A 43,322-nucleotide genomic window follows, 5' to 3' on the forward strand; every position below is an offset into this window, starting at 1 on the left:
ACCGACACTGACGGCGACAGCGCACCGGCCGGCAACCTGGTCATCAACATCATCGACGACGTGCCGACGGCGCATGCCGATACCGGCAATGTCAACGAGGGCGCTTTGCTCACCGTATTGGCGGCGGCAGGCGTGCTCGTCAATGACGTCGCCGGCGCCGACGGGGCCACGATCGATGGCGTACGGGCGGCGGGCGGCAACACCACGACAGCAGTATCAGGTGGCGTCAACACCGACATTGTGGGCCTGCACGGCACGCTTCACCTCAACGTCGACGGCTCCTACACCTACCAGTCGACGGCTCACAGCATTAACGCGAACACCACGGACGTGTTCGTCTACACAATCAAGGACGGCGACGGCGACTTCTCGACGACGACATTGACCATCAACCTGACGGACGTCAACGATGCACCGGTTGTTGCCAGCACCCAGAACTGGATGTCGAGCGACCCGGGGCAGCAGACCCTTGGCACGCCGACTTATCCCAATGGATATCCGCTGCTGGTCTCGATCCCGACGGATGCGGATGGCGACAACCTGATCGTCACCGCAACAGGGACGATCCCGACTGGGGTGTTCTACTACAACGGCGTGACCTATGTCGCCCTGACAACCGGCACCGTGCTCTACAATCCGTCCGGTGGCATCAACCTGCTGGGTAACCTGGTCTACACACCAACCGCCACGGTAACCGATACTGTCAACACCAACCTTACGCTGAATGTCTTCGATGGCACCGCCACGACTGTCCAGACTGTCGGCATCCACGAAGTGCCCCCGACCAGTCTGCCCAGCGACACTGCTCAGGTGGGCAATGGCAGCAGCCCTCTTACCTCGGGAAATGATCAGGTCACGACCCTGGCCCTGTCACAAGCCACGGTAAATGCTATAATCGCCGATCCTCATAGCGCGACTCTAGTAGTCTATACCGACTTTCAAGAGTCGCCCTTCGTAACGCCGATACCTGTAGCGGAGCGAAATCCCGGCGTGTTCGGAGACAGCAGTGCGGGATCGCATCGCGAACAGGAAGTCCAGGTCGAGATAGTCATAGGCACCAACCATTTCGCAGTTGTCGAAGACGATCTGACCGCCGGAACATTCGAACAGAGCTGGTTCTACGATCCGGCCACCGGCCTGATGAAGGCAACTGTCGACTACGACCATATCTTCCTTCTGGACGGCAGCGGCAACGCCACCTCCACGACGCTTGCCAGCTATTTGATCGCACACCCACCTACAGCCGGCGACTCATGGACGCTGTCTTACTTCGACAATAGTGGTGGCAATTACCAGGCGCGCTCGGTCAGCTTCTCCTTCTTCTCGCATGATCCGGGCGATCCCGGCATCACGGTGAATGGCGACGCCACATTGGCCGACCAGATCTATGGTACGTCCGGTGTCGATCATCTGTCCGGTGGCGGTGGAAACGACATCATTATCGGACGGGGCGGCAACGATTTCCTGACGGGCGGCGCCGGCGCCGACACCTTCCTGATCGGGACTGGGGATTCGACACCCGTTATAGGCGGAACCGGCAATGCCGGGACGATCACCGGCTATGACATCATCACTGACTTCGTCGCCGGGACCGACAAGTTGGCCCTGCCAGGGACTCTGGTGGCCGCCACCGCCGGCCTTGTCGACGGAGCAGGAGACTCCGTATTGACGATCGGCGGAGATACAGTGGAATCTCATTCGGTCACCAACGGCATCGCCAGTTTCTTCGGAACAGATGCCGGCGGCTCGCCGTTGGCTATCACCTCAACCGCAGCTCTCGCGGCGGCTGTCCAATATCTCATGGGCACAGACATCGGAAACGCCGGGGCGACGCTCGCATTCACGGCAACCATCTCGGGCGTAAATCATACGTTCGTCTATACCCAGACAACCACCAATGCCGGCGTAGGAGCACTGGTCGATCTCCAGAACGTCACGGTAGCGAACCTGAACACCCTGATCGGCGGATCGGTCGATCCGATTATCCTGGATCTGAACCATGATGGCTTCGCCTTCTCCGACGTCAGCCATGGCGTCCAGTTTGACATCAATGGTGACGGAACCAAAGACCAAATTGCCTGGAACACCTCGAACGACGGCATGCTGGCGATCGACCTCAACCATAACGGCAAGATCGATGATGGCACCGAGCTGTTTACGCCGAGTTTCGGCGGCGGCCATTTCGCCAGCGGCGCGGCGGCACTTGCATCGCTCGACAGCAATCATGACGGCGTCATCGATCAATACGACGATGCCTTCAGCAGCCTGCTGATCTGGAAGGACGCCAACGCCAACGGCATCAGTGACTCTGGGGAATTGTCACACCTTGCTGATAACGGTATTATTTCGATCAGCACGACAACGACCTCCGCTGTCGGCGAAATCGATGGGCAGGCCGTGGCAAGCAACGGCACCTTCCAGATGGCCGACGGCACGACCGGCAACTATATCGAGGTCGAACTCAACACCTCACTTGTTGCGCCCGTGGAAACGTCCGTTGCCTCCGATGGCACAAGGACCTTCACCATCGGCTCGCTCGAGGTAGCCGACCTGATCGCAGACTTCCACGATGGCGACCAGCTTGATCTTTCCTCGTTGCTCAAAGGCTTGGCTGGCGTCACCGATCTCGTAGGCGGCGGCTTCGTGGAGATCGCGCAGTCCTCGGCCAATGCCGAGGTCAAGGTCGATACCGACGGCGGCGGCGACAACTATCATACGGTCGCCGTGCTGGAGAACTACACATTCCACAGCGCCGCCGATGCGGTCAAAATACTCTACGATGACAGGCACGGCACCAAGACGGACGTGGTCTAAGGGGCGAAAGGGACGGGGTGAGGAGCATGAACAGAGTTTTGCGAGTGGCTTTCGGAGCCGGGCTGCTGTCGATATGCGCGACAGGACTTCAGGCCGCCGACATTATCGAAGGGCCGGTGGCCGACTATTGCCGGACCGTCGGCACGTCGAATTTGGTGTTGAACGACAACATCGTCGATCTCAAGACCGAGGTGGTGAAGCTGATGGACGAGTCGGTGGCCGTCGCCAACAGCTCGGAATGGATCAATTCGTCCCGCCCCGCCTTCATCTGGGCGTCGGAAGCCAAGGTCGCCTGCGGCATGGCCTATGGTTATCTCAAGACGAACTACAAGGACGAAGACACCCTCAACAAGTGCGAGTGCTTCCACGACCGCATGGTCGAGTACATGAACTGACCGGAAGGGATCAAGTCGCGCCGACAGGCTGACGATGACAGCCGACGGGAGATTGTCGAGAGCGATTGCTGGAGCGATCGTACTGGCCATTTCTGCCCCTGAAGCCCGTGTCAATTGGCTGGAACGACCTGCCCTTGAGCCACACGCTTTATCCGGGTCAACGCGGCCGGTTCGCTGTCATGCAGTTCGGGAACTTTTCGCACGGGCAATTGTTCGAAAACGGATGACTACTAGCTGATCTTGGCCCACCGCAACCGGTGGATTCCAACGCCGTCGGCTTAGTCCGGACGCCTGACCCAACCCATTCGTGCCCCGACTGCGGGTAAGCCGTCGAGCGGATTGAGCGCGCCTGGTGCGCGGAAGCCGCAATATGGCCGACGAACTGCAGCACGCATCATCAACGGCCCCGGCGTGATCTCCGTGAAGTCGTTGACCATCTCGCCGGGCGAGAGCCAGCCAAAGGCGGGCACGGCCGCTTGCCGTGGGTGTCTTTTCGTCGGCGCCGAGCCTCAGTCGGTGACGACGATCCGCGTGTTGCCGAAGCCAACTTCCCGCACCATTGAATAGAAGGTCGCGGCATTGGCGGTGTGCAAGCGGACACAGCCATGCGACGCCGGGCGTCCAAGGTATCTCACCGCGCCGGTGCCATGAATGGCATAGCCGCCACGGAAGAATACCGAATAAGGCATAGGCGACATGTCGTATTTGCGCGAATACCACATCCGCGCTGTCCGTTGCGGCCGATAGGCGCCGCGCGGGGTGATGTAACCCTTGCGGGCGGTGGATACGCTCCATCGGTAAAGCACTTGACCATAGCGGCTGACAGTCATGGTCTGCGAAGATACATCAATGGTGGCGACCAGGCCCGCGGCCTTGCCTTCGACAGACGTGCCGAACAGCATCGCAGCAAGTGCTACCGCCATGAGAACAACTCTGTTCATGAGATCACCCTTTTATGCCCTTTGCCTGACTGCCATCGCGCGGTTTCTTCATCTTTAGCGGCAGGTGAGTGGCGTAACACACAGTCTTTGACGAAATCGCCAATCTAAAGCAGCGGATTTGAACGATTTCCCGTCATAGCTGCCGCGACGACACGCACAATCGATGTAGGCGGCAGGCTTGCACAACCACCCCGTCCACTGCTCAAATCGTCGGATGAACGAACAACACCTGAAGCTGGTTACCTCGCGCGTGATATTCTCATCGAGGCTGATTTCGTGCGGATCGTTCACGGTGTCGATGACACAGCGGATCGGTTCGGTCATCTTGATCTGCTTGCGTTTTTACGCGAAGCAACTGCTCGACCCTGCGGCCTTCGCCAGATGCTGACTAAATGGAAGCCGGTTTCCGCACTTTCGCCGTCAAGCTCCGGCTTCACCACAAGGTTTTGCAGGGGTTGACGGGCGTTCCACATGGCCCGAAATATGAACGGCAATCGCGCGGCCTCATGGTGGAATGGCCCATACGAGCGGTTTGATGACCGGGCTTGGCGGTGTCGATCGAGGCGTTCAACCGGATCGGTCGCAAAACCGCGGAGAGATTGTCGCTACCGGCGATGTGCGCGAGAGTCCGAACCGATGTTCGGATTTGGCATCACCCACCTGGTGGTCATCTTTGTGGTGGCGCTGGTTGTTTTCGGGCCAGAGGAGCTTCCAAAAGTCATGCGATCGCCAGGGGCGATGATGAAGACATTCAATCGGATCGCTGGTGATTTCGGAAGTTTACAGTGACGATGCGGATGCCCTCAGCCTGGTCCGAGCGCTCCATCCTGCAATCATCTTCGCGCCTACGCCGCGGTGGTATAATTCCTTGTCGCCGTAGGCGATGTACCCGACCAAATCCTTTCGGCCGCCCAGCAATACCTAATTTTGCTCCACAACCCATTTGATGTAGGGGCTTGGGCCTGATGATTATCTGGTCCTGCTGTTTTGCCGGTCGCGGTAATTATCGAATGACCAGAGAAAATATTGGTCAACCGCTATGGCGACGAACAGGAAAATAGCCAGCGCGGCAATGCCTGAGAGCCAGTATCCGGCACCCAATCTGTAGGCAGATAGGCCGGTCGCCGCTGCAGCCAGCCCCGCGAAATAGGCATCATACTGGTAGAGCAATTTCAGCGTAAAATTTCTCATCGATCGTTTCTACACCAATCCCTTGTTCCCAGGAAGGTTCAGGCGTGACGACATCGCATCGCGCCGATGGCCCAGATCGCTAGACCTTCCGGCTCGACACCGACTTGGTTCTGGTCGCGTGCTTAGCAATGAAAGTCTCGATCGGACCGGTGAGAATAGCTGCCTCGCTCTTGATCTTATCTTCTTCCCATAGCCACCACTTTATTTCCAGCAACTGTGCAATGACATCAGTAGGGAACCGACTGCGGATGACTCGTGCACGATTGCCGGCGACTATTGAATACGGCTCGACAGACTTGGTGACCACGGAGCCGGCACCCACAACGGCGCCATCGCCAACGGTCACGCCTGGCAATATGATGGCGCCGTGGCCAATCCAAACATCGTTGCCAATCGTAATGCCTCCAGGCTTTCCGGCGTTGGGTATCGGCTCAGGCTGCTTCAGGAGGCGGCTATAAATCGGGAATGAAGTGGCACTCTTTGTCTGGTGTTGACCAGTACACATGAAGAGGACTTGGCCAGCAACTGAGCAGAAGCTCCCCACGTCTAGGGGAGATTCATTAGTTGGGAAAAGCACCTTCCGCCAAGTGACGCCATAGGTGTGGCGGCCGACAGAAACATGCTCGGGCAATTTCGCACGTGCGTCCCGAATCCACTTCGAAATAGCCGACATTCTTCGATCCGCCTCTGCCGAATGGCATAGCCGGAAAACACGCATCAACACAACCCAAGAGGAATTGTAATGGCAGTTTCCCGTGAGAAGGAATCGCTTGCCAAGGTGCTCGCGCACGAAGGCGACTATTCAAAACAATAAGAATGATCCTGGTGGCCCAACATTGAAGGGCGTCACCCAGCGCGTCTATGACGCTTGCTGGGTCGGCAAGGGCCATACAAAGCGCTCGGTCAAAAGCGTCACGACCGACGAGCTGAACGAGATTTACGACCGGCTCGTTGCCGCGAACGGCTTCTTCTTCCCGGCGGAATTTTTGTGGTCGCCGTTCGCGGTAGCGGGTGGTCGAACTTCAATGCCCGCATCAAATTACTTGGTCGTGCCCAGCGTTCGGCTCCCGCGTTACGCCGCGAAAACCATCAGGTCCTCGACGGGGAATTCAACGTAGTACTGGCCGGACGGAAGGGCATCGCGGGAATAAGTCCGGACCGTCAGGTCATTGCCTTCGAAAATCACCTCGTGCCGGTCGCCGAGGAAAAGGCTCTCGACGCAGGTCATGGCAATACGCCCCGGGCCGTCCTTCCCGGACCACGTCACCCGCTCAAGCCGGACGAGTGCGGTGACTTTGGTGCCGACGGTCAGCTCCTCCTGAGCACTGCCCACGAGATGGATGCCGTTCGCGACAATTTCCGCACGGTTGCCCTTGATGGCGGCGACCACGCCGTCAAGGCGATTGCTGGCGCCCATAAACTCTGCTGCAAACAGACTCTTCGGCCTGTTGTAGATTTGTTTGGGCGTTCCGTCCTGTTCGATCTGGCCGCCATTGAGCAGCAGGATGCGGTCGGCGAGCGCCATCGCTTCGACCTGGTCATGGGTGACGCACAGTGCCGATAGGCCGAGATTGGTGATGAGGCGACGCAACCAGATCCGCGCTTCCTCGCGCAGCTTGGCGTCCAAATTGGACAGCGGCTCGTCGAGCAAGATCACGTTCGGCTCGTAGACCAGCGCGCGGGCCAACGCGACGCGCTGTTGCTGCCCGCCGGAGAGCTGGTGCGGATAGCGCTCACCTAGTTTGCCGAGGCCTATGCTGTCCAAAGCCTTCTGGACGCGGCTGGCAAGATCCGCCCGAGACACTTTGCGCAGCTTCAGCGGATAACCCACATTCTCCGACACCGTCCGGTGCGGCCACAGCGCATAGGACTGGAATACTAGCCCGAGACCGCGCGTTTCCGGCGCCAGATTGATGTTCTGCTCCGCGTCGAAAAGCGGCCTGTCACCGAGCAGTATCTTGCCGCGGTTGGGTGTTTCCAGACCGGCGACCGCTCGCAAGAGCGTCGTCTTGCCGGACCCGGAGGCGCCGAGCAAGGCGACAATCTGGCCTGGTTCGACCGAGAAGGACACACCTTTCAGGATCTCGAGGGTGCCGTAACTGAGGCGCAGGCCGTCTATGATGATGTCAGTCATTGAGGCGGACTCCAAAGCGCATCGCTACGGCGAGACCGGTCACGATGATGACGGTGTTGATGACGGCGAGAGCGGAGACCAGATCGATCGCGCCGGTGCCCCACAGGGAAACCATGAGCGAGCCGATCACTTCGGTTCCCGGCCCGAGCAGATAAACGCCGGTCGAATATTCACGCGCGAAGATCAGGAAGATCAGCAGCCAGGCCGAGAACATCCCGCCACGGATGAGCGGCAGCGTGATGTCCCTGGCGACCCGGCCTTCGCTGGCGCCAACTGACCGGCCGGCTTCCTCGAGTTCCTTGCCGATCTGCAGGAGCGTTCCGGAAATCAGTCGCATGCCATAGGCGAACCAGACAATGGTATAGGCAAGCCACACCGAGATCATCGTGGCACGCAGGGGCGCGATCGGCTTGAAGAACAGAAAGATCCACAGCATGGCGAGGCCAGCCACAATACCCGGCATCGCCCGCGGTATCATGGCCACGTAGTCGACGACTTTGGTCAGGGGTGCGTTCGAGCGGTGACCGGCGAGTGCCACGGCGGTATAGGCCGCGATCGAAGCCGCACCGCCGATGACCGCAACACCGACCGTGTTGACGATGGCGCTGACGACATTCGGATAGTCAGCGAGATCGCGATAGTGATCTAACGTCAGCACCTCGAAGATGTTCACCCCGACGCCCCAGCTTGTCACCAGCGAGCGAATTGCGACGCCGCCCACCGGTATGATCACCGTGGCCGCGAACCATGCCACTACGAGCGCGAAGGCCGGCCAGCGAAGCGCGCCCAGCCGAATGGGGTTGTGCCGGCTGCCCTTGCCCTTGACAGACACATAGCGGCTGGCATTGCGCAGCATGTAGCGCTGCAGCACCACCAGCGGAAGCGCGATCATGATGATCGCCACCACCACTACGGCCATCAACTGGTAGGAAGGAACCCCGAGCTTGTTGGTGAGCTTGTAGAGATAGGTGGCGAGAACCAACACCCCTTCCGGATCGCCAAGCACCAGTGGCAGGCCGAAAAGTTCGAAACCAAGGAAGAACACTAGAACCGCCGCATAAAGCACCACCGGCATCACCATGGGCAGCGACACGCTGGCGGCGACGCGCCAGGGGCCGGCGCCGACGATGCGTGCCGCCTCTTCCAGGTCGGCGCCGACATTGCGCAGCGCCGCCGACGCATAGAGATAGACATGCGGGACATGGGTGAGCCCGGCGATAATCGCGATCGATGTCACCGAATAGACATTCCAAGGCACGTAGCCAATCACCGACTTGACCGCCAGCGAGACGAAGCCGACTGGTCCCAACGTCATCACATAGCCGAAGGCCAGCACTACCGCCGACATGAACACCGGGATGAGGATGATCGGCTCCAGCCAGCGCTTGCCCGGCACGTCGGTACGCACGATGATGAACGCCAGCAGGATTCCCACCGGAACGGCGATCAATGTCATCCCCACCGCGAGCTTGAGCGAAGTCGTCAGCGCCAGCCAGAAATCCGCATCTGCAAGGATGAAGCTATAAGCCTTCAGCGACAGATGCGCGGTCTTCTGGAAGAACGGGCCGGACAGAAAACTCTGGTAGATGATCAGCGTTACCGGCGCCAACACCACCAGGATGGCGAGGAGATTGGTGCTGACACGAAAGACGCGGAAGGGCATGATCGCCTCGAACAAAGCCGGGGGCCGTCCGCTAGCAAGAGCGCAAGCGCGCCGTTCCGATGGTTCTTAACAGCAAGAAAGGCGGAAGAGCCGATTGTGGCGGCACTCCCGATCAGGCGATTACTCGCCCTTCATGGCTTTCTGCCACTCGTTGAGGAACGCCAGCCGTGTCGTCTCGTCCAGGCCTTCGAGCAGTTTGTCGTCGAGCGCGATCGGATGAACATTTTCGCCGGCAGCGGCCTTTATGGACGCCAGCGTGGTTGCCCCCTCAACGTCATCACGAACGGCATAGAGCTTGATGTCGTTGGCGATCAGCTTCTGCGCGCGCGCCGACAGCAGATAGTCGACGAACAACTTCGCCGCATTGGGATCCTTGGCTTCCGCTGGAATGACCGTGGCGCGGGTGGTCACTAAAACATAATCCTTGGGGATTATCACACCAAGGTTCTCGTCCTTGGCCTGTTTGGCGAGGCCATACGAGCCGAAGATGCCGTAGGCGATGGAATGTTCGCCAGACGTGACCTTCTCAATCATCGAGCCGGCGGAGCTGTAGAGCTTGATATGGGCCTTGCCAAAAGCCTTGTTGAGCGCCCAGGAATCGGTCCAGGTCTTGGCGTCCTGGTTGTAGAAATAGAAGCCGACCCCGGACTTTTCCGGATCGTAGGACGCGATCTTGCCGTCGTAATCGGCGGTCTTGCCGGTCATCAGCTTGAGCAGATCGGCGTGGCTTGCGGGAACATCGCCTTCAGGCACGAGACGCTTGTTGTAGACGAAAGTCACCGGGTCGGCTGTGGCACCATAGATCATGCCCTTGTACGACGCCCAGGCCGGAACGTGAGCCGCCTCGACGGATTTGTACTCCTGCGCATAACCGTCTGCGGCAAGTTTGATCTGCAGATCCGGAGCCGAAGACCAGGCGACATCCGCCGTGCCTTGGCCCGAAGCGGTTTCGGCAATGACGCGATTGTAGAGTTCGGTCGAATTGAGGTCGGAATATTCTACGGCAATCCCGGGGAACGCTGCTTCGAAATCCTTGAGCAAGGGCTGGACCAGCGCCGCATCGGTCGTCGAATAGATGCTGAGGTGTCCTTCCGCGGTGGCGGCGGCCACCAGATCCTTGTAGTTGTCCGGATACCCGGCGGGAATTTCGGCAGCGGGGGCAAGCGTCGCGAAAGCGGCTGACAGCGAAAGCACGGCCGTCATCGTCGCAAGACGATTTTTCATTGAGGTCTCCTCCAAGTTCGCCTAAATCGTACCTCCTCCAGGCACAAAAGGCGAGTATCATCCTGACCTGTCACCAACCTGTCACGGCAATGTAGAGGTTTGCTCAGCCGACTTGGGCCCGATGGGTCGTGCTCAGTTTCTCGACGACAGCCGGATCGGCCACATCGACATATCGCTGAGATTGTTGAAATTTTGGAGCGGCATCCTGCGGGGTCACGGTCGCTGGCCCTGGGCACCGATCATCGACTTGCTCCAATCTTCGATGAAGCGGCGGCGCAGCGCCTCGTCCTGTACGGCAAGTAACGCAGGGCCGATGCGAATGGCGCGCGCGATACCAGACTCGCCAAGTGTTTCCGGGCCGTCCGCTCCGTCAGGCAATTGCCCATTCTCGGCGAAGAAAAAGGAACTTTCCCTCGCGACTTTCTGTCCCCGGGCTGACAGAAGGTAGTCGAGAAATCGTTTGGCAAGGGCCATACTCGGTGCCGTCTTCGGAATGAGCGCGCCACGACTGAGTATCAGCGCATAGTCCCGCGGGACAACGACCCTTAAGTCGGAATTGTCCCTGGCCGCCGCATAGGCGTATGACCCGATCATATTGTAGCCAATATACAGGGTCCCGTTTGCAACGTCCTGAAGGGTCTCCGCGGTGCAACAACGAACCACGGTTTCCGCTCGGCTCATGCTTTCCAGAAGCCGACCGTAGACCGCGGTCGTCTGCCGCGCATCACTGAACGCCAATAGGTAGCCGATGCCCGAAAGCCGGATGTCGAACGTTCCGACCCGCCCACGATAAAAATCGATCCGCCGCCTAAGAAGATCGGCGAGTTCGATGTGGGTGCGCGGTACGTCGCCGGACGGCACGAGGCGGGCGTTGTAGACGAAGACGGCCGGTTCGTAGGTAAAGCCGAATACTTCGTCGCGCCAGTTTGCCCAGTCGGCGACATGCGCGGTTTCCGCCGACACGTGCGGCGCCGCGCAGCCGTCATTGGCGAGCTTCACGAGTTGGTCGACCGACGGCGACAACAAGATGTCGCCCAGCACCGCGCCCGTCCGACAGGCTTCGCTGGCACTATTTTGCAAGTCGTTGGTGACATATTCAACATAGTCGACTGCAACGTTGGGGAAAACGGACTGAAAGTCCCGGATCAGGGGTTCCATCGCCACCAGATCGGTCGCGGCGTGGATCGACAGTCGATCCTTCTCCGGCTGTGGCGAAGGGAAAAATGCGCTGCTTCCTTCAGCAGCTCTTGCCGCCTGATCGACGCACAAAAGGATTGCAGCCAGTAAAGTGAATGCCCGCAATGCTCTCGCTATCATCCTGCCTTCTCTCTGGCGATGGGCAACGTCAAGGTGACGGTGAACCCTTGCGTGCGCTTCCCGCCATCCTCGCTTTTCTCGCGAAAGGTCAGCGCGCCACCGTGAGCCGCCGCCACCTCCGACGCGATGGCGAAACCCAGACCTGCGCTGCCGTCGTGAGATTTGGACGTTTCGAAGCGCTGCGTGACTCGCTCCCACTCGCTCGGCGGAATGCCCTGTCCGTCATCCTCGACCTCGACATGGGCAAGCGTACCGTCGCTGCGTACCCTGACCTCAAGGCGCGACATCACTCCGTGGCGCAGGGCATTGTCGATGATATTGACGATCGCTTCACGCAGGCTGACGGCGTCCGCAAGCACGACAGGTTCATCGTCAGGCGCCTCGAAGGAGACGATGATGTCCGGATCGATAGTTATCGGAACCGCCGCACGGAAAGCGCGCCGTGCGACGTCTGCCAGGTGGTGCGGCTGAAGCTGCACGGAATCGGCACGATGGATGACCATGGCGTGGCTGAGCAACTGGTTGGTCAGGCGCGCAAGTTCGCCGGCGCGCTGCTGTACGCGATCGAGATGCTGGCGGCTCGACTTGTCCAGCTTGGCTTGACTCAACAGATCGAGCTGCGCGGTAAGTGCCGTCAGCGGCGTTCTGATCTGGTGCGCCGCGTCGGCGATGAAGCGCTGCAGGAGTTTCACGCGCTCGTCGAGCCGACTCATGAAATAATTGATGGAAGTAACGAAAGGCCGCAATTCTCGCGGGACGACGACTGTCACGGGCATAAGGTCTTGTGGATCACGACGGCGAAGCGTCGCTCCCAGATGCTTGACCGGTTGCAGAGAATAGCGAATGGCCACCATCGCCCCAGCCAATGCCAATATGCTCATGATTACCAGGAGGACGGTCGCTCTGAGCGTCAACTCCCCCGCGAGCGCACTGCGCGCTTCCGTGGTCTGCCCAACGATGACATGCGCCCAACCGGATACGGCGGGATCGGATAGAGCGCGAGCCACCACCGCTATGCGGACCGGTTCGCCGCGATAACGCGCCGATTCCAATACCGGGACATCGTGTATTGCTGCCAGATCAACTTCTGTTTGCAGATCGGCATAACCTGTTAGCGTCGCGCCGGAAGGATCGATCACGCGATAGAAGATGCGGTCGCGGCTGGCGAGGCCCAGGAGCTCAAAAGCCGATACCGGCAAGTTGACGATGAGTGAACCGGATTCAACCGTAAGGCTGTCCGCCATCTGGATCGCCGCACCTAGCAGAAGCCGGTCATAGGCGTCATCGGCGGCGGTTCGCGCGTAGTACCACGCCGCACTCACCAGAAGAGCCGCGCCCAGGCCCAGCACCAGCGAGATGCGGACCGCCAGGCGCGTGAAAAGGGAAGGCTCAGCCGGTATCATCGGAAGCCAGCTGATATCCCATGCCCCGCACGGTGACGATCTGCGCCTTGGCGCCTTCCAGCTTCTTGCGCAGCCGGCCGACATAAAGTTCGATCGCGTTCTGATTGACCGGCTCGTCAAACCCAAAAAGCTGATCGATAAGTTCATCCTTGCTGAAGACGCGACCTGGCCGCGACGCCAGTATCTCAAGCAACGTCATTTCGCGTCGTTTCAATTGCACCTCGCGCCTGCCTACCCGGACCGAGCGGCTGGCGCGGTCGAGCACGACATCGCCGCACTGAACGATGTTGGTCGCCTCGCCGCTTTTCCGCCGCAGCAGAACACGGGCGCGCGCTTCCAATTCGCGGAAATCGAACGGTTTGACCAGATAGTCGTCGGCGCCGATATCGAGCGCGCCAACGCGGTCCTCTATCTCCGAACGGGCCGTCAACATCAGAACTGGGGTCGTCTTTCTTGCCTGCCGGAGCCTTCGAACGATTTCGAACCCGTCGAGGCCGGGCAACATGACATCGAGTATGACGAGATCGTAGCTGGTGAAACCGAGGATTTCTGCGGCAGCACGACCGTCCGTCTCCCAATCGACCGCATGGCCGATCGTTTCGAAGCGGCGGCTGATTGCCTCGCCAACGTCGTGCGTGTCTTCGACGAGGAGAATTCGCATGACGGAGCATTTGCACGGAAGCAGTAGCCTATCAAGCGTCGCGCTCGACAGCACCTGCGGATATCAGCTGTTCAGCTTCCAATCATCCGAACGACTGGCTGCGCCATGCCGTCTGCCTTCATTTTGATCTGCGCATACACTGTCGGCCGACGAGGGCGCATCAGGCGAGACAGGATGCCCGGATTGTCGTGACGACAAAATGCAAGCTACGATGTCGACTGTCGTTCTCGCAAAGACACGGTGAACTTTTCGCCTGCATCTTGTTGTCGTTGGCGTCGTCATTTTCATCTTTTGCCTGGTTGCTTGGCAGCGCCCTCCGTTTATCCTCGCAAACGCGGCAGTCTTGGTGGCGATTGTGCCGTTGGTCATGTGTGACGCGGCGGTTTGTTGACTGCGTTGCGCCCTTCCGGATAGCCTTTGGAACAGCTTGGCCTAGCAAATGGCTGGGTCTCGCCTGAATTGAAGAAAAACTCGCCAATTTGTCCAAGGTGTTAGTGCAGCATTGCCTTACCTTATCGCCGCTTGGAGTGTGATCGGCAATCGTGGTACCGCAACGCCGGGAGGCGACGATGCGTGTCATTTTCCGATGTGATCCGATGTTGATCGAGCATTTGCCACGCCCGATCCTCGCGCGCGGTGCTCTACCGGATTGGCTGCGCGCAATGCCCGCCACTGCCTATTCGGCGATCCACGGCCGCGACATTCGCACGCTCAAGCAGTGCCCGCCCGTTATCGATGCGATGACCTATGGCTTCATGATCCTCCTGCCGTGCGACGTCGTCGTCGACAAAGGGACCTTTTCCTGGGACTGGCAGATTCCAGACCCGGTCACTGAGAACCACCCCCGAGCGCCTTTGAGCTTCCACACGCCGGGGCAGCTCGCCGGCAGCCCGTTTGCCACTCCCGGTCAAGCCGCTATCAAATTCAACAGCTTCTGGACCATACAGATCGAGACGGCTGGTCGCTCTTCGCGACGCATCCGGTCAATCGCGAGGATCTTCCCTTCAGGCTGGTGACTGGCCTGGTGGATTCCGACCGGTTCAGCGATGGGGGCATCAATTTCCCGGCGATCTGGACGGAGCCCGGATTCTCTGGCGTGCTCAGGAAAGGGACTCCAGTCGCGCAGTGCTTTGCGGTTCCGCGGGCCGCGCCGCAGCTCGAATACGAAGTGTTCGACGAAAAGCGACAGGCATCCTATGCGCAGACGGTCGCCGATGTCCTGTCAACGCCCGGCGTCTACCGCAAGCGGTTTCGCGCCAGGCGGGGACGCTCCGCCAGCGAGTGAGCGACGCAGCGCTTTCTCATCAAGCCACAGCCGGCCCCTTGGCGCCGACGTCAGCGCCATGGCGATGACGCTGAAGGTGGATGAGCTGAGACCATAGGCTAATGAATACGCTACCATGGCCTCGTCGAGGTCGCCGGTTTCCTGCAGGACGACACCCAGATTGACAGCCGCTTCCGGGGCGCCGGGCTCATCTCAAGCACGCGTCGATAGGCCTGTGCAGCGCTGCCGAACTTGCGCATGTCCTGACGTACCAGCCCGAGGTCGAACCAGGCCGACGGATGCCCGCCGCCAGCGACTGCGCGTTCGAGCAGACCTTCCGCCTCGACAGCCGCTCGGCGCTGCCATGCAAGGCGCCCGAGGCGCGCCGCTGCCTCCCCGGATTTCGGATCCCGTTGCAAGACAAGTGTCCAGGACGCGCTCGCCGCAGGGGCATCGCCTGCTTGATCGAAGGTGCGTGCCCGTTCGACGAGCATTTCCGCCTGAGATGACAGTCTTGCCGCGCGGTCCAGGAACTGAAACGCCGCTTCAAACCTGCCTTCGGCCCGGGCAATCCGGCATGCCAGTATCAAGGCGGGCGCATTGTCGGGTCGAGTGGCAAGGCTTGCTTCGATGTGCGCACGAGCCTCCGGCAGATCTGCCTTGGCGAACAATACAGCCGCCAGAAGATGGCAAAGCGCCGGGTCGCCTGGGTGCTGCTTCAGGCCCAATTCGCACACATCGATCGCTTGGCGATGATTGCCGGAATTGAACGCGGCCAAAGCGCGGCGGATCAGATCGTCACTATCGTTTTGATTGGTGCGCATTATGCTTGGACGCTCACTGGCAGTCATGTCCGCAAGGGGCCGATGTCGATTCCAGTCATGTTTGGCGGGACCACTTGCCACAGAGCAGAGAGTAACCGACTTGGAGCCTCGCTTGCCACCAATCCGCCCCAACTGCTACTCCCCTTCCCTTAAGCAGACACGTGCTGGTCACGACCATTCTATGAGCGCGCTTGTGCATATTGTTTGCTCGCAAGGGATATCGATAGACGTTCGCCAAAACCCAGCAAAAGCGGTCTGATGCTGACCAACTTTTCCGGCGTAAATCTGGTCAGCGGCCCAGAAACAGCCAGCGCTCCGATCAAGCCCTCGCTGCCTGAAAAAACCGGTACGGCCATCGCAGCTGTTTCGGAATCTCCCTTCCCGAGCGATATAAACGGAATCTTCGCCATAAGAGCTGTTCGCGTCCTAGGCTTAGCGGTACTGAATCGTGCAAGCACTTGGCCAGCTGCGTGACCGTCAAGCGAAAGCACATCACCCTCTCGGATTTGATCACGGATCAAATGACGACAGTCTGCGCGAAATAGGCAAATTCCGTCATTTCCCTCCTTTCGAAAAAACGATGCGCTTTCACCCGCCTGTTCGACAAGGCTCAAAAGGAGAGGCCGAACGAATGCCTCTATCTTAAAACGACGACGGTAGAATGAGGCCAATATCATCGGCGTAGGGCCGACAGCAAAGCGCTTGTCCGCCATGCGAACAATGTAGCCACTGCGGACAAGGGATTCCGTTAACCGAAGGATCGTGCTTTTGTATAGGCCCGTTCTAGAAGATATCTCAGCCAGGCTTAAACCCTCGTCATGCTCTGTGAAGCACCCGAGGATCGAAAGCGCGCGATCGACAGCTTCAACCCCTCCCGCTCTTGTGTCAGCTTGCTCCACCGCCTGATGGTTCACGCGTTTGGTTCCTTTGAACGCCAAAGCTCAGTTGCGAATGTCGGGTCCTGATCACGTCCCCACGTGCTCAGCTTTGGAGTACCTCGCTCGCGAAAAGCAAAGTGCCATTTCATCATTCAGCATATTATCCTGTCGGTAACTGAAAATCCTACACGATCGTGGAAAAAGAGGACCTACTGCATCTTTAAATGTCGCGTCCTGTCGGACATGATGTGGGGGACACAATACTGGCGCGTCGGGTGCTCCAAGTTGTGTCGCAGCCTCCCAGCATCCAAGTTGGCCGGTATCCTGATTTAGCAGGATGGTCGCGGAACGTTGTTTCCCCGGCGCGGATCGTGAACCGCTGGGTTGCGGCCACATCATCGGCTACCGCTACTGTTCAAACAATGCTTGCGAGCGGCACTGCGCTCATGGCAACAAGCAGGCCAATCGTCATTTGCCATCTCTGTTCCTGGATGCCTGCCATTATAGCCACAGTCGTTCAGGACGGAATCGGCGCGGCGCAAGATCGCCTTGGATAGGCAGTAACAACCCTCGGTCGTCTGAGTTTTTGTAGGCTGAAATGGCTGGCTTGAGTGTGACACGCATTGGGCCAATGGTCGGCGGCGGTCGAAATAACGGGGTGAGGTCTGATGAGCAAAATTGCCTTACTTCCTCTGGCGACGTATCCGGAAGCGAATTCCACCAAAATCGCATCAAACGCAATCGCGGTGGTCAAGCACGTTGGTGCCGCACTTCATGCATTGACGATCAATGTCGATATTCCGGGTATTTCCAATCCGGTTTCGCGATACTTGATCGATCTTCCCGAAATGATCCGGGAGACAGAAGCGACCAGCCGCAAGCATGGGCTCGATTTGCTGGAGGCATTGAAAGCTGAAGCGGCACGCGTCGGATCGCTCCTCACAACCGAAGGAGATTGCTGTTCAGCCAGCATCTATCGGCGATGTTGCGGCAACTCAGTCACGCTATTTCGATTTTGCTTTGATTGGGTTGGAGCCAAATAACCAGACTGCGCGCATGACCGTTAATGCGGTCCTGTTTGGTTCGGGTCGCCCAACCATAATTCTGCCGGAAGACGCAAACGTTGGTGCGATCGATCATGTCATCATCGCTTGGGATGGTAGCCGCGTTGCGGCCCGGGCCGTTGCCGATGCGCACGCGTTTCTGCAATGTGCCTCAAAGATAACGGTACTGACAGTGACAGACGAAAAGTCGCTGCGCGATATTGGCGAACGCCTCGCCCTGAGCCTGAGAAAGCGTGGCTTTCCCGCTGAGGGGATCTCAATCGACCTCGAAGATCGCCCCATTGGCGTTACGCTTCAGGCGCGCGCTGTCAGCATGGGCGCCGATCTGCTTGTTATGGGTGCATACGGCCATTCCCGGATGAGAGATTTTGTCGTGGGTGGAGCAACCAAAAGCGTTCTTGGCGATCTGCGCCTGCCTGTCCTTTTGTCGCACTAGAAATCTGCCCGAGAGTTATCGGCGGCGGGTTGGCTACTACGATTGTGCCAGCGGCGCACTGTATCAGGTTCTAAACTAGCCCAAGACGAAACTGCCGGATTGCTCGTGAGTTGCCGATTGTTTTGCCTTCGATATCGAACTCGACCTGAACCGGGAGCATAGCCGTTCGCGGCACCTACGATTGATTCCTGCCCCTGCCAGAGGCCGACAATGACGGTCCGCCTTTGGTGCCCATCACGTCCGCGCCTGCAACCACTTGAGGCCGAACTCGCACAGAGCCAGAAGTCTGGGGCTGAGCGAACACTAGATGATATTGGCAGTCTCAAACGTCAAGACGGGCATCTCGCAGAGGCACACTGCTTGCATTTGGCGAACGTCTATCGATATCAGAACGAAGTAAACTGGCACGAAGGCGCGCTCATAAAAAGCGCCGAAATTGCCTGTCGTGTGCGAATGGCTAGGCGAGGTATGGTGTGTGCCGATAACCATGCGGTTTGAAAACCGGGACGGATGGTCTATGCAGCGCGTCGTTCTGCAAACCACATATTTGAAGGACAAGGTGGCGTTTCGCACGCGCCTTTACGGCTTGACTGACTAGAACGAAATGAGCCGTCATTTCGTTCTAACCTATTGTTTTGGCGCATGATGTTATCCAAAAAGTCTGCAACTTTTTGGCATCATGCTGAAGGGGTGAACGAGAGCCATGCTTGATCCGATCGTGAATTTCTTCACCCGCATCTTCCAGTGGATCGGCCGCGGCATCGGCCTCGCCATCGGCGTGATCCTTTGGCCGTTCCTGTGGGCCGGGCGCTGGTACACACAGCGCGGCTGGATCCTGAAGGCTGTGGTCGGCCTCGCGCTTCTGGTTCTGATCGGCCTCTACGCCAATTTCTTCTACGCCACCCAGTGGTGGAACAAATTCGATCCCAACTACGTCGACAAATACACCTTCGAGAACCGCAACATTTCCGCCGGCGAACAGGTCGCGGCCGGCGCTGGCACCGAAACCGCCAAGACCTGCGGCAATTCAGGTATCGCCCAGGTCGCGGCCGACCTCACCGATTTCAACGTCAACCAGAATGCCTGGATCTCGTCGATGATCCTCTACAAACTCGGCCTGTTCGGCATCGACTGGGACCACACGCCGTTCATGGACAACAAGGCCTCGTTCCAGCGGGGCATCAACCAGGCGGTGCGGCGCACCTCCACCGAGCTTGCCGACAATCTCGGCCGCGTGCGCACCACATCGCAGATCGACACCGACCTACAGGATGCGCGCGGCAATCTGCAGTTCGATGAGGAAACCTGGTATTTCGGCCTCAACCCGTTCGGACCCAAGACGCCGACGCCGAGCTATTATCGCGGCGCGGTTCGCAAATTGCGCTCCTTCAATGCTCGGCTGGCCACCTGCCAGGCGACGTTCGATGCCCGCGCCGACAATCTGAAACAGTATATCGACCGCATCTCCTCCGACATCGGCTCAACCTCGGCGATCCTCAAGGAACGCGCCGAGAACCACAACAATGGCTGGTTCGACTTCCGCGCCGATGACCGCTTCTGGTTCTCCTATGGTCAGCTCTATGCCTATTACGGGCTGATGAAGGGCGCCCAGGCCGATTTCGAGGACGTGATCAAGGAAAAGCACCTGCAGAACCTGTGGGACACCATGGATGCGCAGTTCGTCTCGGCGCTGCGCATCCGGCCCTTAATCATCGCCAACGGCCGCGAGGACGGCTGGCTGCTGCCGAATCACCTAACGACAATTGGCTTCTACATGTTGCGCGTGCGCTCAAACATGATCGAGATTAGCAACGTTATTGCGCAGTAACTCGCTGCCACCGACCCAGTTTTGTGAACGGTGAAATTCGCCCAGAACCGAATTTTCAGCACGCCTCCTGGGTGGGTGTCTTGACGAGTAATGGCCTTCATCCGGGAAACTGGTTGTGCTCGCAGGCCTGACCAAGTCCGCACCATCGCTACACGGATCGACCTTGCCTTTGCGGAACAGGAGGCGGTCGTGAGGTCCGGCTAAACTGCCGGGCCGAAGACCGAAGGCCCATGGCAGCTGTTCCCCCTGGCGCTGATGGGAAAACGCTACTGGATCAAGGCGGTCGATCGGCCGGATTTGGCAGCCACCAACGTGGCCGGCATTGTTGCTGCCGGGTTGCCGCAGGCTCGGCGCGCCATGCATCGGGTAAATATCGTCGTTGTTGGGGCCGAACTGGCCCATGCCAGGCCAGGGTTTTACATTCTGGCCAACTGGGAGCACTCCGCCGCCGAGCGCCTTTTAGATCACGACTGCACTTCGCGATGAGCGCCACGAGGTATTTGGAGAGGCCAATGGCCGCACCTGATACCGTCACCCCTTGAAAGCTGGTATCGACGTTATTTTGGGGAACCAAGATTCCGGGATTACGGACCTATGATCACTTATTTCCAGGCGATCGTTTTGGGGCTTTTGCAGGGTTTCGCCGAACTCTTTCCGATTTCGAGCTTGGGACACACCGTTCTGATCCCTGCCCTGCTTGGCTGGCCCGTCGACCGATCGAGCGATGCATTTGTCGCCTTTTTGGTGCTGACGCACCTGGCGACGGCTCTCGTGTTGCTGGGCTTTTTCTGGCGCGATTGGCTAGGCATCATCGGTGGTGTTCTCCGCTCCCTCAAACAACACGAGATCCGCGCCGATGACACCTATGCCAAGCTGGGATGGCTTCTCATCGTCAGCACCATTCCGGCCGGACTCCTTGGGCTTCTGTTCGAAGAGCGACTGAAGCAGCTCTTTGCAGCCGCGACACTCGTCGCGGCTGTGCTCGTACTGAATGGCGCAATGCTCTATGTCGTCGAAGTGTTGCGTTCGCGCGGCGCGACTGAAGGTGCCCACGATGACGGGAAGCTTGCTGCCCTTTCATGGATCCAAGCCGTCATCATCGGCATCACGCAATGTTTCGCATTGATACCGGGATTTTCTCGCACCGGACTGACCATGAGCGGTGGGCTCGCCTGTGGGCTTTCTCACGAGAACGCCGTCCGCTATTCATTCCTGCTGGCCACCCCAATCATCCTGGCGGCTGCCGTGCTCAAGGTCCCCGATCTTTTCACAAATGGCGGCGCAGGATTGGGTCAGGCGGTTGTTGGCGCCTGGTGTGCTGGCGGAACCGCATTTCTTTCGATTCGCTTTCTGCTCAAATACTTTGAAACGGACACGCTCAAGCCATTCGCGTACTATTGCATCGGCGCTGGAGCCGCAGCCTTGCTCTATCTGGCGCTTTAAGCTTTCTTGGGGTCGCTCCGAAACCATGCGAACGCGAACAGCGCAAGATGTTCGCCACGGCGGTCGCGCGAATAGTGGAACAGCGCGGCGGGCGTATCGGCGCCGCCGAAGGGCCGGTCGTCGCGGACATAGACTCACAGCCTGCCGATATCGGTCTTGCCCTTGGCGAGGACCGGCACGTTGTGTCGTCGCCGTGCAATCGGTCGGCGGCGAGAACATGAGCCTCGATCCGGCGATAGAGGGGCATGAGCGCGAAAGTGGCCGCGCCAACTTGGTCGGCGAGCGTCGACAGGCTCAGTGGCACGCCCTCGCGAGCGAAACGTTCAGCCTGGCGGGTTAAGCGTTGATGCTGGCCGTACTTGTCGAACAGCAGCATGGCGAGCAAGCCAGGACCTGCCCAGCCACGCGGCACGACATGGAACGGCGCACGCGGCTGGGTGATCGTCACAGTTCCGGCACGAGAACTTCTCGCGCACCGTCTGGATGACCTTCCACTGACGCGGGATCACCTCCAGTGTCTCGGTCACGTCCTCGCCGAGCTTCGAAAGCCGCGTCCCGCCGCAAGTCGGACACGAACATGGCGCGGGGGATGACGATGCGCTCACGTGTCAGATGCTCGGGAAACGGCTTCTTCACTGGCCGTTTGCGCTCGAAGCTCGAAGGCGGTGACACTGGTCGTCCTGGTCGCCGCCGCTTCGGCGGCAAGGTCAACTTCGCTGGCTGTGGCCTCGAGTTCCTCGAGTTGCAATTCAAGTTGGTCCAGGAGCCGGCGGCTGCGCTCGGCGCTGGGGCCATACTGCTCGCGCCTGAGCTTGGCGATCTGCAGCTTGAGGTGCCCGATCAGAGCTTCCCTGGCCGACGCCTTAGCCCTCGCGGCGGCAAGTTCGGCGCCCATCGAAACAACCAGGGCCTTAAGCGCTTCGACATCGTCCGGCAGGGGCTAAATGGCGGCTTCCCTGACCGAAATGAATCAGCACACTGTCTCTCGGTGCAACCGAAAAATGCCGCTTTGGCTGAGGAAATCCGTGTCCTATCCCGCGCTCACCGGACGCCAGCTGTACTGCGGGTTGCGCCAGTCAATCCCGTCGAGCAAACACGCCAGCTGAGCGCTCGTCAGCGACACTGCACCGTCTTTCACCTGGGGCCAAATGAAGCGGCCCTTCTCGAGCCGCTTGGCATAAAGCGACATACCGATCCCGTCATGCCAGATGTCTTTACCAGCGATCCGGCGCGTCCGCGGAAAACGTAGAGATCACCACCGTGGGGATCGCGCTTCAGGTGCTGCTGCACCAGCAAAGCCAGGCCCTGCATGCCCTTCCTCATATCGGTGTGACCCATCGACAGCCACACCCGCGCGCCCGGCGGGATCACCGCAGTGCCTTTACCACTGCCGTAACCAGCGTGGGCGTCGCTCCCGCGAAGATGCTCACCCGGCCGCCCTTTACCACCTCCACGACAATAGCCGGCCGGTGCTCCAGTGGATGGCCGACGTCGTCATCGACAACCACCGCCTCTGTAAGGCACGGGTCCGGGACGTGCTCGCACAGCTTGCGCGCCACGTGTAGATCAGCGGCGTCGAAACGTCATGCCGCTGCGCCACCTGCGTCACACAGGTCTCGGCGAAAACGCCTCCTCCAAAATCTGGCGCCGTTCCGCCTCGTTCCACCGCCGCCGACGTTCGGGGCCTGTGAGCAACGTGATCTGACCCATCAACTGCTCCTAAGTGCGCTCATAAGAGCACGCTTAAGACCACTCGTTCATCACCCGAACAAGGCGCGACACGCCGGATGGATACTCAAAATGCACCCCACCGGTCAAAAGCGGAAACAAGCCGATCGACGACGACAACACCCTATGCCGCCAACGTCACAACATCGAGAACATGTTCGCCAAGCTGAAGGACTAGCGGCGCATCGCGCCCAATTTGACCGCTACGCACACACCGTCTTCTCGGCAATCTGCATCGCAGCCGCCGTCGCCTTCCGTCTTAATCAATGAGCCTGATGCTAGCTGGCCTGTTAACCATCGACGTGACCCGATTTCGTTCGATCGGGCATTGCTCCAATCCTAGATTAGCCCGCGCATCGTGAGTTCAGCCTTCAAATAGGCATAATAGATCGGCGCGGCGACAAGACCCGGCATACCGAACCAGGCCTCCATGAAAACCATCGCCAGAAGAAGCTCCCAGGCACGCGCGTTGATCCGCGTTCCAATAATCTTGGCGTTCACGAAGTATTCGAGCTTGTGAATGACGATGAGAAAGGTAAGCGAGCCGAGCGCTGCAAGGAAGGAGATGCTGAGGCTGACAACGACGATCACGGTGTTGGAGATCAGATTGCCGATGACCGGCAGAAGGCCGGCGACGAAAGTCAGCGCTATCATCGTCCTGATGAATGGCAGATCGATTCCGAAGGACGGCAAAACAGCGACGAGATAGATCGCCGTTAGAAATGTATTCAACGCCGAAATCCGAATTTGCGAGAACACGATGTTGCGAAAAGCCTTGCTCAGAATTTTGACACGATCCGCCAGCGCGATCGCCAGTGGGCCGGGCTCGCCCGATGGCGCCGCCGAGTTCACCGCGATCAAGCCGCCGATCACCATGCCGACGATAATGTGGACCACCAGGACGCCGACATCTCGCCCGACGAGTTGAAGCTGGCCGGCATGTTCGCGGAGCCACCGGGCCGCGAAGACTTCCAGTTCCTCGATATTCGACGGAAAATAGGCCATCGCCCAGGTCGGGAGATGGACACGCGCGGTATCGATGATCTCGGCCATCTTCTTGAGGAGCGTCACGACGTTCTCCGAACCGCCAGTCAATTGCGACACGCCGCTAAAGATAGCGGCGGCTATCAGGAGCGTGAAAATCAATGCCACCAAGGTCAACGCAAGGCTTTTCGTCAGGCTGTTGGAGACGCCGATTCGATGGAGCATCGGTGCGGCGAAATGAACGAGGTTGAACACGAGAAGGCCCGAAAGCAGTGCCGGAAGTAGGCCGAGCTCGAGAACGGCGACCAGCGCTATAATTGCGAGCAGGCACGACGCGACATAGAACCGTGAGAAAGGCAGCACTTTTCACCTGCTGAAGCAGCCAAGTCCTCTCCGGGTTTCCATTAGCTTTGATACCCGGTGATGCGCAAGCGAACACGCACCCAATACGTGTGTGAGGCTAGCCGCCTACATTTCTTGCCGGTTTGCAGCTAGATGGTTGTCGTTCATATTTTGATCCGTGCGGCACGGTCCATGGTCGAATTGGCATGTGCGCCTTCGAACCGCTCGTCTTCTGCCGACAAGGCGTGAATCAATCGTCGCGAACGGCAGCAAGAGACATGCGGCCATCCTGCGCGATCATTGATTTAATGCCGAGCGAGCCGGCGTCCGCTGGGTAATTTGCTGGCCATGACCTTGTCGATGCGTCTGCCGTCAAGATCGACGACTTCAAACCGCCAGCCGTCCGCTTCGACCGTTTCGCCTGTCGCCGGCAAATGGTGCATGTGCGACAGGATGAAACCGGCAACTGTTTCATAATCGCGATTTTCTGGGAGCTCGATGGCAAGGTGATCACACATCTCGTCAACGGGCATATACCCGGCAAGCAGCCATGACCCATCCTCGCGCTGCACGGCGGCCGTTTCTTCCTCGGCTTCCAGATCGGCACGGAACACGCCTGTGATCGCCTCAAGGATGTCGGCCGGCGTCACAATGCCCTCGAAATGACCGTACTCGTCGTGGACCAGGGCCACAGGCACCTGTGCTCCTTTCAGTGTTGTCAGCACATCAAGCGCGTCCGCCTGGTCGTGCACGATCGGCGCATTCTGCAGGTGACGCCTGAGATCGACCTTCTGCCCATTGAGCATGCCCGCCAGTACCTTGCGGATCTGCACGACGCCGATCATTGCATCGACCGTACCTTCGGCAATCGGCAGCAGAGAATGCTCCGTCTCGATGATCGCCTTGCGCACTCTCGTTTCTTCCCAGGTAATGTCGATCCAGTCCACATCGGTGCGTGGTGTCATAACGGCGCGCACCGCCCGGTCTCCCAGACGCATGACGCCCGCGATCATCCGGCGTTCGTCTGCCTCGATGGTCCCGTGATGCTCGGCTTCGGCAACCAACATTTTGATCTCCTCATCGGTGACTTTTTCCTGGGACTCGCCTTTCTGACCTAAGAGCCACAGCAAACCACGACCGGAGAAATCCAGTAAGAACACCAGCGGTGCGCCAATTTTCGCAACGATGGTCATCGCCGGAGCTACACGCATTGCTATGCCCTCCGGATTGCGAAGTGCAATCTGCTTGGGAACAAGTTCTCCCACGATCAGAGAGGCATAGGTGATGACTGCCACTACGATACCGACACCCAAGGCGTCTGCAATGTTGCCGGGCACGCCGCTAGCGGCCAAGACAAATGACAGGCGCTCGCCCAGCGTAGCGCCTGAGAAGGCCCCGGAAAGCACGCCCACCAATGTAATCCCTATTTGGACAGACGATAGGAATTTTCCGGGATCGGCACCAAGCGCCAGCGCACGATTGGCACCCTTCAGGCCTCGTTCGGCCATACCTTTGAGCCTAGCCGGTCGCGCCGAGACAACGGCTAGTTCCGACATTGCAAGCAGGCCGTTGATGCAGATCAGGACGACGACGGTCGCGAGTTCAATGTAAAGCATAGCGAACGTTTAGCATCTGGGAAGCGGGAACGAAAAGGTGCATTCGACCACTATGTTGCAGCGATCCGTAGCAAGGACCGACGGCAGATACACCAATGCGACTGCTTGAGCGGAAGGTCGGACAAGCTCGTACTACTGAACTTGGTGCGCTAAGCCTGGACGGACGGGACCGATCATAACGTTTAGGGTGAAAAGCAACCTTCCAAGGGCGGTACGCTCGATCAACGCGAGACTCGTGTTCGAAGATTCGCAAGGCAACAGGTTGGCCGAGATGCCGGTCCCGCGAACGATTTGCTGGCGTCAGCACCAGCATAGTGACCGATACGTCACACCCAGGGCGCGATCATGCCCGGCGATCGCGGTCATGCGTTGACAACCGGCGTGCCACGCTGATCGAGCTTGATTGGTTCATACGGGAACGGGCGGCGAGCGTGGGTGTATCCCCTGCTCATCGGGGGGCGACACATGAAAAATACTAGGCACGCGCTCATGGCGCTGACCGCCCTTGTCCTGGTGTTTGCCAACGGATTGGGCCTCGAAGCCCTCGCGAAGGGCCTCACCGTCGTTCCTCCCGGAAACCGGTTCGAGCAGCAGCCGCCGATTCCCGCAGCGTCAGCGAATAGGACGCGCGCCTTCAAGACAACTTACGACGCCAAGTACCACAAGATTCTGGCGTTGCTGAGTAACGATAAAAAGCTCGTGCAACAGATCAAGGATACGGCCGCTGCCTATGGTATCGATCCGATCCACGTTGTCGGCGCGCTTGTCGGCGAACATACCTACAACGTCAGCAGCGTTGATGCGGCGCAAACCTACTACGTCAAGGCCCTGGCATACGCCAACGCGGTTTCGAATTCCGCTACAAAGGCATTTCGCTGCAGTCGTTTGTCAATCGCCCGGAATTTTCCGGCTGCACCCCTGCCAAAGGGAGTTCGGCACTGTGGAGCTGCCGAACCGACGTCTGGAACACACAGTTCCTCGGAAAAACTGTCGGCAATGTCGCCTATGAGAACGTGACCTTTCAAAGGGCGTTCTTTCAACCGTTCTTCGCCGGCCAGACGTTCGGGCTTGGCCAGATCAGCCCTCTGGCGGCGCTGGAAGTGACCGACCTGGTCAATCGGGTGAGCGGCTTTGAAAAGCTCTCACCCGATCGGCCGCAGGCAATCTACCGCGACATCATGGATCCGAAGCGCAGCGTGATCTACACGACCGCCATCCTGCGGGAGGCGATCGACGCGTATGCCGAGGAGGGGTTCGATATTTCCGGGAATCCGGGCATTACAGCAACGCTCTACAATGTCGGCCAGCCGCAACGTCGCGCAGCCGAACTTCGCGAAGCTGCGGCAAAGGGATCCGGACGAAAGCTGCCGGTGGAGAATTACTACGGCTGGTTCGTAAACACCAAACTCGATGAATTGCGAGCCCTTCTTGACGGTCAAGGGTGAGCAATCAACGCTGGCCGCCGCGCGGTTAAGCGCGTTGGCAGACCATCACCCGCAGGTCAGGCGCCGCGCAGACGGAGCAGAGCCCGACATTGGTGGCGAAATTCGGAAGGCGGCATTTTCTAGAGTTGGCCTAAGTGCCATTCGAGCACCATTGAACTCAGAACGTCCCGCGAGAATGTCAACGCGACGAACCCCCCCGGCAGTCCAATATGACTATGGCAAGTTTATCCGCATCTCGACCCGCCGGTTGACCGGGTCGGAGGGATCGGCGACTCTCGGATGGCTTTTGCCCTCGCCAATTGCCCTGATGCGTGACGGTTCGATTCCGTTCGATAGGAGGAATGCCGTCACTGATTGCGCCCGTCGTTCCGAAAGTCCTTGATTGTAGATAGCCGAGCCCGAGGCGTCGGTGTGGCCTTCGACGATGAAGTTATGCGCCCTTAGACGGTTGTCTTTCAGCGCCTTGGCAAATTCGCCGAGTTTTGTTCGCGCCTCCGGCTGCAACTCAGCAGAATCGAGGCTGAAATTGATCAACATGTCGAGGCCGGTTGGCACTGACGCGTCCGCTTTGCTCTTGCATTCGTCTTCAGTGCCGATGCATATTCCACGCGACGGGCCCAGATCAGTCGCATTGCCGAAAAACTTGACGATGTCTTCTGACGTTTGGACAGGGTCGGCAAACGAATTTGAAGACGCCAGCACAGTCGCCAGCACCAAGAAAGAAGTGCCTATCCGCATAGCGGCCTCCAGCATGGAAATCGACGTCACGATTGGATAATTCCCAAAATAAATCCGGAGCGCGTGCCGGGTCAACCACACTATGGTTGCGACAAGCCGAGATAAGTTACTCATTCAGCTGTTTCAGGGTGACAATCAGGGTCTTTGTGACTGCTGCCACTCCGCTGCCGGCGCGGTCAAGGATGCGAGAGACCAGCCGGCGCCACGTTTTCCTAGTGCTGCTGGGCTTTCACAGCTCGCGACCGCTTCCGTCGGAGGACGCCAGCCTCGAATTCGAGATCAGGCGCCAAGGCAGCGAGACGCTGGAGCCGCTGCAGGTCTCGACGGTGCCGCGCGCCTCGCCGGGCGACGAAGTCGACGGACCTGCGCACCCTTTCTGCCGCCGCCTTCCATGTGCCGGACAGCCAGGGCCGTAAGGCGATCCGCTCAAACAAGGTTATTCGCGCCCAGTTGCGCCATGTCGGCCGGCTGGGTGACTATCTCTCGGAAAAGCGCGATGCCTTGCTTGCCCTGGGGCGCGCCATCGATTTCGCGTCCGCGATGGCCGGGGACTGGGGCGACGAGAAGGTAGCGTCGCGAATGAACGGCCTGAAGCAAGACGTGGCTTCGCTGGACGATTATGAGGTCCATCTCTCCGATAAGGTGCAGTTCCTGCTCGATGCCATGGTCGGGCTGATCGGCATCTCCCAGAACGACATCTTCAAAATCCTCACCATCGTCTCGATCGTTGGCATTCCGCCGACCCTAATCGCGGGCATCTACGGCATGAACTTCAAGACCATGCCCGAATACGACTGGGCCTTCGGCTACCCCTATGGACTGGCCATGATCGCTTTCAGCGCTATCATTCCGTTGGTTGGTTCAAGTGGCGGGGTTGGTTCTAAATATCGGGATTTGTCGCCTTGGTAGGGGTGAAGCAGGAAACCAACGTATGAGGCTCGACGAGATCACGCAAGCGACCATCGCTTTTATGCGGGCGCATGAGGCATGGGGCATTCCGCTCGTGACCATGCTGGCCTTCGGCGAATCGCTGGCCTTCATCTCGCTCTTACTTCCCGCGACCGTGATCCTCGTTGGCATCGGTTTTCTGATCGGCGAAAGTGGGATCGCGTTCTGGCCGTTGTGGCTCGCCGTTATCGTCGGCGCGGCACTTGGCGATTGGCTGTCTTTCTGGGTTGGCACGCGGCTGGGAGACCGGGTTTCGCACTATTGGCCGCTGAAGCGTTACCCAGATCTGCTTCCGCGTGGCCATAGATTCTTCGAACGCTGGGGTGGGCTTGGGGTGTTTATCGGCCGCTTCTCCGGTCCGTTGCGGGCATCCGTTCCGCTGGTTGCAGGTATCTGCGAAATGCGCGTCCTGACATTCCAGATCGCCAACGTCTCCTCGGCGATCCTCTGGGCGACAGGGATACTCGCGCCCGGTGCGTTCGGCCTCAAATGGCTGCAGGCTTGGATGTAGGCGACTCACGCCGGGCGAGCAGCTTGTCGATCCGCCTTCCAAGCAGTTACCCTTGAAGGCGCGGTAAGCCGCTCGCCCCGATCAGTGCACAGTGTCGGCCTTAGCGATTGCCCCTGGCCACCCGCCGGAGGGCCGGGTGGCACCCACATGGCCGAACCTCGACAACCGTCGCTAGAAAATGGCGATTTCGCCGAACTTTTCGACCCATAAGCCCGACCAGAGACGTGTATGCTGCATGCTTGGTCCTTGAGGATTGCTAATGGACAAGCCAGCCAAAGCGCTACTGTTCTCATATTTGGTCAAGCCGCACTTTCGGTTAAAATCGCCGGATCGCCTTCTCTCTGAAGCGGAGTTTGATCTTGCCCGGATAACTGTGGAGGATTTTCGGTTCGTGACCAGGGAGATGACCACAAATGTGGCGGAACTGCCCGCTGAAATCCGCGGTCGCAGTACCATTCTGCGGCGTTTGCTATCGGAGAGAGACTTGTTCAACGCGGGACGCCTCTTGATCCCGAGTTCGGGCCTGAGAGTTCTCGCGCGGATGCTGGATTTCGACCCTATTCACCCCGCCGTGCTTTTGACGTGCGGTAACTACCGTTGGGCCGGGGATCGGCTCCCGAATATCGCTGCTGTGTTCTCGCTAAAGGGGCAACCTCCTTTGACTGGGACCCCTTGGCGATTTCGGGACGACGCCGACGTCTCCCTCTCGGAATATCTGAAAGGTCTCGCGATCGCGGTACATGGAACACCGGTGCGGCGGAGGGAGGTCATTAAATACGTCGCGGATAAGAAGGCCGCGCATGTTTCGGATCATCGGAATCACTTGAGCGAAAAAGCAATCGACAGAGCGTGGCCTCACATGTCGATCACAATTGAAAACCAAGGAAAGGAAAAATTCAACTTAACATGGTATATCTTGAGCTTCTTGCCGTTATTCAGGCGTTGAAATCGAGCGAGAGCATCACCCACTGCATCACTAGAATGGATAAGTGGCTGAGATCAGCCGAGATTGTCTATCCGGAAGGAGCCCGACACGAGAATGTCAACCTGCCCATTGAACCGCTTTAGCGACGGAAAATCGGCGCTGCGCCCAACAGGCATCGCCGGAACAATCTTCATTGCCGCCCAAGTCGGTAACGTCGCGCGACATGGCCAACCGCGGCCGGCCAACGTGTTTGGGGATGCAGCGGCGCGGACATGGAGAGGCTGCTAGTCTCGTTCCCCACGCCTCTGGACCAAGCCTTGGAGATGCCGACCTTTGAGGCGAAGGCGAAGCCGACAGCCGCGCGCATAACCGGCGTGGGGTTCTTCGACCGCATCCATGGCGCCACCGGCACCTCATCGCTGAACGGCTTGAACTGCACCAGATCCTGAAGATCGAGTGGCTGTAGCGACGAAGACTCTGGCGCGGGATGCCAAGGCGCCGCGGGGGCAGACGTTGCCCAGGCTTAGAGCGGCGACGCTTGGCTAACATGCCGGCGTCCAAGTCTCGCAGCTCGGAAGTTTCACCCTGACGGCTCTCCCAAAGAGTCTCGAAGGGGCGATGAAGCGGGGCCAGTTCATCCCCGGGACGAAATCCGACATACGTCGATCAAGCCTGCCCCAGAGCAAATACATGCGCCCCGACGTCCTTCACAAGTGCCAGCAATTCGGGCTGAGGCGTGACCCAGAAAGTTCGAAAAGCTTCCAGGAACCCCAGCCAAATTGGATGCCTCGTCAACGACACATCCCCACCAGCTTGTGCAGCTGCCGCAGACGCGGCCGTTTCCGCAAGTAAATCAAACGGTTGCCTGAACATCGCGCGGACCTCGCCGCGATTCCATTCGCAGTTCGACAGCACCAGATTCAAAAGCCGTTTTTTCTCATTTGGGGCCTGGTGAGTGAACATTTGGCTGGCGTTGCGGGCCAGTTCGAGCAGTTGGATTCCATCATCCATGTATGATTCCTGCGCCTCGCCGTGGCGCTCGATCTCACGCATTAGACGCGTCTGTTCGACGCGCCATTGCGCCGACATGCGGTCATAGAAGGCATTGTCGATGCGGCCGTCGAGCTTGTCCAGGTACATAGCGTTGAGGCGATCTTCGAGACGCTTGTACTGAGTCTGACACCGCTCAATCGCCTGTTCCTGCTCCCGCCGCTCGTCTGCATGGCTCGCCTTCAACGCGTCCCGTACCCATTCCAGCACCTCCTCATCGAAATGGAGTTGGTCCAGGAGCCCCGCAAAGGTCTTATCCAGCACCTCCTCGCGAACATATTTGCGGCGACAGTCGGCATAGCCGCCCCGGCCTTTGTCGGCATGTCCCGTGCAGTGGTAGTAGATGTATTTCCCCTTCTTGACCTCCGCCACGACCGCACAGCCGCAATCAGCGCAGGTCATGAGGCCCGAGAAGGCGAATTCATAACCATAGGAATGGATAGGCGTCGCATGCCGGCCTGCCAGAACGCCCTGGACCCGTTCCCAGAGGTCGATCGATACCAGCGGCTCGTGCTTGCCCTGGTGCAGCCTGCCATTCCATTGAAACAGGCCCGTATAGAGCCGATTGCGCAAAATCGTATGCACGGTGCTGACCGGTACCGGATTGCCGCTCTTTGGATGGATGAGGCCGTCGCAATGCGCCGCCTTCGTGAGCGCCTTGAGTGAATACAGGCCAGTCGCGTACCGCTCGAACAGCTTGGTGACAACCGGCGCAACCACCGGGTCCGGCTCGATGACCTTCTTGCCGTTCTTGGCCGTGACGTTGAGATAGCCGAGCGGCGCCTTGGACGGCCAGATGCCCTGCTCCGCCTTTTCCATCTGCCCTTTCCGGGCTTCCTCAGAAAGGTTGTCGATGTAGTTTTTGGCCATCAGCACCTTGATGCCATGCATGAACTTTTCCGAGGATCGAGAGTCGCGCGACAGCACCACGCCCTCCTTGGCAAGGTGGATCTCGACATCGAGTTCGTCGAGAGTCACCCAATCCTTGAGGTTGCGGTAGAGGCGATCGGTCTTCTCGACCAGGATGACGCGTACGCCAGGATGCTTGCGCAGATATTTGACCATCTCGCCGAAGTTGGTCCGCCCGGTGTTCTTGGCGGTCTCGACATCAACATATTCCTCAACAATGCCAAACTGCCGCTGAAGAGCATATTCTCTCAGCAACTTGCATTGCGCCGGGATCGAAAAGCCTTCTTTCTCCTGCTCTTTTGAGGACACGCGCGCATAAAGCAGCGCTTTCACCAAGCTGCCGGGCTTCGCCTTCGGTGCTAGTCGCTTGTCGATCAGCTTCATCTCCGCTCCTTCGCGGTCACGAAACGGCGCGTGTGATTAACATGTCGCCCGGTCAGGACTGGCCACAACGTGCGAACCTGCAGTCGGCCGAACCGGTTCTCTCGTGTCATTTGAGACGGGCAAGAGTCATAGCGCGATATCAGGCGCGGGTCAGTTCGGCTCAATCCATCTTGTGCCATTCGGCAAGGATGCGAAAAAACCCGCTGACGTTTTCCACGATCTGGCGCGCATCTTCCTTGGATAGCGAACGACCGGTGCGTGCCTCGAAGAGTTGAACGGTTCGCTCGAGAAAGGCGTCGTCGACAGCGCGCGTCCGAGAAGATGGGCCGGGCTCGATCTGCCGACCGGCATCTCTGTGTGTTGCCTTCATTGCACTTGCCCGGTTTCGAACGCGCGATTGCGCGGTCAGAGCAAGCATCGTCGAAATCTGCGTAATCTCGCATGACCGTTATGTACGCTCCCGTTTCCTTTTCTACTTCCGTTTCGCTTCCGGGGGTCATTCCGGGGTTCTGGCACTCCCAGCGCCTGCTAAACAACGAGGCTGTGATGAAAGGAGCACTCCCGACCTTCGAAAAGGAAACATCTAACAAACCGGCGTTCGACCGGGTTGGGTCCGGCAGACGCTACGCTCTCCTGCTTTGGGTCTACGACTGCCAGTTCCTCCCCCAATGCGGAGATCAAGGCCGACACACGGCTGCGCACCCGTGGATGAAGTTGCACCAGCCCTTCAATCAGGCGTCGGCCTTCCGCGCTGGCAATAAAATTGATGCGCTCATCGACCGGTAGCGTGGGAACGTCACGGTCAGTCTCATTGCCCGGTAGGCCTCCGAAAAAACGGCTGACCGGGACGGCCAGTGAACTAGCGATCTCGTAGAGCATGGAGGCACTCACGCGGTTTTTCGCGTTCTCATATTTTTGAAGCTGCTGGAAACTGATGCCTATGGATCGGGCAAGCTGGGCCTGCGATACGTCCGACTGCACGCGAACCGCAGCGATCTGCCTGCCGACATATTGATCAGCAGGGTGCGGGCTACTCTCGGTTCCATGGTTTGCCGACGCGCTGAAGACGCGGGGGCGTCCTGGCTCCGCAAATGCCTTTCGGAACTGCATCAGTCGCTCCATGTGGAGAGAGTTTGTCTCGGTAAGCCCGGGCGAAAATCACCAAACCGCCGAATGATCGCGATTTCGGAACCTTAGTGCCGAGGTTTCAGCTCGTGACTTTCTGCTCCCTGATCCGAGCTATATCGTCCAAAGCCGAGCGGATCTGTGGCCACGGGGATTCACCGTCGTGTAGCGAATACTCCCCTTCCCTAAGCACTGCATCTAGCTTAGCGGCTATACCAGCCAGTGACGTAGCAGGAACCTGGGATAAAAGTTCGAGCAATGCCTGCGCGCGCTCGGCAGCTTCGCACTCCGTAAGTAACGATGTCGAATAACCAATCTCCCTACCGGCGGCATCCCAGCGCGCCTGATGGGCTACGATTTCGGTTTCAGCCCGAGCGCGGGCTACTGTGTTCGCCGGACGAACACGCAGCAATTCTTGGAGGGCTCCAAGAGAGTGAACGGTCACGCTCTCGCCGTCGGACAACTTCACTGTCGTGCAAGGGAAACCAACGGTCTCGATAAGTACCCTCTCCAACCGCTGCTGCTGATTGCAAAGTTGTTCAGTCTCCTCCCAAGCCGCCTGCCATCGTCTCCACACCGACACAGCAGGATCAATGGCGTCATCACCCTCCAAGTCGCTGCGAGCAAACGATGTAGCCTGTGTCGCCGCCATTGCGATTGCTGTTCCCGCAAGCACCTTCCTGCGCGTGACGAAAGGCAAAGTCGTGTTATTGTCGGAATCAGCCATGATCCGAGCTCCCAGAAGCTTAGGCGTGGTCAGGCTAGGCATGGTGCGTCAACACCGCGTCTAGCCGCGCCCCAGACCAAGGCCAAGGGTATCCACTGATACCTTTGGATCATAACGCAATGATCTAAAGGGATCAAATAGAAATTGGTAACAGCAGCACAAATGCGAGCGGCTCGAGCATTGATAGCTCTCTCACAATCGGAGCTTGCCCGTAGGGCTGGTGTTTCTATTCCGACGGTAAAACGATGTGAGAGCGACAGTGAGCGCGCCGCCGTCGTCTCCGATGAAACCCAGGACAAAATCCGTGCTGTTCTTGAGGCCGAGGGTGTTGAATTTACGAATGGCAATCATCCGGGCGTGAGGTTGCGGCGACCGTGATCGACTACGAATGAAGTAACGTCTGGTGGGATGGCGTCGAGTTGGGGCGAGACGCGTAGCGGCCAATCAGACGAGTTGCGAAATGGCCGCAACGGGGCCGGGCAGCGGCCTGGCAGCTTTTGCTTCAGGTTGAGCAAAGCTGACGCTCAGAACGTAGAGCTTGCACTCACGACTATCTGCACATACGGCAATCGGGCGCGTGAAATGTTGGGGCTCCTGCACCTTATTCGCCGCGCGTCGGTTTGCCCCGTTTGCCGGTTAAACTCGCACCTCCTTCTTCTCGTGGCTTTACAGAACCCGCCCTCTTGTCCTTCCCTGCGGACTTTCGCGCCTTAGTGGCTGCCTTGACCGTCTTAGTGTCGAGGCCACGCAAGGTTAGGTCGATGCCGACGACCGCCAGATCCTCTACATTGGGGTGTTGACTGAAAATCACGGACCAATGCTGGCGAAGTGCTGTGAGCAGGGCCTCGAAGCTCTCGGCTTTGCCACCGCCAGGTAAATCCCAGCTTTTCTTTGTACCGATATAAACGAGGAGAAAGATGCCCCTACTGGAGCGGGCATCGCGCAAATAGTCACCGCCGAGTTGCACCTCCATGCGCTCGAACAGATGCGGACCCGTCCAGTTGTCAGCGACCTTAAGCTCGACGGGAACCGGAGCGTCGAACTTCGCGCCTCGAAATCTCAAGTCGGGCCGCTTGGCGTCGGCCAATTCCTCTTCAGGCGGGATGCTATATCGGCCCCCAGCCCTGCCGCGAAGCCAGCCCCCAATGAATTTGCGGAATTCGGTTTCTTGATCGGTGCCCTGCAGGATCGAAGCGATGCTCTCATCCCCATGCTCGAGATCGTGTTTAAGATCCTCGAGCCGCTCGACGCCGAAATACCATAGGTCGCGGTGATTAGCTGGTGTCGCGACCCTGGCATCGTTGAACTCCTTGACTTGGCTCGGCTTCCAGGGAGCAAAATCGGCATCGAGGGTCGCCTTGGTCTTGGCGTGAAACCTCATCCACGGCCGAGATCTCGCGGCAGGGTGCGTGTGTTCCATCTCCACCAGCGCGAGATAGGCCTCTTTGCCCGGGGTCTCGCGGATGAAGGTGAAAAGTGCGTTACGGGCGTCCTGTGCATCGTCGCGGAGCCCTGGCGAGTACACGCCCTTCCCAGCACGCTCGATGTCATCTTCCTCGCGAATGTACCTCGTCATCAGAAGATATAGCGTCTTCATGTGCTCGACAGTGCGGTAGGCGAGCCGCGCTCGGCCTTCCTGCCGCCGCCCTCCTAGTAACGATACGACGAAGCGAAGGGCGAGATTGGTCTGTTCAACAGGATCGTTCAATGCCGCAAGACGGGCAGCGAGCGCCGGGATTGCCGCGTCTGGGTCAACGCCGGCCCATGTGGCAAACCAGATCGGGCTGAAAACCGGATCGTATTTCGCGCTTGCCTTTTGGGCCGCGATCTTGGCCAGCTCCACGTCGGATACCGATGAGCCCTGAATGATCGACAGAAGGTAGCCGAGGTTGCGCGGATTGACCCGTTTGCCCTTAAGCGTGGGCAACAGGGCTGTGGCGATCTGATCGCAGGCCCATCGGCCATGCCATGCCATGTTGTACAGGACGTAGTGGCTTTCACCGTCGCTGGTCTCATTCGTCAGTTCGTGGCGGATTTCCTTCAGCAGGACAGCGCCGACCTGCTCGGGAAACGCCCCGTAGAGGTCTGGCAGCCAAGCCGGAAATCCGTTCAGCTCGGCAAGCGCGTATTGCGCCGCCTTTTCGGCCTCGGCTCGACTCAAGCGCTGGAGCCATTCCTCCTCCTCGCGCGCTTCGATCGCGAGTCCGGTTAAACCGAAGATCACCGCGGAAGGGGTCTGATTGGTCGAGGCCCCCTGTGACTGGGTCCGAGGTTGGTAGTCGCGCCAGAACCGCACCGCGGCATCGCGGAACGCGCTGGCTACCGGCTCGCCGTAAGCCTCGATCAGCGAACGCCAATTGCCCTCGGTCCAGTGGTTGTTGTTGTCGTTGGCCGACAATCGCATCCGCTCATGCAGATAATGCTGATCGTGGGTGTAGATGCCTGGCTTGCCCGGATAGCGGATATGATCGACGCGTTCGGCTAGGAGCATCTTGTCTCGCTCCAGCCGCTTATCTCGGGCCACCGATATCCGCGCGTCCCGACGCTTCCACTGCGCCTCCTGCCTGCGATATTTCACCAGCTCGCCAGCAGGAGGATGCAGCAGAGCCTCCAGCTTCGAGCGCAAGGTTTCCTCTTTGTCGACGAGACGTTTCAACCGCTCGCGCCACTTCCGCGGACGCCCGCCAGCGACGAACAGACGGAATGCGAGGGTCAGCGCGATGAGGCGGTCGTCAGGTAGCGGCCGATTGGCGATGTCGTCTGCGATGATATCGAAGCCGGTTGGATCAAAGGCCCAGTAGTTACCGAAAATCGACACATGCCAATAGTCGGTAAGACGCTCGTCTTTCTCGCGCTCCCGCCACGCGCGCTCCTGTGCGACGGATTGCCAGAACACGCTATGGTTGAGGTCCGCCCATCCCTTCACGAGGTCCGGCAACCCTTTGCGGATGTCCTCGAAATCGTGGCGGCCATAGTCGCTCGCGATCGGGAGCAACCGGAGCGCCGTCAGAGTCGCCGACGACAGCGCCGCAGGGTCACGCGCCTCAATCAGCCGCATCGCCACGCGCGCAGTCGTCGAGGCCAGCCATCCATATTGCTGCGATATCTCACAATGCCGACGCTCGGCCACTGGCTCGCGTTGAAGGAGGCACACCAGACCCTCCATGAGCGGTCCGAGCAGTGCGAGCGGGAGCTCGTTGACGTAGCGCGCAAGAGGGTCATTCAGCGGATCGACCTGATGCGGATCCTTGGTTGCCGAGCCTTCAAGCGCCTCTATGAGCCAGGCGATCGCCTCCGTCGTGTAAGGCAGATCGACCAGCAGCTCGCCGAGCCAGTCGCGGGACAGCGATGGTCCCTCTCCCACGAAGTTCCGGCGCACTTCCGCGACATCGGTCGGGGTGCCGACGGTGAGGACTGCCCGGATCGCCGCGATGCGGGTATATTTGGCGCGCGAGGTGAGCGCGAAATGCTTGGCCTTGTCGGCCAGCGCCTCGAGACCACCCTGAAAAACCATTCGCAGCAAAAACCAAGTGATGTCGTCATCACCGGCATATCGGTCGAGCAGCGCGCGTATATCGTCGGCAAGATCGGGGTTGGCGAAACGCTGCACCGCCTCATAGTCCATGACGCTGCGACCCTGCGCAGGCTGCGCAAGCTGCTCACAGGTTTGGCACAGGATACGGCGCCTCGTCTCGAGCGGCAGCTTACTGGGATCGCCGCCCTCGAACAGGATCTCCGGTGCCATATCCACGACCTTGTTTAGGATTCGGCGGTCAAGCACCGCAAGCCACGGCAGCACAGGCCGCATCGTCGGCACGATCACCTCGATGCCATATTGCTTGCGGAAGAACAGGCTCTCGATCTTCGCGCGCGATCCTTCGTCAACAAGCAGCGAATGGAGCCACTCGGCGGTCAAATATTCTCGGACCGAACGATGATGGAAACGCACAGTCCCGTAGATCCCGGGGTCGAAGATCGGACGGCTGAGCAAGGTTGTGCAATCCTGATCGTTCCAATCAGTCAGTACGTCCTTGATCGGCAGGCCCTTCGCATTCTGATGCCCGTCGGGAACCCGGATCGCGGATTCCTGACACAGAGTCGTGGCCGCCGCGACCAGTCGGGCACCTTCGCGAACTCGTTCAATGGAGATAGGTCGCGCATCGGCGCGGTCCTGGTCGCGCTCCTCCAATCGCTTGGCGATGCTGCTCGTCATCAGATCGAGACGTGACCCGATACTCTGGTGATCGTTCCAGAACTCGATCGTCTCGGCGAGATCAAGCGGCCGCGTGGTGAACGACCACGCCTCGGCACGATCGACCGCCTTTCTGAAGGACTTCAGATCCACGACGCCCTTGGCATGGGCGAATGTGTCGACTTGGCTTCCATGCAGATCCTCCAAGGTCACGATGCGGAACGGCCCTTTTTTGCTGGGCCGTTTGATGGTCCGATCGGGCGCAATGGCATATTCCCCCTGGAATTCGGGCTCGTCTTGTGTAGCCGTGGCCGGAATCATCCAGGGCAGATTATTCCTGCACAACAGAAGGTCAGTCGTCGGCCGCCACGCCTCTGTGCGGCCCGTAATGACGATGTGCGCATGCTGGAGAATGCGCTCGATCTTTCTACCGATCTTGCGGATTGCACGCTCGAAGTCCTTGGGGTCACGCAGGCGCGCCTCGTCGATGGAGTCGAGAAACAACCAACCGGGTTCGCCCGATGCGATCCACGCTTCGAATTCCTCGAGGCTCCCTTCCTCGAAGCTGGTCTCGAGATCCTCGACCACATGCTCAATACGCAGAAAGAACGCCTGCTTGCCGTCTTGCCGCTGGCGTCGGCAGACGTGCCGTATTTCCTCAGTCTTGCCCGATCCTGCCTCCGCCAGCATGATGACTCGAGGTTCCTTCAGAAGATCGGGCCAGCGGGTCGGTGTCTGGCGCTCCCAAAGGCGCACCATTTTCGCCTCATCGCCCTCATCATCGGAGATGGCGAGGTCGCGAAAGGTGCGATCGAGCTCAATGAAATTGTCGAGATCTCTGGACATGGCCTGAATGTGTCGTCATTGCTGCGATCGGTCTCAATATCATCCTCGTGTCTCGACGGTAACTACGTCGAGGCTTGTGAGCGCCTTGCATTTAGCTCGATGTAATGTGATTCATCCGTGACGCTGTTGGTGAAGGGAGGGGGATGATTGACGGCCTTCAAGTTGCGAGTCGGCGGCGTTCTGGAACTTGCCGAAGCTGGATGAACGGCCGGAATGAGGCGCATACCAGACATTCACACCTGACCATCCGCGCCGGTCAGATCAACCCTTCAACATCGTCGATTGAAGAACGGCCTGGGTATGCTCTGCGAGGTCGAGTTCGCCGCGCGCCTCGATCTCCAAAAGATATCGGGCCTTGGCCAGGCGATCCCCTTCCCCGACGGCAGGATAGCCGCAGATGGCGAGAAGCACCCTCTCCTCTTCCCGGCTGGCTCTGGCGGGGTCGTCGCTGCCACCGCCTATCTCGTGCAGAGCTTTGCCGAACTCAGTATAGGCTGTCTTGTGCGCCTCAATCAGCGCTCGCAGATAACTGGACGGCTCTTGGTCTCGGCTCGGCGGCTCTGCGCCGAGCGCCGTTGCCGTCATCGACGAGGCGACGACTGCGCTGCCGGAGTGGAGGAGCAAGGCGCGGCGGTTGATCCTAGACATGGCAACCTCTCCCAATTGCTTGATGGCGATAAGGCCAGTGGCGTAAAAACCATCAGACCGTAACACGACGATTTGCGTATTCGTGTCAGGATGGCCAGATCTCTGGCCGTCGAGAGCCCGTGCGGCAGGGCGATGCACGGCGCCTGCATCTCGGAAAGGATGCCGCGTCCGACCGCCCTGAGGAAGCTTCGATTTGGGCGCGGGCTTGTCGCGACCGGGCGCTTCCATTGGGGCGGTGAAGCCTATGTATCCGCCGTGCGGAGGATGGCGCCAGCCGACAAGCCTGCGCTCGGCTGCCATCCTATGGCCGGAGCTGGCGACGTCGGCTCTACGGGCCGAGGTGAAACCCCTCTGCTGCAGCGAGCCGTTCGCCGATCGCGGGCTAGATCGGCGAGGTTCTAACGTGGTCTGTCCAACCGCTCGTTATCTACTGACGAGCGGCGACCTCAAGAACAGTCTCAGACCACGCCCTCCTTTCCCGGCCCAGCCCCCACAAAGGCCAGTCGGGCTGCCGCACATCGCACTAAGCTACGGACGAAGAACGAAAATCAACGATCTTGGGAGGTGCAGGGAAAACCCACACCTCGCGAAAATTGGGAATAACCTATTGGAATAACACGACCGCCACAGCCCGCACCTCGCGGCCTTTTATCTAGCCGTCTTAATCGGTCGTGCTAGGCGAGAATTTGTACGCATCGTCGTTTCTCCTTCCATCTACGATAATATACGAATTTATTCTCCACGCTACGTTTCCACGTTTTGGCGTCGAGTTCCGATGCGCCGAGCAGTCTTACGCGCTCTGCGACGGGTGTTTCGGCTGCACTGTGGCAGCGCTCGAACCGTCGTGGCGCACTTTTCCATCGGACTGGCGGAGCATCGTCACAGGCAATCGAGCGCGGTCCGGCCGTCTGTGGATCGGCGCGGCCGCAGGCAAGATAACGTGCGTTCCGTCGTTCCTGGTCTGCATCGGTCCTCATCCGCCAAGGCGGATCTTCGTGTTCAGTTGGCGTCGTTCACGTTGCTGACGCCCTGCGTTTCAACTGACGATCCCCTGCTCATCGATGGGCTCCGAGCAGCTTGCGGTCCTTGAGATGAGCGCGCTGGGCAGCGTCGGTTGGGCTTGCCGCCGGATCGCCGACGTAGAACGTTCCGTCGCTCCACATGGCGTGCATGATCACCGCCAGCTTGCGCGCCACCGCCACGCACGCCTTGCGATGGCAGGAGCGTTTGGCGATTTCCCGGCCCAAGCTTTTGCCCTTGTCCATGCCGCGGAGGCGCGTCATCAGCGCCGACGCCGCCTCGTAGAGCGCGCGCCGCACGGCCGCGTCGCCAGCCTTCGAGATGCGTCCCTGGACGTCGATCGATGTGCTCGACTGCCATCGCCGCGAGGTCAGCCCGAAGTAGGCGGCGACGTCACGCGAGCGGCGGAAGCGCGATCGTCGATCGCCGTCATGAAGGAGAGCGCCGTCACCGGGCCGACGCCGGGGATGGCCATGAAGCGTCGGCACAGCTCGCTACGCGCGACGATCTCACCACCAGATCGTGCAGCCGGCAATATTCCCGCCACTGAACGGCGCGCCCCCGACAACATGGCGTCCATCAACTCGGCTGACAGCGGATCGGCCGCGAGCACCGCCTGGTCGAAAGCGCCACGCGACGTGCCGCCAAGCTTGATGCCGAACGCCTTCAGCGAGTGCCGGAGGCGTTCTCAAAATCGACGAACTTGCGCTTCAGGTTGCGCCGGTGGGTCAGTAAAAGCCGCATCCGATAGCAATCCTGCGTCTTGATATGGGCCTGACGAAACCAGCCGGTGCGCATGATGTGGGCGATGCCGAGCGCATCGGCGGCATCCGTGTTGTTGCGCTGCGCCGACATCGCGGCGCCCACGTGCTGTGTCTCCAGGCAGATCGCCGGAAGGCCGCGTTTCAGAAGCTCGGGATTGAGCCAGGGCGACAGCGATCCGGCCTCGTGGCCGACGCGCCGCAGCCGCGCCACGAACGGCTTCAACACCACGAACAACGCATCCGGATCGGTCTCCACCTTGACCGTCAAATGCACCTCACCATGTTCGTCGACGACGGACACCGCAGTTTCGTCCACGCAACATCCAGTCCGCAAAAATATTCCATCAGCCGCCTCCTGCGTGGCTTGACAGGTGATTTCTTAGCAGTTGCCCTGCTGTACTTATATATACTACTCCACAACAAAGGTAATTTGAAACGGACTCAGCATTATGCCGCAGTCTCCATTCTCAGCGAAGACAAACCTGATACCTCCCTCCTCAAGAGTTTTTTCAATCGAGCTGAGTGTTCGTGGACCTATTGGAGTGCCAGCTTCCAATCGCGTGATCGTTGTCGGGGCGACCCCCGCAAGGCTGGCCAGCTCGCTTATTTTCAGTCCCAGCGCCGCCCGAGCCATTCTGCATTGGACACCTCGGATCGTCATTTCTCGTTGCCCCGGTGAACGAAAGTCCCTGGCAGAGATCATATAACTGCTATTCGCGCCATGGTTTCCCTTTCTGTTTTTTGAGAAGGCATAATCCGGCCATTTTGCCCGTCAGATCGTGTCCCGCGGCGTGGTGTAGCTGGCGGCATTAGTCGCCGTGCTCTCCGGCATGGGCCGGGCTGATCAGCGCGCGACTGGCAGGCTGATCAGGGGATCATCGCTCATCTGGCTGATCGTTTCCAGAGTCATATATCTGGCCCGCTGCACTGCCCATTCATC

Annotated in this window: 34 protein-coding genes and 7 pseudogenes; 16 read left to right on the forward strand and 25 right to left on the reverse strand. The window is 59.2% G+C overall.

Annotated elements, in window-relative coordinates; genetic code table 11:
• A partial coding sequence (locus NKJ78_RS29380; protein WP_352562768.1) for a beta strand repeat-containing protein occupies positions 1 to 2,814 on the forward strand: 2,814 nt, incomplete at its 5' end.
• A gap of 26 nt (positions 2,815 to 2,840) precedes the next feature.
• Positions 2,841 to 3,209 (forward strand): hypothetical protein, encoded by a 369-nt coding sequence (locus tag NKJ78_RS29385; RefSeq protein ID WP_023673611.1) that lies wholly within the window; start codon positions 2,841 to 2,843, stop codon positions 3,207 to 3,209.
• Between the two features lie 509 nt (positions 3,210 to 3,718).
• Here the strand turns inward: NKJ78_RS29385 and NKJ78_RS29390 are convergent.
• Positions 3,719 to 4,150: a L,D-transpeptidase gene (locus tag NKJ78_RS29390; RefSeq protein ID WP_023673610.1), complete on the reverse strand. Its 432-nt coding sequence runs from the start codon at positions 4,148 to 4,150 to the stop codon at positions 3,719 to 3,721.
• 243 nt (positions 4,151 to 4,393) lie between these two features.
• Positions 4,394 to 4,608: pseudogene (locus NKJ78_RS29395) on the reverse strand (ParB N-terminal domain-containing protein); the annotation flags it as partial.
• Positions 4,609 to 4,786: 178 nt separating this feature from the next.
• On the opposite strand from NKJ78_RS29395, the gene NKJ78_RS29400 reads away from it, so the two are divergent.
• Positions 4,787 to 4,939 (forward strand): twin-arginine translocase TatA/TatE family subunit, encoded by a 153-nt coding sequence (locus NKJ78_RS29400; RefSeq protein ID WP_023673608.1) that lies wholly within the window; start codon positions 4,787 to 4,789, stop codon positions 4,937 to 4,939.
• Positions 4,940 to 5,119: 180 nt separating this feature from the next.
• Here NKJ78_RS29400 and NKJ78_RS29405 read toward each other — a convergent pair whose 3' ends face one another.
• On the reverse strand, positions 5,120 to 5,341 hold the full coding sequence (locus NKJ78_RS29405; protein WP_023673607.1) for a hypothetical protein: 222 nt from the start codon (positions 5,339 to 5,341) through the stop codon (positions 5,120 to 5,122).
• A 187-nt stretch (positions 5,342 to 5,528) separates the two neighbouring features.
• A pseudogene (locus NKJ78_RS30865) lies at positions 5,529 to 5,750 on the reverse strand (CatB-related O-acetyltransferase); the annotation flags it as partial.
• A 346-nt stretch (positions 5,751 to 6,096) separates the two neighbouring features.
• On the opposite strand from NKJ78_RS30865, the gene NKJ78_RS29415 reads away from it, so the two are divergent.
• Entirely contained in the window at positions 6,097 to 6,459 is a 363-nt protein-coding gene (locus NKJ78_RS29415; protein WP_245263832.1) for a glycosyl hydrolase 108 family protein, read from the forward strand.
• Here NKJ78_RS29415 and NKJ78_RS29420 read toward each other — a convergent pair.
• The 6 genes from NKJ78_RS29420 to NKJ78_RS29445 form a co-directional block, all read right to left on the reverse strand.
• Entirely contained in the window at positions 6,414 to 7,475 is a 1,062-nt protein-coding gene (locus tag NKJ78_RS29420) for an ABC transporter ATP-binding protein (RefSeq protein ID WP_023706701.1), read from the reverse strand. The genes NKJ78_RS29415 and NKJ78_RS29420 overlap by 46 nt on opposite strands.
• Positions 7,468 to 9,138, reverse strand: a complete 1,671-nt coding sequence (locus NKJ78_RS29425) for an ABC transporter permease (protein ID WP_031202992.1) — start codon at positions 9,136 to 9,138, stop codon at positions 7,468 to 7,470. Before NKJ78_RS29425 ends, NKJ78_RS29420 begins: the two co-directional genes overlap by 8 nt.
• A gap of 120 nt (positions 9,139 to 9,258) precedes the next feature.
• Positions 9,259 to 10,362, reverse strand: coding sequence for an ABC transporter substrate-binding protein (locus NKJ78_RS29430; RefSeq protein WP_023682862.1), 1,104 nt, complete (start codon positions 10,360 to 10,362; stop codon positions 9,259 to 9,261).
• Between the two features lie 213 nt (positions 10,363 to 10,575).
• A complete protein-coding gene (locus NKJ78_RS29435; protein ID WP_023706699.1) occupies positions 10,576 to 11,679 on the reverse strand; it encodes an ABC transporter substrate-binding protein in 1,104 nt (367 codons plus the stop codon).
• Positions 11,676 to 13,082 carry a sensor histidine kinase gene (locus NKJ78_RS29440; protein WP_023706698.1) on the reverse strand — a complete coding sequence of 469 codons (1,407 nt, stop codon included), beginning with the start codon at positions 13,080 to 13,082 and terminating at the stop codon, positions 11,676 to 11,678. Before NKJ78_RS29440 ends, NKJ78_RS29435 begins: the two co-directional genes overlap by 4 nt.
• Positions 13,069 to 13,743: a response regulator transcription factor gene (locus NKJ78_RS29445; RefSeq protein ID WP_023673600.1), complete on the reverse strand. Its 675-nt coding sequence runs from the start codon at positions 13,741 to 13,743 to the stop codon at positions 13,069 to 13,071. Before NKJ78_RS29445 ends, NKJ78_RS29440 begins: the two co-directional genes overlap by 14 nt.
• 569 nt (positions 13,744 to 14,312) lie before the next feature.
• Here NKJ78_RS29445 and NKJ78_RS29450 point away from each other — a divergent pair.
• Together NKJ78_RS29450 and NKJ78_RS29455 are read left to right on the forward strand one after the other, a co-directional pair.
• Positions 14,313 to 14,759: a hypothetical protein gene (locus tag NKJ78_RS29450; protein ID WP_023706697.1), complete on the forward strand. Its 447-nt coding sequence runs from the start codon at positions 14,313 to 14,315 to the stop codon at positions 14,757 to 14,759.
• On the forward strand, positions 14,756 to 15,028 hold the full coding sequence (locus NKJ78_RS29455) for a hypothetical protein (protein WP_023672590.1): 273 nt from the start codon (positions 14,756 to 14,758) through the stop codon (positions 15,026 to 15,028). Before NKJ78_RS29450 ends, NKJ78_RS29455 begins: the two co-directional genes overlap by 4 nt.
• A gap of 110 nt (positions 15,029 to 15,138) precedes the next feature.
• On the opposite strand, the gene NKJ78_RS29460 is transcribed toward NKJ78_RS29455, so the two are convergent.
• Together NKJ78_RS29460 and NKJ78_RS29465 are read right to left on the reverse strand one after the other, a co-directional pair.
• On the reverse strand, positions 15,139 to 15,831 hold the full coding sequence (locus tag NKJ78_RS29460) for a tetratricopeptide repeat protein (protein WP_023706696.1): 693 nt from the start codon (positions 15,829 to 15,831) through the stop codon (positions 15,139 to 15,141).
• Positions 15,832 to 16,010: 179 nt separating this feature from the next.
• The gene (locus NKJ78_RS29465; RefSeq protein WP_023672588.1) at positions 16,011 to 16,745 is read right to left on the reverse strand and encodes an IclR family transcriptional regulator; all 735 of its coding nucleotides are present in this window, start codon (positions 16,743 to 16,745) and stop codon (positions 16,011 to 16,013) included.
• Positions 16,746 to 17,377: 632 nt separating this feature from the next.
• Here NKJ78_RS29465 and NKJ78_RS29470 point away from each other — a divergent pair.
• The 5 genes and pseudogenes from NKJ78_RS29470 (at position 17,378) to NKJ78_RS29490 (ending at position 21,480) form a co-directional block, all read left to right on the forward strand.
• Entirely contained in the window at positions 17,378 to 17,752 is a 375-nt protein-coding gene (locus NKJ78_RS29470; protein WP_352460947.1) for a hypothetical protein, read from the forward strand.
• A 13-nt stretch (positions 17,753 to 17,765) separates the two neighbouring features.
• Positions 17,766 to 18,209, forward strand: a complete 444-nt coding sequence (locus NKJ78_RS29475; protein ID WP_352460949.1) for a universal stress protein — start codon at positions 17,766 to 17,768, stop codon at positions 18,207 to 18,209.
• Positions 18,210 to 18,912: 703 nt separating this feature from the next.
• Positions 18,913 to 20,037 (forward strand): DUF2333 family protein, encoded by a 1,125-nt coding sequence (locus NKJ78_RS29480; RefSeq protein WP_023807925.1) that lies wholly within the window; start codon positions 18,913 to 18,915, stop codon positions 20,035 to 20,037.
• Positions 20,038 to 20,265: 228 nt separating this feature from the next.
• Positions 20,266 to 20,523, forward strand: a pseudogene (locus NKJ78_RS29485) (CDP-diacylglycerol diphosphatase); the annotation flags it as partial.
• A gap of 108 nt (positions 20,524 to 20,631) precedes the next feature.
• On the forward strand, positions 20,632 to 21,480 hold the full coding sequence (locus tag NKJ78_RS29490) for an undecaprenyl-diphosphate phosphatase (RefSeq protein WP_023706691.1): 849 nt from the start codon (positions 20,632 to 20,634) through the stop codon (positions 21,478 to 21,480).
• 23 nt (positions 21,481 to 21,503) lie between these two features.
• Here the strand turns inward: NKJ78_RS29490 and tnpC are convergent.
• The 4 genes and pseudogenes from tnpC to NKJ78_RS29510 form a co-directional block, all read right to left on the reverse strand.
• Positions 21,504 to 22,375: pseudogene (gene tnpC / locus NKJ78_RS29495) on the reverse strand (IS66 family transposase); the annotation flags it as partial.
• 135 nt (positions 22,376 to 22,510) lie between these two features.
• A pseudogene (gene tnpB, locus NKJ78_RS29500) lies at positions 22,511 to 22,818 on the reverse strand (IS66 family insertion sequence element accessory protein TnpB).
• Between the two features lie 729 nt (positions 22,819 to 23,547).
• Entirely contained in the window at positions 23,548 to 24,555 is a 1,008-nt protein-coding gene (locus tag NKJ78_RS29505) for an AI-2E family transporter (protein WP_023706688.1), read from the reverse strand.
• Between the two features lie 284 nt (positions 24,556 to 24,839).
• Positions 24,840 to 26,150: a hemolysin family protein gene (locus NKJ78_RS29510; RefSeq protein ID WP_023807118.1), complete on the reverse strand. Its 1,311-nt coding sequence runs from the start codon at positions 26,148 to 26,150 to the stop codon at positions 24,840 to 24,842.
• Positions 26,151 to 26,639: 489 nt separating this feature from the next.
• On the opposite strand from NKJ78_RS29510, the pseudogene NKJ78_RS29515 reads away from it, so the two are divergent.
• A pseudogene (locus NKJ78_RS29515) lies at positions 26,640 to 27,595 on the forward strand (DUF1402 family protein).
• Between the two features lie 213 nt (positions 27,596 to 27,808).
• Here NKJ78_RS29515 and NKJ78_RS29520 read toward each other — a convergent pair.
• A complete protein-coding gene (locus tag NKJ78_RS29520; protein WP_352460962.1) occupies positions 27,809 to 28,333 on the reverse strand; it encodes an OmpA family protein in 525 nt (174 codons plus the stop codon).
• 393 nt (positions 28,334 to 28,726) lie between these two features.
• Between NKJ78_RS29520 and NKJ78_RS29525 the strand changes: the two genes are divergently transcribed.
• The 4 genes from NKJ78_RS29525 (at position 28,727) to NKJ78_RS29540 (ending at position 31,166) form a co-directional block, all read left to right on the forward strand.
• Positions 28,727 to 29,242, forward strand: a complete 516-nt coding sequence (locus NKJ78_RS29525; RefSeq protein WP_023807116.1) for a CorA family divalent cation transporter — start codon at positions 28,727 to 28,729, stop codon at positions 29,240 to 29,242.
• Positions 29,243 to 29,264: 22 nt separating this feature from the next.
• A complete protein-coding gene (locus tag NKJ78_RS29530; RefSeq protein ID WP_352460952.1) occupies positions 29,265 to 29,792 on the forward strand; it encodes a DedA family protein in 528 nt (175 codons plus the stop codon).
• Between the two features lie 259 nt (positions 29,793 to 30,051).
• On the forward strand, positions 30,052 to 30,738 hold the full coding sequence (locus NKJ78_RS29535) for a hypothetical protein (protein ID WP_352460953.1): 687 nt from the start codon (positions 30,052 to 30,054) through the stop codon (positions 30,736 to 30,738).
• 302 nt (positions 30,739 to 31,040) lie between these two features.
• Entirely contained in the window at positions 31,041 to 31,166 is a 126-nt protein-coding gene (locus NKJ78_RS29540; RefSeq protein WP_280940137.1) for a hypothetical protein, read from the forward strand.
• 217 nt (positions 31,167 to 31,383) lie between these two features.
• Here NKJ78_RS29540 and NKJ78_RS29545 read toward each other — a convergent pair whose 3' ends face one another.
• From NKJ78_RS29545 to NKJ78_RS29580, 8 genes and pseudogenes are all read right to left on the reverse strand, one after another.
• The gene (locus NKJ78_RS29545) at positions 31,384 to 33,060 is read right to left on the reverse strand and encodes a recombinase family protein (protein WP_352460955.1); all 1,677 of its coding nucleotides are present in this window, start codon (positions 33,058 to 33,060) and stop codon (positions 31,384 to 31,386) included.
• Between the two features lie 160 nt (positions 33,061 to 33,220).
• Entirely contained in the window at positions 33,221 to 33,430 is a 210-nt protein-coding gene (locus NKJ78_RS29550) for a hypothetical protein (RefSeq protein WP_023705513.1), read from the reverse strand.
• 158 nt (positions 33,431 to 33,588) lie between these two features.
• A complete protein-coding gene (locus tag NKJ78_RS29555) occupies positions 33,589 to 34,170 on the reverse strand; it encodes a helix-turn-helix domain-containing protein (RefSeq protein WP_084632955.1) in 582 nt (193 codons plus the stop codon).
• A gap of 97 nt (positions 34,171 to 34,267) precedes the next feature.
• Entirely contained in the window at positions 34,268 to 34,912 is a 645-nt protein-coding gene (locus tag NKJ78_RS29560; protein WP_023705515.1) for a hypothetical protein, read from the reverse strand.
• Between the two features lie 601 nt (positions 34,913 to 35,513).
• A complete protein-coding gene (gene hyoA / locus NKJ78_RS29565; RefSeq protein WP_352460958.1) occupies positions 35,514 to 39,950 on the reverse strand; it encodes an NACHT domain-containing antiphage protein HyoA in 4,437 nt (1,478 codons plus the stop codon).
• Positions 39,951 to 40,211: 261 nt separating this feature from the next.
• Positions 40,212 to 40,598 carry a hypothetical protein gene (locus tag NKJ78_RS29570; RefSeq protein ID WP_032906107.1) on the reverse strand — a complete coding sequence of 129 codons (387 nt, stop codon included), beginning with the start codon at positions 40,596 to 40,598 and terminating at the stop codon, positions 40,212 to 40,214.
• A gap of 1,055 nt (positions 40,599 to 41,653) precedes the next feature.
• Positions 41,654 to 42,727: pseudogene (locus tag NKJ78_RS29575) on the reverse strand (IS110 family RNA-guided transposase).
• 64 nt (positions 42,728 to 42,791) lie between these two features.
• A complete protein-coding gene (locus tag NKJ78_RS29580) occupies positions 42,792 to 43,085 on the reverse strand; it encodes a helix-turn-helix domain-containing protein (protein ID WP_348524363.1) in 294 nt (97 codons plus the stop codon).
• Positions 43,086 to 43,322 lie beyond the last annotated feature (237 nt).

This window comes from Mesorhizobium sp. M0037 (assembly GCF_040323635.1).
Classification (GTDB): domain Bacteria; phylum Pseudomonadota; class Alphaproteobacteria; order Rhizobiales; family Rhizobiaceae; genus Mesorhizobium.

Coding starts and splice junctions, on each gene's coding strand:
- NKJ78_RS29560 (WP_023705515.1), bottom strand. CDS start 34,912: ATGGCTGATTCCGACAATAACACGACTTTGCCTTTCGTCACGCGCAGG.
- NKJ78_RS29580 (WP_348524363.1), bottom strand. CDS start 43,085: ATGATCTCTGCCAGGGACTTTCGTTCACCGGGGCAACGAGAAATGACG.
- NKJ78_RS29405 (WP_023673607.1), bottom strand. CDS start 5,341: ATGAGAAATTTTACGCTGAAATTGCTCTACCAGTATGATGCCTATTTC.
- NKJ78_RS29440 (WP_023706698.1), bottom strand. CDS start 13,082: ATGATACCGGCTGAGCCTTCCCTTTTCACGCGCCTGGCGGTCCGCATC.
- NKJ78_RS29530 (WP_352460952.1), top strand. CDS start 29,265: ATGAGGCTCGACGAGATCACGCAAGCGACCATCGCTTTTATGCGGGCG.
- NKJ78_RS29490 (WP_023706691.1), top strand. CDS start 20,632: ATGATCACTTATTTCCAGGCGATCGTTTTGGGGCTTTTGCAGGGTTTC.
- NKJ78_RS29385 (WP_023673611.1), top strand. CDS start 2,841: ATGAACAGAGTTTTGCGAGTGGCTTTCGGAGCCGGGCTGCTGTCGATA.
- NKJ78_RS29520 (WP_352460962.1), bottom strand. CDS start 28,333: ATGCGGATAGGCACTTCTTTCTTGGTGCTGGCGACTGTGCTGGCGTCT.
- NKJ78_RS29425 (WP_031202992.1), bottom strand. CDS start 9,138: ATGCCCTTCCGCGTCTTTCGTGTCAGCACCAATCTCCTCGCCATCCTG.
- NKJ78_RS29435 (WP_023706699.1), bottom strand. CDS start 11,679: ATGATAGCGAGAGCATTGCGGGCATTCACTTTACTGGCTGCAATCCTT.
- NKJ78_RS29545 (WP_352460955.1), bottom strand. CDS start 33,060: ATGAAGCTGATCGACAAGCGACTAGCACCGAAGGCGAAGCCCGGCAGC.
- NKJ78_RS29475 (WP_352460949.1), top strand. CDS start 17,766: ATGACCGTTAATGCGGTCCTGTTTGGTTCGGGTCGCCCAACCATAATT.
- NKJ78_RS29390 (WP_023673610.1), bottom strand. CDS start 4,150: ATGAACAGAGTTGTTCTCATGGCGGTAGCACTTGCTGCGATGCTGTTC.
- NKJ78_RS29460 (WP_023706696.1), bottom strand. CDS start 15,831: ATGCGCACCAATCAAAACGATAGTGACGATCTGATCCGCCGCGCTTTG.
- NKJ78_RS29420 (WP_023706701.1), bottom strand. CDS start 7,475: ATGACTGACATCATCATAGACGGCCTGCGCCTCAGTTACGGCACCCTC.
- NKJ78_RS29540 (WP_280940137.1), top strand. CDS start 31,041: ATGCCGACCTTTGAGGCGAAGGCGAAGCCGACAGCCGCGCGCATAACC.
- NKJ78_RS29510 (WP_023807118.1), bottom strand. CDS start 26,150: ATGCTTTACATTGAACTCGCGACCGTCGTCGTCCTGATCTGCATCAAC.
- NKJ78_RS29480 (WP_023807925.1), top strand. CDS start 18,913: ATGCTTGATCCGATCGTGAATTTCTTCACCCGCATCTTCCAGTGGATC.
- NKJ78_RS29535 (WP_352460953.1), top strand. CDS start 30,052: ATGGACAAGCCAGCCAAAGCGCTACTGTTCTCATATTTGGTCAAGCCG.
- NKJ78_RS29550 (WP_023705513.1), bottom strand. CDS start 33,430: ATGAAGGCAACACACAGAGATGCCGGTCGGCAGATCGAGCCCGGCCCA.
- NKJ78_RS29450 (WP_023706697.1), top strand. CDS start 14,313: ATGCGTGTCATTTTCCGATGTGATCCGATGTTGATCGAGCATTTGCCA.
- NKJ78_RS29400 (WP_023673608.1), top strand. CDS start 4,787: ATGTTCGGATTTGGCATCACCCACCTGGTGGTCATCTTTGTGGTGGCG.
- NKJ78_RS29555 (WP_084632955.1), bottom strand. CDS start 34,170: ATGCAGTTCCGAAAGGCATTTGCGGAGCCAGGACGCCCCCGCGTCTTC.
- NKJ78_RS29470 (WP_352460947.1), top strand. CDS start 17,378: ATGAGCAAAATTGCCTTACTTCCTCTGGCGACGTATCCGGAAGCGAAT.
- NKJ78_RS29445 (WP_023673600.1), bottom strand. CDS start 13,743: ATGCGAATTCTCCTCGTCGAAGACACGCACGACGTTGGCGAGGCAATC.
- NKJ78_RS29570 (WP_032906107.1), bottom strand. CDS start 40,598: ATGTCTAGGATCAACCGCCGCGCCTTGCTCCTCCACTCCGGCAGCGCA.
- NKJ78_RS29430 (WP_023682862.1), bottom strand. CDS start 10,362: ATGAAAAATCGTCTTGCGACGATGACGGCCGTGCTTTCGCTGTCAGCC.
- hyoA (WP_352460958.1), bottom strand. CDS start 39,950: ATGTCCAGAGATCTCGACAATTTCATTGAGCTCGATCGCACCTTTCGC.